Source organism: Pseudarthrobacter sulfonivorans, assembly GCF_024391045.1.
Classification (GTDB): Bacteria; Actinomycetota; Actinomycetes; order Actinomycetales; family Micrococcaceae; genus Arthrobacter; species Arthrobacter sulfonivorans_B.
The window spans coordinates 1-56,323 of record NZ_JANFCZ010000012.1; the positions used below are offsets into that span (position 1 = coordinate 1).

54 protein-coding genes (1 of these 54 cut by a window edge) are annotated in these 56,323 nt (G+C 66.1%); 32 read left to right on the forward strand and 22 right to left on the reverse strand.

Features of this window, described 5'->3' with window-relative positions; all coding sequences use genetic code 11:
- Positions 1-308: hypothetical protein (locus NQJ30_RS09680; protein ID WP_255769819.1), on the forward strand; the 308-nt coding region annotated here is incomplete at its 5' end.
- Positions 296-1,678, forward strand: a complete 1,383-nt coding sequence (locus tag NQJ30_RS09685) for a hypothetical protein (protein ID WP_255769708.1) — start codon at positions 296-298, stop codon at positions 1,676-1,678. The genes NQJ30_RS09680 and NQJ30_RS09685, both read left to right, overlap by 13 nt.
- A 66-nt stretch (positions 1,679-1,744) precedes the next feature.
- Here the strand turns inward: NQJ30_RS09685 and NQJ30_RS09690 are convergent, their stop codons facing one another.
- Complete coding sequence (locus NQJ30_RS09690) at positions 1,745-2,173, reverse strand: phage holin family protein (RefSeq protein WP_255769709.1); 429 nt, start codon at positions 2,171-2,173, stop codon at positions 1,745-1,747.
- Positions 2,174-2,255: 82 nt separating this feature from the next.
- Between NQJ30_RS09690 and NQJ30_RS09695 the strand changes: the two genes are divergently transcribed.
- The 5 genes from NQJ30_RS09695 (at position 2,256) to NQJ30_RS09715 (ending at position 7,956) form a co-directional block, all read left to right on the forward strand.
- Positions 2,256-3,374 (forward strand): histidinol-phosphate transaminase, encoded by a 1,119-nt coding sequence (locus NQJ30_RS09695; RefSeq protein WP_255769710.1) that lies wholly within the window; start codon positions 2,256-2,258, stop codon positions 3,372-3,374.
- Between the two features lie 149 nt (positions 3,375-3,523).
- On the forward strand, positions 3,524-4,819 hold the full coding sequence (gene pdhA / locus NQJ30_RS09700) for a pyruvate dehydrogenase (acetyl-transferring) E1 component subunit alpha (RefSeq protein ID WP_255769711.1): 1,296 nt from the start codon (positions 3,524-3,526) through the stop codon (positions 4,817-4,819).
- On the forward strand, positions 4,819-5,799 hold the full coding sequence (locus NQJ30_RS09705) for an alpha-ketoacid dehydrogenase subunit beta (protein ID WP_255769712.1): 981 nt from the start codon (positions 4,819-4,821) through the stop codon (positions 5,797-5,799). The genes pdhA and NQJ30_RS09705 overlap by 1 nt, the downstream gene beginning before the upstream one ends.
- A gap of 53 nt (positions 5,800-5,852) precedes the next feature.
- Complete coding sequence (locus tag NQJ30_RS09710; RefSeq protein WP_255769713.1) at positions 5,853-7,334, forward strand: dihydrolipoamide acetyltransferase family protein; 1,482 nt, start codon at positions 5,853-5,855, stop codon at positions 7,332-7,334.
- A complete protein-coding gene (locus tag NQJ30_RS09715) occupies positions 7,327-7,956 on the forward strand; it encodes a phosphatase PAP2 family protein (RefSeq protein WP_255769714.1) in 630 nt (209 codons plus the stop codon). Before NQJ30_RS09710 ends, NQJ30_RS09715 begins: the two co-directional genes overlap by 8 nt.
- A 10-nt stretch (positions 7,957-7,966) precedes the next feature.
- Here NQJ30_RS09715 and NQJ30_RS09720 read toward each other — a convergent pair whose 3' ends face one another.
- The 5 genes from NQJ30_RS09720 to NQJ30_RS09740 all read right to left on the reverse strand — a co-directional run bounded on the left by NQJ30_RS09720 (position 7,967) and on the right by NQJ30_RS09740 (position 11,986).
- Positions 7,967-8,314 (reverse strand): hypothetical protein, encoded by a 348-nt coding sequence (locus NQJ30_RS09720; RefSeq protein ID WP_255769715.1) that lies wholly within the window; start codon positions 8,312-8,314, stop codon positions 7,967-7,969.
- A gap of 153 nt (positions 8,315-8,467) precedes the next feature.
- Complete coding sequence (locus NQJ30_RS09725; RefSeq protein WP_255769716.1) at positions 8,468-8,896, reverse strand: universal stress protein; 429 nt, start codon at positions 8,894-8,896, stop codon at positions 8,468-8,470.
- Between the two features lie 51 nt (positions 8,897-8,947).
- Positions 8,948-10,252, reverse strand: coding sequence for an aminotransferase-like domain-containing protein (locus NQJ30_RS09730; RefSeq protein WP_255769717.1), 1,305 nt, complete (start codon positions 10,250-10,252; stop codon positions 8,948-8,950).
- Between the two features lie 63 nt (positions 10,253-10,315).
- On the reverse strand, positions 10,316-11,164 hold the full coding sequence (locus tag NQJ30_RS09735; protein WP_255769718.1) for a GerMN domain-containing protein: 849 nt from the start codon (positions 11,162-11,164) through the stop codon (positions 10,316-10,318).
- 252 nt (positions 11,165-11,416) lie between these two features.
- A complete protein-coding gene (locus NQJ30_RS09740) occupies positions 11,417-11,986 on the reverse strand; it encodes an NAD(P)H-dependent oxidoreductase (RefSeq protein WP_255769719.1) in 570 nt (189 codons plus the stop codon).
- A 116-nt stretch (positions 11,987-12,102) separates the two neighbouring features.
- Here NQJ30_RS09740 and NQJ30_RS09745 point away from each other — a divergent pair, with 116 nt between their 5' ends.
- The 7 genes from NQJ30_RS09745 to NQJ30_RS09775 all read left to right on the forward strand — a co-directional run bounded on the left by NQJ30_RS09745 (position 12,103) and on the right by NQJ30_RS09775 (position 21,982).
- Positions 12,103-12,711: a TetR/AcrR family transcriptional regulator gene (locus NQJ30_RS09745; RefSeq protein WP_374113240.1), complete on the forward strand. Its 609-nt coding sequence runs from the start codon at positions 12,103-12,105 to the stop codon at positions 12,709-12,711.
- A gap of 365 nt (positions 12,712-13,076) precedes the next feature.
- Positions 13,077-14,060 carry an ABC transporter permease gene (locus tag NQJ30_RS09750; RefSeq protein ID WP_255769721.1) on the forward strand — a complete coding sequence of 328 codons (984 nt, stop codon included), beginning with the start codon at positions 13,077-13,079 and terminating at the stop codon, positions 14,058-14,060.
- Between the two features lie 2 nt (positions 14,061-14,062).
- Positions 14,063-15,037: an ABC transporter permease gene (locus NQJ30_RS09755; RefSeq protein WP_255769722.1), complete on the forward strand. Its 975-nt coding sequence runs from the start codon at positions 14,063-14,065 to the stop codon at positions 15,035-15,037.
- A complete protein-coding gene (locus NQJ30_RS09760; protein WP_255769723.1) occupies positions 15,034-17,313 on the forward strand; it encodes an ABC transporter ATP-binding protein in 2,280 nt (759 codons plus the stop codon). Before NQJ30_RS09755 ends, NQJ30_RS09760 begins: the two co-directional genes overlap by 4 nt.
- Positions 17,314-17,362: 49 nt before the next feature.
- Complete coding sequence (locus tag NQJ30_RS09765; protein WP_255769724.1) at positions 17,363-19,081, forward strand: ABC transporter family substrate-binding protein; 1,719 nt, start codon at positions 17,363-17,365, stop codon at positions 19,079-19,081.
- Between the two features lie 130 nt (positions 19,082-19,211).
- Positions 19,212-20,282 carry a Gfo/Idh/MocA family protein gene (locus NQJ30_RS09770; protein ID WP_255769725.1) on the forward strand — a complete coding sequence of 357 codons (1,071 nt, stop codon included), beginning with the start codon at positions 19,212-19,214 and terminating at the stop codon, positions 20,280-20,282.
- Positions 20,283-20,446: 164 nt separating this feature from the next.
- Positions 20,447-21,982 (forward strand): S8 family serine peptidase, encoded by a 1,536-nt coding sequence (locus tag NQJ30_RS09775; protein ID WP_255769726.1) that lies wholly within the window; start codon positions 20,447-20,449, stop codon positions 21,980-21,982.
- Between the two features lie 169 nt (positions 21,983-22,151).
- On the opposite strand, the gene ald is transcribed toward NQJ30_RS09775, so the two are convergent.
- Positions 22,152-23,270: an alanine dehydrogenase gene (gene ald / locus NQJ30_RS09780; RefSeq protein ID WP_255769727.1), complete on the reverse strand. Its 1,119-nt coding sequence runs from the start codon at positions 23,268-23,270 to the stop codon at positions 22,152-22,154.
- A 235-nt stretch (positions 23,271-23,505) separates the two neighbouring features.
- On the opposite strand from ald, the gene NQJ30_RS09785 reads away from it, so the two are divergent.
- Entirely contained in the window at positions 23,506-24,723 is a 1,218-nt protein-coding gene (locus NQJ30_RS09785) for a PucR family transcriptional regulator (RefSeq protein ID WP_255769728.1), read from the forward strand.
- On the opposite strand, the gene NQJ30_RS09790 is transcribed toward NQJ30_RS09785, so the two are convergent.
- Positions 24,720-25,118, reverse strand: coding sequence for a helix-turn-helix domain-containing protein (locus tag NQJ30_RS09790; protein ID WP_255769729.1), 399 nt, complete (start codon positions 25,116-25,118; stop codon positions 24,720-24,722). The two genes, NQJ30_RS09785 and NQJ30_RS09790, sit on opposite strands and share 4 nt — an antisense overlap.
- A 48-nt stretch (positions 25,119-25,166) precedes the next feature.
- Here NQJ30_RS09790 and NQJ30_RS09795 point away from each other — a divergent pair, with 48 nt between their 5' ends.
- Positions 25,167-26,012, forward strand: a complete 846-nt coding sequence (locus tag NQJ30_RS09795; RefSeq protein WP_255769730.1) for an alpha/beta fold hydrolase — start codon at positions 25,167-25,169, stop codon at positions 26,010-26,012.
- Between the two features lie 3 nt (positions 26,013-26,015).
- Here NQJ30_RS09795 and NQJ30_RS09800 read toward each other — a convergent pair whose 3' ends face one another.
- Both NQJ30_RS09800 and ptsP read right to left on the reverse strand, forming a co-directional pair.
- Positions 26,016-26,294: an HPr family phosphocarrier protein gene (locus NQJ30_RS09800; protein ID WP_255769731.1), complete on the reverse strand. Its 279-nt coding sequence runs from the start codon at positions 26,292-26,294 to the stop codon at positions 26,016-26,018.
- Between the two features lie 61 nt (positions 26,295-26,355).
- On the reverse strand, positions 26,356-28,041 hold the full coding sequence (gene ptsP / locus NQJ30_RS09805; protein WP_255769732.1) for a phosphoenolpyruvate--protein phosphotransferase: 1,686 nt from the start codon (positions 28,039-28,041) through the stop codon (positions 26,356-26,358).
- A gap of 162 nt (positions 28,042-28,203) precedes the next feature.
- Here ptsP and NQJ30_RS09810 point away from each other — a divergent pair, with 162 nt between their 5' ends.
- The 7 genes from NQJ30_RS09810 to NQJ30_RS09840 all read left to right on the forward strand — a co-directional run bounded on the left by NQJ30_RS09810 (position 28,204) and on the right by NQJ30_RS09840 (position 36,318).
- Positions 28,204-28,932 carry a TetR/AcrR family transcriptional regulator gene (locus tag NQJ30_RS09810; RefSeq protein WP_255769733.1) on the forward strand — a complete coding sequence of 243 codons (729 nt, stop codon included), beginning with the start codon at positions 28,204-28,206 and terminating at the stop codon, positions 28,930-28,932.
- Positions 28,933-28,991: 59 nt separating this feature from the next.
- Entirely contained in the window at positions 28,992-31,094 is a 2,103-nt protein-coding gene (locus tag NQJ30_RS09815) for a PTS mannitol transporter subunit IICBA (RefSeq protein WP_255769734.1), read from the forward strand.
- Positions 31,094-32,257: a mannitol-1-phosphate 5-dehydrogenase gene (locus NQJ30_RS09820; RefSeq protein ID WP_255769735.1), complete on the forward strand. Its 1,164-nt coding sequence runs from the start codon at positions 31,094-31,096 to the stop codon at positions 32,255-32,257. Before NQJ30_RS09815 ends, NQJ30_RS09820 begins: the two co-directional genes overlap by 1 nt.
- 285 nt (positions 32,258-32,542) lie before the next feature.
- The gene (locus tag NQJ30_RS09825) at positions 32,543-33,493 is read left to right on the forward strand and encodes a siderophore ABC transporter substrate-binding protein (protein WP_255769736.1); all 951 of its coding nucleotides are present in this window, start codon (positions 32,543-32,545) and stop codon (positions 33,491-33,493) included.
- Between the two features lie 26 nt (positions 33,494-33,519).
- Positions 33,520-34,527: an ABC transporter permease gene (locus NQJ30_RS09830; protein WP_255769737.1), complete on the forward strand. Its 1,008-nt coding sequence runs from the start codon at positions 33,520-33,522 to the stop codon at positions 34,525-34,527.
- Positions 34,520-35,563 carry an iron chelate uptake ABC transporter family permease subunit gene (locus NQJ30_RS09835; RefSeq protein ID WP_255769738.1) on the forward strand — a complete coding sequence of 348 codons (1,044 nt, stop codon included), beginning with the start codon at positions 34,520-34,522 and terminating at the stop codon, positions 35,561-35,563. The genes NQJ30_RS09830 and NQJ30_RS09835 overlap by 8 nt, the downstream gene beginning before the upstream one ends.
- On the forward strand, positions 35,560-36,318 hold the full coding sequence (locus tag NQJ30_RS09840) for an iron ABC transporter ATP-binding protein (protein WP_255769739.1): 759 nt from the start codon (positions 35,560-35,562) through the stop codon (positions 36,316-36,318). Before NQJ30_RS09835 ends, NQJ30_RS09840 begins: the two co-directional genes overlap by 4 nt.
- Positions 36,319-36,436: 118 nt before the next feature.
- On the opposite strand, the gene NQJ30_RS09845 is transcribed toward NQJ30_RS09840, so the two are convergent.
- Together NQJ30_RS09845 and NQJ30_RS09850 are read right to left on the reverse strand one after the other, a co-directional pair.
- On the reverse strand, positions 36,437-36,736 hold the full coding sequence (locus NQJ30_RS09845) for a hypothetical protein (RefSeq protein ID WP_255769740.1): 300 nt from the start codon (positions 36,734-36,736) through the stop codon (positions 36,437-36,439).
- A gap of 224 nt (positions 36,737-36,960) precedes the next feature.
- Positions 36,961-38,430 (reverse strand): amino acid permease, encoded by a 1,470-nt coding sequence (locus tag NQJ30_RS09850; protein WP_255769741.1) that lies wholly within the window; start codon positions 38,428-38,430, stop codon positions 36,961-36,963.
- A 95-nt stretch (positions 38,431-38,525) separates the two neighbouring features.
- Between NQJ30_RS09850 and NQJ30_RS09855 the strand changes: the two genes are divergently transcribed.
- Entirely contained in the window at positions 38,526-39,077 is a 552-nt protein-coding gene (locus tag NQJ30_RS09855; protein WP_255769742.1) for a GNAT family N-acetyltransferase, read from the forward strand.
- Positions 39,078-39,209: 132 nt separating this feature from the next.
- Positions 39,210-39,506, forward strand: coding sequence for a hypothetical protein (locus NQJ30_RS09860; RefSeq protein WP_255769743.1), 297 nt, complete (start codon positions 39,210-39,212; stop codon positions 39,504-39,506).
- Positions 39,507-39,548: 42 nt separating this feature from the next.
- Here the strand turns inward: NQJ30_RS09860 and NQJ30_RS09865 are convergent, their stop codons facing one another.
- Entirely contained in the window at positions 39,549-41,210 is a 1,662-nt protein-coding gene (locus NQJ30_RS09865; protein ID WP_255769744.1) for an MDR family MFS transporter, read from the reverse strand.
- Between the two features lie 117 nt (positions 41,211-41,327).
- On the reverse strand, positions 41,328-41,825 hold the full coding sequence (gene rraA / locus NQJ30_RS09870; protein WP_255769745.1) for a ribonuclease E activity regulator RraA: 498 nt from the start codon (positions 41,823-41,825) through the stop codon (positions 41,328-41,330).
- Between the two features lie 132 nt (positions 41,826-41,957).
- Between rraA and NQJ30_RS09875 the strand changes: the two genes are divergently transcribed.
- The 5 genes from NQJ30_RS09875 (at position 41,958) to NQJ30_RS09895 (ending at position 47,122) form a co-directional block, all read left to right on the forward strand.
- Positions 41,958-43,280 (forward strand): MFS transporter, encoded by a 1,323-nt coding sequence (locus NQJ30_RS09875; protein ID WP_255769746.1) that lies wholly within the window; start codon positions 41,958-41,960, stop codon positions 43,278-43,280.
- Between the two features lie 103 nt (positions 43,281-43,383).
- Positions 43,384-43,992, forward strand: a complete 609-nt coding sequence (locus tag NQJ30_RS09880) for a TetR/AcrR family transcriptional regulator (protein WP_255769747.1) — start codon at positions 43,384-43,386, stop codon at positions 43,990-43,992.
- 288 nt (positions 43,993-44,280) lie between these two features.
- Positions 44,281-45,480: an NAD(P)-dependent malic enzyme gene (locus tag NQJ30_RS09885; RefSeq protein WP_255769748.1), complete on the forward strand. Its 1,200-nt coding sequence runs from the start codon at positions 44,281-44,283 to the stop codon at positions 45,478-45,480.
- 142 nt (positions 45,481-45,622) lie between these two features.
- Positions 45,623-46,123 carry a DUF456 domain-containing protein gene (locus tag NQJ30_RS09890; protein WP_255769749.1) on the forward strand — a complete coding sequence of 167 codons (501 nt, stop codon included), beginning with the start codon at positions 45,623-45,625 and terminating at the stop codon, positions 46,121-46,123.
- Positions 46,124-46,156: 33 nt separating this feature from the next.
- Positions 46,157-47,122 carry a hypothetical protein gene (locus NQJ30_RS09895; protein ID WP_255769750.1) on the forward strand — a complete coding sequence of 322 codons (966 nt, stop codon included), beginning with the start codon at positions 46,157-46,159 and terminating at the stop codon, positions 47,120-47,122.
- Between the two features lie 59 nt (positions 47,123-47,181).
- On the opposite strand, the gene NQJ30_RS09900 is transcribed toward NQJ30_RS09895, so the two are convergent.
- Positions 47,182-47,835 carry a LysE family translocator gene (locus tag NQJ30_RS09900; protein WP_255769751.1) on the reverse strand — a complete coding sequence of 218 codons (654 nt, stop codon included), beginning with the start codon at positions 47,833-47,835 and terminating at the stop codon, positions 47,182-47,184.
- Positions 47,836-47,939: 104 nt separating this feature from the next.
- Between NQJ30_RS09900 and NQJ30_RS09905 the strand changes: the two genes are divergently transcribed.
- Positions 47,940-48,395 (forward strand): Lrp/AsnC family transcriptional regulator, encoded by a 456-nt coding sequence (locus NQJ30_RS09905; protein ID WP_255769752.1) that lies wholly within the window; start codon positions 47,940-47,942, stop codon positions 48,393-48,395.
- A gap of 40 nt (positions 48,396-48,435) precedes the next feature.
- On the opposite strand, the gene NQJ30_RS09910 is transcribed toward NQJ30_RS09905, so the two are convergent.
- Entirely contained in the window at positions 48,436-48,894 is a 459-nt protein-coding gene (locus NQJ30_RS09910) for an Lrp/AsnC family transcriptional regulator (protein WP_255769813.1), read from the reverse strand.
- Between the two features lie 427 nt (positions 48,895-49,321).
- Between NQJ30_RS09910 and gluQRS the strand changes: the two genes are divergently transcribed.
- The gene (gene gluQRS, locus NQJ30_RS09915; protein ID WP_255769753.1) at positions 49,322-50,236 is read left to right on the forward strand and encodes a tRNA glutamyl-Q(34) synthetase GluQRS; all 915 of its coding nucleotides are present in this window, start codon (positions 49,322-49,324) and stop codon (positions 50,234-50,236) included.
- On the opposite strand, the gene menE is transcribed toward gluQRS, so the two are convergent.
- The 6 genes from menE to NQJ30_RS09945 form a co-directional block, all read right to left on the reverse strand.
- Entirely contained in the window at positions 50,217-51,773 is a 1,557-nt protein-coding gene (menE, locus tag NQJ30_RS09920) for an o-succinylbenzoate--CoA ligase (protein WP_255769754.1), read from the reverse strand. The genes gluQRS and menE overlap by 20 nt on opposite strands.
- A gap of 13 nt (positions 51,774-51,786) precedes the next feature.
- Entirely contained in the window at positions 51,787-53,112 is a 1,326-nt protein-coding gene (locus tag NQJ30_RS09925) for an MFS transporter (RefSeq protein WP_255769755.1), read from the reverse strand.
- A 55-nt stretch (positions 53,113-53,167) separates the two neighbouring features.
- Positions 53,168-53,623, reverse strand: a complete 456-nt coding sequence (locus NQJ30_RS09930) for a MaoC family dehydratase (protein ID WP_255769756.1) — start codon at positions 53,621-53,623, stop codon at positions 53,168-53,170.
- A gap of 83 nt (positions 53,624-53,706) precedes the next feature.
- A complete protein-coding gene (locus NQJ30_RS09935) occupies positions 53,707-54,936 on the reverse strand; it encodes an acyl-CoA dehydrogenase family protein (protein WP_255769757.1) in 1,230 nt (409 codons plus the stop codon).
- A 1-nt stretch (position 54,937) separates the two neighbouring features.
- Positions 54,938-55,822, reverse strand: coding sequence for an amidohydrolase family protein (locus NQJ30_RS09940; protein WP_255769759.1), 885 nt, complete (start codon positions 55,820-55,822; stop codon positions 54,938-54,940).
- Positions 55,823-55,862: 40 nt separating this feature from the next.
- On the reverse strand, positions 55,863-56,323 hold the end of the coding sequence (locus NQJ30_RS09945; RefSeq protein WP_255769760.1) for an SDR family NAD(P)-dependent oxidoreductase. 478 nt of this gene lie beyond the right edge of the window; the window shows 461 of its 939 coding nt (coding positions 479-939); its start codon lies beyond the right edge, outside the window — the gene reads right to left on this strand; it ends in the stop codon at positions 55,863-55,865.

Sequence of the window (56,323 nt, forward strand, 5' to 3'; positions counted from 1 at the left end):
TCATCGCTGATCTGCCGGCGCAACTGCGGCACGGTTATGAGGTTCAGGAGCTGGCAGCCCGCGTTGCCGCGTGCTCGGACCGGGTGGGCCGGGTTCTTGCCGGCTTCCGGGAAATCCAGCTGCTGGAGTGGCAGTCACCGGCCGGGCGGGCCTACCGCGATTCAGTTGCCCTCCAAGAGGTCCAGCTGGGCAGGGCGCGGGGGGTGATTGAGGACGCCCTGACGGCGGTGCACCGCTACGCGCAGGAAGTTGCCTCCGCTCCGGCCTCCCCGGTGGTTCCGGCGGGACAGTTCCCATGGCCGAGGTAACCCCGTCCGGTAGCGGTGGACCGCTCCGGCTGTCCGGCCCCGCCTTGGACGGCGGCATGCAAATCCGGGGCGGCATTGGCGGCATCACCTTCCAGCTGGAGGAACTCGTGGGCGGCGCGGAGAAGCTGGACCTTCTGGCGGATGAGCTGACGGCGGTGGAAACCGTGGTGCAGCGGATCCAGAACAATCTGGGGCCCTACCGCCTTGACCAGGCGGTCGCATGGACGGAGGCCATGTCCTCGCTGACCCGGTCCTGTGCCGGCATCCGGACCGTCCGCACAGAGCTGCAGGCAATCAGCAGCCAGGTCCGCGACAGTAAACGGGACTACGAGGCTGCGGAGGCGGTGACCGGCCTCTTTGCGAACATGGGCATTCCGTCGCTCGCTGACTTTGAGCATGTCCGCCTGGACGATCCTCTGTGGCCGGACCTTCGCGGCACGGATCTGGTGCTGCGCAACGTGGTGAAAGCCAAACGCGAAATCCTGGGCATCGCGGAAGCCGCCTTTCCCGCGCTGAAACCCCGCCGCATCGTGGTGGACCGGAAGGAGAGCCTGCCCGTTGACTTCGATGGATCCCCGGCTGCCCTCCTTGAAAGAGCGCGGATCGTCGATGCGAGGGGCCCCGGCTACATGGAAGTCATCGAAACGGTTTCGGACGGACAAAAGGCCTACGTTGTGGTCATCCCGGGCACCCAGGCCGGTGGTGATATCGGAGGAGCGAACCCGTTCGATGTGGCAGGCATCGCCGAAGCCGTGGGGCATGGATCCGCCGAGGTAAACATTGCCGTGCGGGCCGCGCTGCAGGACGCCGGGGCGGAGCGCGGTGCAGCGGTGGTGGCGGTCGGATACAGCCAGGGCGGGATCCATGCCATGAACCTGGCGGCCGACCCCCTGTTCCGTTCTGAGTACGACATGAAGTACGTACTCACGGCGGGGTCACCGGTTGGCGGCATTGACGTGCCCGGGGATGTCAGCGCCCTGCATTTTGAGCATCGCCAGGACGCGGTGCCCGGAGCGGACGGAACAGCCAACCCGGACGCCCGCAACAGGGTAACCGTGACGCTTCTGGACCAGGTGAGAACGCCGGACGGTGAGGATGTTGGCCTCGGCCCGGGTCATCGGCTCGCCAATTACCAGGAAGCGGCCCGGCTGGCCTCAGCCAGTGACGACCCCACCCTGAGTCATTCAACAGCTGTCCTTGCCGGGGTCCTGGGGGCAGGCGGCACCGCGACGGCCACCCGCTACGCCATGACCCGGACCCCCGCCGAAAAATTGAGTGCGCCCGGTCCACGGCTGCAGCCCGCCCAAGCCCCCTCTTCGCCGAAGTCAGAATCGGACCGCCAGGCTGCAACAGGAAGGATGCAAGGTTGAGGCGCCGCCGCACGCGGGACGGCGGACGGTCGGCCGGGGAAAGGGGCCTGCGCATCAGCGCAGGCGCTAACCCCTGCGGCCGCCCGGGACCCTGCCCGCCACCAGGGAGATTAGCGTGATGATGATGGCCGCGAGGACGGCCGTCCAGAAGAACGAGTCGATGGTGAAATGCACGGGCGTGTAACTGCTGAGCCAGGACGTCAGGTACAGCATGGCGGCGTTGATGACAATCGTAAAAAGGCCCAGTGTGAGGATGGTGATGGGCAGGGACAGGAGGCTGACCAGCGGACGCACAAACGCGTTCACCACACCGAAGATCAGTCCGATAAACAGGTAGGCCAGGATGATGCCGATGGTCTCCGTGCCCTGCGTTACTCCCGATTTGGCCACAGCCTCGGTAGTGGCAGAAGTGGAGATATCGAGGCCCGGCAATATCCAGCTGGCAATCCAAAGGGCCAGCCCGTTGATCAGGACCCGAACAATGAAGGAGCGCATGCCTTCATGCTGTCACACCGTCCATTGAGCACGGTGGCGCAGGCCGGCGCCGCCCCGCTGTGCGAGAAGTAGGCTAGTTTGCATGACGTCATCAGAGATCCTGCCCGGGGAGATCCGGCCACGCCCCGTGGTGGGCCGGCTTCCCCGCTACGCCGCAGGAAAGCCCCCCGCCGCCGTGGCAGGGCTGGCCAGCTACAAACTCTCCTCCAACGAGAACCCGCTCCCGCCGCTCCCGGCAGTGCTGGCAGCCATCGCCAACCAGGCGGACTTCAACCGTTACCCGGACCCCCTCAGCAGCAAACTGCGCGGCGCGCTCGCCGAGTTCCTGGACGTCCCCGCGGAGGACATTGTCACCGGCGCCGGAAGCCTGGGTGCCCTCAACCAGCTTCTGTCCACCTTCGCCGGGCAGAACGACGACGGCAAAGCCGACGAAGTCATCTACGCGTGGCGCTCCTTCGAGGCCTACCCCATCAGTGTTGGCCTGGCGGGCGCGGAAAGCGTCCGGATTCCCCTGCTGGCGGACGGCCGGCATGACCTCGCGGCCATGGCCGCCGCCGTCACCGTCCGCACCAGGGTCATCCTGCTCTGCACGCCGAATAACCCGACCGGCCCCATCCTGACCGCCGCCGAAACCGAACGGTTCATCCAGGCTGTCCCGGCGGACATCGTGGTGGTCATCGATGAGGCCTACCTGGAGTTCGTCCGCGCCGATGATGCGGTGGACGGCATCGCCCTGTACCGGAAATACCCCAATGTGGTGGTGCTCCGGACGTTCTCCAAGGCCCACGGACTCGCCGGCCTGAGGGTGGGGTACAGCGTCTCCCACCCGGCCCTGACCCAGTACCTGCGGGTTGCGGCCACGCCGTTCTCCGTGTCACAGATCGCCGAACAGGCGGCAATCGTTTCCCTTCAGAATTACCCCCAGGTTGTAGAAAGGGTACAAAGCATCGTGGACGAACGGGACCGGGTCACCGCCGGGCTGCGGGCGCTGGGTTGGTTTGTTCCCGAAGCGCAGGGCAATTTTGTGTGGCTGGATCTGGGCGACAACAGTGCGGACTTCGCCGAGTTGGCGGGAGAGCAGGCGCTGTCGGTGCGTGCATTTGGCGACGAGGGTGTCCGGGTCAGCATCGGCGAACCGGAAGCGAACAGCCGGTTTCTGACGCTCTGTGCGAACTATACAAAGCCGCCACGGCGTTCCTAGCGCTTAACGTGCGCTTGGACCAGGACCTACTAAAGATAAAGTAAGGACCAGTAAGCCAATATATATGCCGCTAAAGGAATGCATGCCTTTAGCGGCATATATCCCAGCGACATTGCAACGCATCCGGATGCGGCAAGCGAGGAGACGGTATGGGCGCCACACATTTGCCCTCCACCGAGTTCGACGGTACAGCGGTAGACGACCAGCTCGAGGCCGAAGCAGAGGCCCGCCTGGGGGCCCCCGCCGAGCCCATGGTGCAACTGTTGGCGCCCGACGGGACACTGGGCACCGACCCGGTTTTCTCAACATATGCAGACCGGCTGGATGCGGAACAGCTCCGTGGCTTTTACGCCGATATGGCCAAGATCCGCCGGTTTGACGTTGAGGCAACTGCCCTTCAACGCCAAGGCCGGCTGGCGCTCTGGGTCCCGCTCACCGGGCAGGAAGCGGCGCAAATCGGCTCGGGCCGCGCCAGCCAGCCGCAGGACTACATCTTCCCCACGTACCGCGAACACGGTGTGGCCCTGACGCGCAATGTGGACCTCGCCGAGCTCCTCCGCCAGTTCGGCGGCGTGTCCAACGGCGGCTGGAACCCCAAGGACACCAATTTCCACCTCTACACCCTTGTCCTCGCCGCACAGACGCCGCACGCCGTCGGCTACGCGATGGGCATCCAGCGCGACCAGAAACTGGCGGCCGCGGAGGCGGACCGCCCCGCGGAGCCGAAGGCAGCCGTGATGGTGTATTTCGGCGACGGGGCAAGTTCGGAAGGCGACGTCCACGAGTCCATGGTGTTCGCCTCCTCCTATGACGCACCCGTGGTGTTCTTCTGCCAGAACAATCACTGGGCCATCTCCGTCCCCAGCTCGGTGCAGACCCGCATTCCGCTGTCCAACCGCGCCAAAGGCTACGGCTTTCCGGGCATCCGTGTGGACGGCAACGATGTCATTGCCGTCCACGCCGTCACCGAATGGGCCCTGGAGCGGGCGCGGGAGGGCCACGGCCCGGTGCTGATCGAGGCCTTTACCTACCGGGTCGGCGCGCACACAACGGCCGATGACCCCACGAAGTACCGGGAATCCTCCGAGGAATCCCTGTGGCGGGCCAAGGACCCGCTGGACCGCCTCGAAAAGTACCTCCGCACCCAAGGACTTGCCGATGACGCATTCTTCGCGCAGGTCAAGGCCGATGGCGACGAACTCGCCGCCTATGTCCGCAAAACAACCCACGATCTCCAGACCCCGGATATCCGGACCGCTTTCGCCAACACCTACGTCGAGGCCCACCCTCTGGTAGCGGAGGAGCTGGCCTGGTTCGAGGAGTACAGCGCCGGCTTCGTCGACGAAGCGGAAGGCGGCCACCCGGAAGGCGGCCACCCGGAAGGCAGCCACCCGGAGGGCGCCGGCACGGAAGACGACGAAGCAGCGACAGGAGTGGCCCGCTGATGACCACCATGACCATAGCCAAGGCCATCAACGAGGGCCTGCGCGCCACCTTGGACAATAACCCCCGTTCGCTGCTCATGGGCGAGGACATCGGAGCCCTGGGCGGCGTTTACCGCGTCACCGACGGCCTGCTGGCAGAGTTCGGTGCGGACCGGGTGGTGGACACCCCGCTGGCCGAGTCCGGCATCATCGGCACCGCAATCGGCCTGGCCCTGCGCGGCTACCTGCCCGTCTGCGAGATCCAGTTCGACGGCTTTGTGTTCCCGGGCTTCAACCAGATCACCACGCAGCTGGCCAAGATGCACTCCCGCAGCAGCGGCAACCTCACCGTGCCCGTGGTCATCCGTATCCCCTACGGCGGCGGCATTGGGTCCATTGAGCACCATTCGGAATCACCGGAGGCGCTCTTCGCCCACACGCCGGGGTTGCGCATCATCACGCCGTCGAACGCCCATGACGCCTACTGGATGATCCGGCAGGCCGTCGAGTGCCAGGACCCCGTGATCTTTTTCGAACCGAAGCGCCGCTACTGGCTCAAGGGCGAGGTGGACACGGAATCCCCCGGGGGATCTGCCGACCCGTTCAAGGCACACGTGCTGCGGGAAGGCACCGACGCCACGGTGGTGGCGTACGGCCCCCTGGTGCCGGTAGCCCTCGCCGCTGCCGACGCCGCAGCTGAAGACGGGCACAGCATCGAGGTCATCGACCTGCGCTCGATTTCCCCAATCGACTTCGACACCGTCACCGCCTCCGCCAAGAAGACCGGCCGGCTCGTCGTCGCTCACGAGGCCCCGACCTTCGGCGGCATCGGCGGCGAAATCGCCGCCCGGATCAGCGAACGCGCCTTCCTCTCGCTGGAGGCACCCGTGATCCGTGTCGGCGGCTTCCATATGCCCTACCCGGTGGCCAAGGTCGAGGAGGACTACCTTCCCGGCATCGACCGGATCCTCGAGGCGCTGGACCGCGCCTTGGCCTACTAGGCACCCTGCCCCGCCTGCGCCCCGCCGCAAAACCCGTCGCAAAAGAGGACCCCATGACTCTCAACAAGTTCAACCTGCCCGACGTGGGCGAAGGCCTCACCGAGGCGGAAATCGTGGCGTGGAAGGTCAAGCCCGGAGACAGTGTTGCCGTCAACGACGTCCTGTGCGAGATCGAGACCGCCAAGTCACTCGTCGAGCTGCCGTCCCCCTTCGCCGGCACCGTCACCGAACTGCTGGTCCCCGAGGGAGTGACCATCGACGTCGGCACTGCCATCATCAGCGTCTCGGATGCCGTCGTCGGTGACCCCACGCCCGCCGATGTTCCCGCTCCGGTCCAGCCGCTCTACGGCAAGCTTCCAACGCACGACGACGACACCTCCGCGGGTGCCCCGGCGGGCGGTCCGCTGGTGGGGTCGGGTCCCAAGGCGGACGCCGTCAAGCGGCGCCCGCGGAAGGCCTCGCCCGCCCTGGGCAGCCTGACGGTCAATGCCCCGGAGATCGAGCCTGTACAGCCCCACTCGCTGGCCGAAGTCACTGCAGCGCGGCAGTCCGCTGCGGGGGCAACCCGGCTCCCCGGAAGGGCCGTCGTCGTCGATACCCGGCCCACTCTCGGCGGCACCATTACCGGCCTGGTTAACCGCGTCCTGGCCAAGCCGCCGGTACGCAAAATTGCCCGCGACCTGGGAATCGACCTCGCCGACGTGGTGGCCACGGGCTTCCGGGGCGAAGTCACGCGCGAGGACCTGGTCAGCTACCAGGCCCAGCGCGATGCCGAGCATGACAAGGCGGACGGCTTCTGGGGCACGGCGGGCAAGCCGCAGGACCAGCGGATCGAACGTATCCCCGTCAAGGGGGTCCGCAAGGCAACGGCCAAGGCCATGGTGGAGTCGGCCTTCGCAGCGCCGCACGTGAGCATCTTCGTTGACGTGGACGCCAGCCGCACCATGGAATTCGTCAAGCGGCTGAAGGCCTCACGCGACTTCGAGGGGATCAAAGTTTCGCCGCTGCTGATCCTGGCCAAGGCCGTCATCTGGGCCGCCGCCCGGAACCCCAGCGTCAACGCCACCTGGGTGGACAACGTGGACGGGACGGACACCGCTGAAATCCAGGTCAAGCACTACATGAACCTCGGCATCGCTGCGGCCACCCCGCGCGGGCTGATGGTGCCGAACATCAAGGACGCCCAGGACCTTTCGCTCAAGGAACTGGCCCTGGCGCTGAACAACCTGGCAACCACCGCCCGTGCGGGCAAGACGCAGCCCGCCGAAATGCAGGGCGGAACGCTGACCATCACCAACATCGGTGCACTCGGGATCGACACCGGGACGCCCATCATCAACCCCGGCGAAGTGGCCATCGTGGCTTTCGGAACCATCAAGCAGAAGCCGTGGGTCCTGGAGGGCGAGGTCATTCCGCGCTGGATCACCACACTCGGCGGTTCCTTCGACCACCGGGTGGTGGACGGCGACCTGTCGGCCCGCTTCATGGCCGACGTCGCCGCGATCCTCGAGGAGCCGGCGCTGCTGCTTGACTAGGGATTCCAGGGCTGCGGACCCGGCCGCGGTCCGCGCCAGGAACCGGGCCGCCAGGTGGGTGACTGAGGCGTTCCAGCCGCCGGTGGTGGTGACGCTGCAATTGCTCCTCAGCCCCGTGATTGAGCCGGGTTTCCCGGGAACCGTGGGCTACGGCGCACTTGCTGCGCTGTTTGTCTGTGTGCTGCCCCTGTGCGTGCTGCTCATCCTGGTACGGCTGGGCAAGGTCACGGACCACCACGTCAGTGACCGCCGCCAGCGTGCGCCCGTGCTGCTCATGGCGCTGGCTTCCGTCATCGCCGGGTTGGTGGTGTTGACTGCTGTCGGGTCGCCGCGCAGCGTCGTGGTCATGGTCCTCGGCATCGTGGCCGGCATCGTGATGCTGGCCGCCGTCAGCCCGTTCTGGAAAATCAGCGGGCACGCGGCCGCCGTGTCATCGGCGGCAATCATCACCGTGCTCATGCTCGGCCCGGCCTGGCTGCCGCTCCTGGTGCTGATTCCGGCTGTTGGCTGGTCCAGGGTGGTCCTGCGCGCCCACACACTCGCGCAGGTGGTGGCGGGCTCCCTGTTCGGCGGCCTGGTAATGGCCGGACTGTGGGTGCTCCTGCGGGGCTGGCTCCTCTAGCCGCCGGCCGTCAGAATCCGTAAGCGGAGTACGCCGTGAGCATCTCGAGCAATTCGGGGGTGCCCGCCCACGTTTCGTGCAGGGCCGCGGATGCTCCGAAGAGCAGGCCGCCGAGGACCACGGCGACGGTGGAGATGCCGGCGAAGAACTTCCAGTCCCCGCGCAGGACGCTCCGGAGGGTTTCCGGCAGGCGGAGGTCCGGCGAGATGAGATTGGGGGCGGTGTCTACGGACCCGTCATCCAGGAGCGCAATAACCCGGCCCTTGCCATGGTCCACGCGCATGGAACAGATGTGGTTGCCGTGGCGGGCCAGGAGGATGTCGTGGCCAACGAGCTGGCGGCGCTGGAGAGTAGGCAAGGGGGCCCCTTTGGCAGAAGTGGAGAGAAATTGTCCGCTCCGTTGGGGGCCCTTCCATTTTATCGTCCAATGCCGGCCGAAACCGGCCCTCAGGGGGTGAGAACGGACACCATGCACGGGCGCTGTGGCCGGTGCATGGTGTCCGGCTGCCCGTCAGTCGGCGTCGTAGGTGTTGGCGATGTAGACGTCGCAGGTTGCGTTGTGCGCCACGCTGTTGGCGACGCTGCCCAGCACGCGGCCGATGCCGCGCATCCGGCGGTTTCCCACCACGATCATCCGGGCGCCCAGGCGTTCGGCCTCATTGATCAGGGCTTCTGCCGGCTTGCCGCGGGCGGCCGAGTAGGTCACCGCGACGCTGCCGGCGAGGGCCTCTGCCACTGTTTTGGCCACCTGCTCGGCGCCGTCGGCGTCCGATACGATCCACCGGTCGCTGCCGGAACCGAAAACTTCAGTGCGGTCGCTGTCGAAGGCTGAGACAACGTGCAGCGAGGCGCCCGTGGCGACGGCAAGATCCCGCGCCGATTCGGCCGCTTTCTTCGCCGTTCCGCTGCCGTCAACCCCCACAACAATAATTCCGCTCATGCTTTGCACTCCTTGTTCGAGATGAAGTTGGCCTACTCAGTCCGGCCTACGTTACAACGCCGCGAGGCTTTCCCGCAGTACCCCGGCCAGCCGCCGGACACCCTCGTCAATTGCCGGCGGGGGGACCGCGCTGAAGGCCAGCCGCAGCCTGTTGGAGGGTCCATCGGACGGGGTGAAGGCTGCGCCCGGGATGAACACGACGCCGGCCTCGATGGCCTGCTTCAGCAAGGGGTAGGTGTCCACGCCTTCCGGCAGCGTCACCCATACGAAGAAGCCTCCCTCGGGACTGGTCCAGCTGGCGCCCGGGGGCATGTGCGTTTCGAGTGCCGTGAGCATCGCCGCGCACCGTTCGGCATAGATGCCGCGGTAGGTTTCGATCTGGCCCTTCCAGTCGTAGTCCCGCAGGTAGGCGGACACCAGCATCTGATTCAGCGCAGGCGGGCACAGGGTAACGGACTCCGAGGCCAGGTAGTAGCGCCGCTGGAGGTGTTCGGGAACCAGGGCCCAGCCAATGCGCAGGCCCGGGGCAAAGATCTTGGAAAAGGACCCGAGATAGATCACGTCCGCCGGATTGGCGGCGCGGAGGGGTTCCAGGGGCCGGCCCTGGTACCGGAGGAGCCCGTAGGGGTTGTCCTCCAGCACCAGAATATTCGCTTTGCGGCATATGTCGACGATGCGCTGCCTGCGTTCGGCAGCCAGCGTAATTCCGGACGGATTATTGAAGTTGGGGATGGTGTAGAGGAGCTTGATGCTTTTCCCGGCGGCCTGGAGTGCGGCGATCCTGGCCTCCAGCAGTTCAGGCACCAGGCCGTCGTCGTCCATCTCAACGGTGGCGACCTCCACCTGGTAGGCCTCAAAGGTATTCAGGGCCCCCACGTAGGTGGGATTCTCCACCAGCACCACGTCGCCGGGATTGCAGAAGACCTTGGTGGCCACGTCCTGGGCGGACTGGGAACCGGCCGTGATCACCACGTTCTGCGGAAGGGCGTCCAAGATTCCTTCCTCGGCCATGACCTCGCAGATCTGGGTGCGCAACTCCTCAGTGCCTTGGCCGCCGCCGTACTGCAGGGCCGTCAGGCCGTCCTTGGCGATGATATCGGCGGCAGTGGCGGCCAGGCGTTCCAGCGGGAGGGACTGCAGGTAGGGGCTGCCTCCGGCGAGGGACACCAGCCCCGGGCGCAGGGAGATGTCGAAGACATCGCGGACAGCGGACTGCTTTATGTTGGCCGCGCGCTGGGAGAAGAGAGCCTCATGCGGGTGGGCCGAGCGGTGCGCGGACGTGGCCGCGCGCTCGATGGCGTCAATGGCTTCGGCTGGAAGCGGCGCTGCTGCAGCGTCAAGCGTTTCGTGGGTCACCCCCTCAGGATACAGCCGCAGGTTGCTAATAAGGCAACATCTGTTGCATGAATCCCGACGGCGTCACTTGAGGCTAAGCGCTTGGGCCAGTCCCACACCATTGACGTAGATGTCCGCGCGGGAGGCGCCCGCTGAGGTCACCGCTGTCTGCGTGAGCTGGGCCTCCACCCGGGGAATATCGCAGACACCGCCCGGGCGGAGTGCACCGGAGAGGTAGACGGTCACGGTATTGCCATCGAACGTGCCGGACAGGAATGTCAGCGACGAGGCCGACAACGCGTTGTACAGTCCGGGCGCAGGCTCCGCGGACCCGTCCAGCAGGGCGGTCATGGCGGACTGCAGCGGTTCGGCCGGGACGGCACTGGACCGGCGGACCCCCGCCAGGCTGTCATTGCACCCGAACCGCACACCCCTCGCGCCGCCGTCGTCAATCAGGACGTAGTACGCCATGACGGACTTGGTGGCAGGCGGCTGGGCAGACGGGCCCCCGGATGGCGCCGCCGGCGCCGCCGCGGAGACTTCAGGTGCGGGCGACGGCCGCGGCGCCCCCGAGAGGTTCGTGGAGGGCGGGACCCCCGACGCCGACGCTCCCGTGGCATCAGGGGGCGCAGCGGACTGGTTCGCGGCAGACTGTGGTGCGGCAGGTCCCGCAGCCTGGACCGTGGGTGGCGCAGCGGGCGGAGCGGGTGCCTGCGGCCGGGGGAGCGGAACGGGAGCTGCGCCGGGCATCTCGGTGGGTTCAACCGCGGTGGCACCTGCAGGGACGCCGCTGCCGGAGCCGGCGGGGGCAGAGCCGGGTGAAGCGGGGCGGGCGGCGCAGGAGCCGAGCCATAGCGGTAACGTCAGCGCCGCCGTCGTCGCCACAAGCCCCCCGGTCCGCCAGATGCCTGCCATGTCCCTGCGCGTTCCCATCGCCCTCCACGCCGCGCAATTGCCCGCTGCATTTCGGTCTCTTGCCCGCTGCCTATCGTGCAATTAACGGTACGGGGGCCGGCGGCCCTTGAGAATGCGTGCCCGGTACCGGTTGGGCCAAGAGTTGGTCACGCAAGGTGCGGGCGGATGCCGGTGCGGTAACAAAACCGCCTCGGGCAGACGAATGCCCCGGGCACCTCGCGGTGTCCGGGGCATTCGGATGGCTAATCGCCGGCGCGGGCCGCGGTGGCCTTAGGCTGCGCTCTGCGCGGCAGTCCGGGCGGCGCTGATTGCGTCGAAGACACCCTTGATCTGCTCGACAACCTCGGCGTCGTCCTTCGGGTGCAGTTCGGCGAAGCGGACCATCGAACCGGGAACAGCCAGCTTGGCGTCCTCGAGGACGTTGGCGCCGGCGATGCCGACGGCCTTGCGGGCCTCGTCCTGGGCCCAGACGCCGCCGTACTGGCCAAACGCGGTACCGACGACGGCGGTGGGCTTGCCGCTGAGGGCGCCGGCACCGAAGGGACGGGACAGCCAGTCGATGGCGTTCTTGAGCGGGGCGGGAACGGTGCCGTTGTACTCCGGGGTGACCAGGAGGACGGTGTCGGCTTCGTTGGCGGCGGCACGCAGTGCGGCTGCGGCGGCGGGAACCTGGCCCTCGACGTCGATGTCCTCGTTGTAGAACGGAATGTTGCCCAGGCTCTCGTGGATGACAACGTCAACCTGCTCGGGGGCGTTGAGCTTGATGGCTTCGGCGAGCTGGGCGTTGGTGGAGCCGGCACGCAGGCTGCCAACAAGGGTAAGGACGGTGTTCTTCGACATACGAACTCCTGTAAATCGGGCCGGGGCGGCCGCTGGAAAAATGGAGGCTGGGGTTGCCTTCATGGACTAAACGGACCACGGTCCGATTAATATTCCCGGCAGCTAGGATGTGGAGTGTGAGTTACATCCCACTGCTGCCCGGAACACTCGCCGGCCCTGTCGTTGAGCGAAGTGATGCTGCGCGGAACCGGGAGCGGCTGCTGAGTGCCGCGCACGAGCTGATCGCCGAGTGCGGGGTGGATGCCCTCACCATGGACCGCCTGGCCGAACGGGCCGGGGTGGGCAAGGGAACCGTCTTCCGCCGGTTTGGCAGCCGGAACGGCCTGATGATGACCCTGCTCAGCGATTCCGAAGCCGCGTTCCAGGCCCGGTTCATGTTCGGTCCACCGCCGCTGGGCCCCGGGGCTCCGGGCCTTGAGCGGCTGGTCGCCTTTGGCTCCGCGCGGATCGCGTATGTCCTGGACCATGGGGATCTGGTGCGCGCCGCCGAGAGCTCAACGCACAGCAGGTACGACGTGCCTGCGGCGCTGCTGTGGCAGCGCCACGTCGAAGTCCTGCTGCGGGAAGAAGGCATGGCGGCGGACCCCGCGCTCATGGCGGTGACGCTGATCGCCACCCTGGATCCGGAGCGGCTGCTGCACGCGGTCCGGGTGCAGGGGCTGGCGCCCGAGCGGCTCGTGGCCACGTGGCGTGAACTTGTCACACGGGTTGTCGGCGGCCGTTAGAATAGCCACTATCGCTGTCATCGTCCAGTCACGCCGGTTCACCCGAACAATTCATAACGATCTGATACGGTGCGGGCGGTTTCAAGGAAATTGGCGCCTTTTCTGGTTCGTCTATGTGGTAGTTTCCTCTGGAATGTGACCCGCAACATAGTCCACCACCCAGGCATGCCTGCGACGGTCGCTGCAATGCCAGCGAACCGCTGGTGGGCACCCGGGACCCGCGAGATCCGCGGGGTGGCCGGGAAATCGGAAGGATCTGAAGATGGATGCAGTCAAGGCAAGTACTCCGATGCCGTCCCGGCGCTATCCGGTGGAATGTCCTTGCTCAGTCCAGGCGGCGGCTCCGATCCTGAAGTAGTCGCCCCATGCTCCGGTACCTTGCCAAACGCGGCATCACCTACGTCTTTATGATCTTCCTGACCACTTCGGCCGGATACTTCCTGGCGGTCAGTTCCCTCAAACCGGCCCTCCTGGAGCAGGAACGGATTCCCCGCCCCACCCCGGAGCAGGTGGCCAACTCCATGCGCCTGAAGGGACTTGACCCGGATCTCAGTCCCTGGGAGCGCTATGTTGAGTGGCTCACCGCCATCGTCACGCGCTGGGACTGGGGACGCAGCCCCAACGGCGCCTTTATCAATGCTGAGTTCGGGGACCGCGTCTGGATCTCCACCAGGCTGTTCCTCGCCGCCATCATCCTGACGCTGGTTATCGGCGTCGCCCTCGGTGTGTACTCGGCCGCCCGCCAGTACAAGTTCCAGGACCGGGTCATCACCTCCTACAGCTACCTCGCCTACATCGTTCCTGCCCCCATCGCCTACTTCCTGGTGCAGCTCGGCGCCATCAACATCAACGAGACTGTCGGCGAACGCATCTTCTTCGTTACCGGCATCTCCACCCCGGGCATGGCGCCGGGCTGGGGGCAGTTCGTGGACATGCTGGCCCACTATGCGGTGCCCACCATCGCCATCACCCTGGTGGGCTGGGGTTCCTACCAGATTGCCCAGCGCCAGTACCTGCTGGACAACGTCAACGCGGACTTCGTCCGGACGGCCCGTGCCAAAGGACTGACCCGCAACCAGGCCATCACCCGGCACGCCCTCCGGGTCTCCTTCATCCCGGTGGCCCAAAGCATCGCGTTCACCGTCCCGGCCATTTTCGCCGGCGGGTTCTTTGCCGAGAAGATCTTCGCGTGGCCCGGCGTGGGCTCGTGGAGCATTGATGCCATCTCGCTGCAGGACGTCAACGCCGCAACGGCCACCCTGGCCTACGGCTCCGTCATCTTCGCGATCGGTGCCATCCTCGCGGACTTCGCCACCACGCTTGTCGACCCGAGAGTGCGGGTGCAGTAGCCATGACCAACCTCAATGCCGTTGACGCAGCAGCCGCGGCGCAGGGCGCCCACCTGGAAAACTCCGACGCCGTCATCGGCAAGTCCACCATCATCTTCCGCCGCTTCATGCGGAACAAAACCGCCGTGGCAGGGCTCGCGATCTTCCTGGCCCTGACCATCTTCTCCTTCGTCGGCGGCTTCTTCACGCCGTGGGACAAAGAAACCATCGATCCCTTCAACATTGGCATGCCGCCCTCCGGCGACCATTTCCTCGGCACGTCCCAGGCCGGCATCGATCTCTACGCCATGACCGTCGAAGGGACGCGCATCTCGATCGCCATCGGCCTGATAGTCGGTCTGGTGTCCGTCCTGATTGCGGCCGTGTACGGCTGCACCATGGCCTATTTCGGCGGCAAAGTGGACAAAGTGATGCTCTTTGTCCTGGAGGCCCTCATCATGATGCCCGCCCTGCTGGTGGTGGCAGTGGCCACCAGCGGCGGCGGGGACACCCTGAAGAAGAACCTCCCCAGCTGGCTCCTGCTGATCATCGTGCTCCTGGTCTTCAGCTGGATGGGCACGGCCAGGCTGATCCGCTCGCTGTCCATGTCCCTCATGCAGCGAGACTTCGTCAAGGCGGCCCAGTACATGGGCGTACCGGCACGCAGGATCGTCTGGCGGCACCTGGTGCCCAACATCGGTTCCCTGCTGGTCCTGGACATCACCCGCGGGGTCACGGGTGCCATCCTGGCTGAGGTTGCCTTTTCCTTCATCGGCATCGGCATCAAGGTCCCGGACGTCAGCCTGGGCGTCCTGATCGGCGGCGCCACGTCCCAGGTCCAGACCTTCCCCTGGATGTTCTGGGTGCCCCTGGCCGTCATGTTCCTGCTCACGGGATCCCTGGCCATGATGAACGATGGCCTGCGGGACGCCTTCGATCCCAGCTCCAGCTCCGTTGGCCGGGCCAAAAAGAACAGCGCACAGAGGACCGGCAAATGAGCAACGAGACCACCGTCGGGCCGGCTGAGCCAACCGACGCCACAGCCGAGCCAACCGACGCCACAGCCGAGCCAACCGACGCCACAGCCGAGCGGCTCCACATCGCAGGCTTCCACTCGCCGTCGGACGCGGTCCTTTCAGTCCGGGACCTGAACGTCAGCTTCAACTCCGAAAACGGCTCCGTGCACGCGGTCCGGGGCGTCGACTTCGACCTGATGCCGGGCAAGACGCTGGGAATCGTGGGGGAGTCCGGTTCTGGCAAGTCGGTCACATCGCTGGCTATCATGGGCCTGCTGCCGTCCACCGCGGAGATTACCGGCTCGGTCCGGCTCAAGGGACAGGAACTGCTGGGCCTCAGCGACAAGGCCATGTGCGCCCACCGCGGCAACGACATCGCGATGGTGTTCCAGGATCCGCTGTCCTCCCTGACCCCGGTGTACACGGTGGGGGCGCAGATCACCGAGGCCCTCACCATCCATAACCCCGGCATGAGCAAATCCGCAAAGGAAGCCCGCGCCGTCGAACTCCTGGCCATGGTGGGCATCCCCAGTCCGAAGAACCGGCTCAAGGCCTTCCCGCACGAGTTCTCCGGCGGCATGCGGCAGCGCGTGATGATCGCCATCGCCATTGCCAACAACCCGCGCGTCCTGATCGCGGATGAGCCGACGACGGCCCTGGACGTCACCATCCAGGCCCAGGTGCTCGAGGTGCTGCATACTGCGCAGGAGGAGACCGGCGCCGCCGTCGTGATGATCACGCACGATCTTGGCGTGGTGGCGGGCATCGCCGACGACATCATGGTCATGTACGCGGGTAAGCCGGTGGAAACCGGCCGCGTGGACGACATCTACTACAACCCCCGGATGCCCTACACCATGGGCCTGCTGGGGGCTGTCCCCAGGGTTGACGTCGCGGAGAAATCCTCGCTGGTACCGATCGACGGCATCCCGCCCAACCTGCTCCACACGCCCACCGGCTGCTCCTTCGCCCCCCGGTGTCCGCTGGTAACCGACGCCTGCCTGGCCGGGGAACCGCCCTTGCTGCCGGCCGACGGCGACGCAGCGCACAAGGCCGCCTGCATCAGGTCCGAAGAGCTCGGGGCGGATGCCAACGTCCTGGAAATCTTCTCCGCCCCGCCTGTTCCCGTCTCCCGGTTTGACGCCATCCCCCGCGAAGAACGCTCAACCGTCCTGGAACTCAAGGATGTCCGGAAGCACTTCCCACTGACCAAGGGCGCGCTCCTCAAGCGGCGCATCGGCACCGTCAAAGCAGTGGACGGCCTGAGCTTCGACATCCGGGAAGGGGAGTGCTTCTCCATTGTGGGGGAGTCCGGCTCCGGGAAGACCACCACGCTCCTGGAAATCATGGAGTTCCACAAGGACCAGGACGGTGAGGTGGTCATCGGCGGCATCAGCAACAAGCAGGCCGTCGATGCCAAGGCCAAGGGCGCCATGCGCCGGGAAATGCAGATGGTCTTCCAGGACCCTACCGGGGCCCTGGACCCCCGCTTCACGGTGTATGAGGTCCTGGCCGAACCGCTCCAGAACGCGGGCATGGACAAGAAGGCCGTCAGGAAGCGCATCATGGAGCTCGTGAGGCTGGTGGGGCTGCAGCCCGACCATGTGAACCGCTTCCCCAACCAGTTCTCCGGCGGCCAGCGCCAGCGGGTGGGCATCGCCCGCGCCCTTGCCGTCAATCCCAAGCTCGTGGTCCTGGACGAACCGGTGTCCGCGCTGGACGTTTCCGTGCAGGCCGGCGTGATCAACCTGCTGGACAAGCTGCGGGCCGAACTGGGCCTGAGTTACCTCATGGTGGCCCACGACCTCTCGGTGGTGCGGCACATCTCCAACCGGGTGGCGGTGATGTACCTCGGCAAGATTGTGGAGATCGGCGAGGTGCACCGGGTCTTTGACAACCCCCGCCACCCGTATACCCGTGCGCTGCTGTCCGCCATCCCCGTGCCGGACCCCCAGTTCGAGCGCACCAGGGAGCGGATCATCCTCAAAGGCGACCTCCCGTCCCCGCTGGACGCACCGAAGGGCTGCAACTTCGCCACCCGGTGCCCCGTCTTCGCGGCACTTCCCCCGGCGAAACAGGAAAAGTGCCTCACCCTTGAGCCGCCCCTCGAAGCTGTACGGCCCTCCCAGGCGGTGCAGGTCCTGGAAGCCGGCCCCGCCGCAGGGCTGGACCAACAGTTCGCCTGCTTCTTCCCGGACGGCGAACTGGATGAGGACATGCTGGTGGTCCACGAAGCAGGGGGCCCGGATGCACCGTAGGTTTTACATACCCATCACAAGCACCACCCGCACCTATGAAGGGAAAACAATGAGGAAACTGACCAAGATCGGCGGAGCCGCGGCCATAGCCGCAGCCCTGACGCTGACTGCCTGCGGCGGCGGGGGAACACCCGGCGGCCCGGAAACGGCCAAGGGGCAGGGAGCGGGCAGCGATCTGTCCAAGCTCATCAGCATCAACGAAAAGCCAGCCGCGGATCTTGAGCAGGGCGGCAAGGTCACCCTGCCGCTGGGCAGCATTGGGCCGGACTTCAACGGCTTCTCCAACAACGGCAACAACTCGGACAACTCCGCGTTGATGGCGGCAATCAACCCCGTGGCGGTGACGGGCGGCGGCATCGGCGGCTGCTGGAAGCTGGACTTCCTGGGCAAGGCCACGCCCAACAAGGACTTCTGTGAGTCCGTGGACAGCAAGATGGTGGACGGCAAGCAGACCATCACCATCAAAGTCAATGACAAGGCCGCCTTTAATGACGGCACCCCGATTGATGTCAAGGCCTTCCAGAACACCTGGAACATCCTGAAGAGCCCGGATGCCGGCTACGACATCGTCAGCTCCGGCGCCTACGAATTTGTTGAGTCCGTCGAAGCGGGCAGCAGCCCCAAGGAAGTCATCGTCAAGCTCAAGCAGCCGGTATACCCGCTGGATGCGCTCTTCTTCGGCCTCATTCACCCGGCCGTGAACAGCCCGGCGGTCTTCAACGAAGGTTTTGTGGGTGAAATGCATCCGGAGTGGATGGCCGGCCCCTTCAAGGTGGAGCAGTACGACACCGCCGCCAAGACCGTGAGCCTCGTTCCCAACGACAAGTGGTGGGGCACCAAGCCGGTCCTCGACAAAGTGGTGTTCCGCCAGCTCGAGACCAGCGCCCAGATCGCCGCTTTCAAAAACGGTGAGATCGACGCCATGTCCGCCAACACCATCTCCCTGTACAAGCAGCTGGACGGCACCAAGGACTCAGACGTCCGCCGCGGCCAGCGGCTCTTCGCCGGCGGCATGAACCTGAACGCGCAGCGGATCACGGATGTGGCCGTCCGCAAGGCGATCTTCGCCGCCGTCGACCGTGAGGCCCTCCGCAAGGTGCGCTTCAACGGCCTGAACTGGGATGAGCCCAGCTCCGGTTCCATGATGCTGCTGCCCTTCTCCGAGTACTACCAGGACAACTACCCCGTCAAGGAAACCGGCCCGGACGCCGCCAAGAAGGTCCTCACCGACGCCGGCTACACCGCGAACGCGAGCGGCATCATGGAGAAGGACGGCAAGCCCGCGGCCTTCAAGATCAGCAACTTCGGCGACGACCTCACCACCCTGGCGTTCGCACAGACCCTCCAGAACCAGCTCAAGGCCGGCGGCATGGACGTGGGAATCGACCAGCGCGCCTCCGCTGACTTCGGTAAAGTCCTGGGCTCCCGCGAGTTCGACATGAGCATCTCGGGTTACACCGTTGGTCCGGACGCCACGGACGCCGTCAAGCAGTACTACGACTCCAAGACCAACGAGAACAAACTCGGGGACGCGGAGCTGGACAAGAAGATCGCCGATCTGGCCTCCATCGAGGACAACGCCGCCCGCAACAAGGCAGCAATGGACGTCGAGAAGGAGCACATGGCGAAGTACTTCTCCATGGGTGTTGTGATGAACGGCCCGCAGATCTCCTTCGTCCGCACCGGCCTGGCCAACTACGGCCCGTCCCTGTTCCAGAGCCTGTCCCAGGTTCCGGACTGGAGCACCCTGGGCTGGCAGAAGAAGTAACGCTCTCTCACTTGATGCGGGATTCTTCCCATCGCTCTCTCACTTCCGGCCCCACCACGCGCTGGAAGTGGGAGAGCGTTTGGTTTTAAGGCACATCAACTGAGAGAGCGTCCGGGGGTACGGTTTTCGTATGACCTCGACTGAACCCCATCGCACCATCCGGACTGCCGTCGTCGGCTACGGCCTCTCGGGGAGCGTCTTCCACGCGCCCATGATCGCGGCGGATGCGCGCTACTCGCTGAACGTCATTGCAACGTCCGACGCCGGCCGGCAGGCTGCGGCGGTGCAGCGGTACCCGGGCGTCAAAACAGTGCGCGACGGCGGTGCCGTCCTGGAGCTCGCTGCCGACCTTGACCTTGTGGTGCTGGGGACGCCGCCCGCCACCCATTTTCCGCTGGCCAAGGCGGCGTTGGAGGCGGGCCTGGACGTTGTGGTGGACAAGCCGTTCGCCGTCAGCAGCGCCCAGGGCCAGGAACTGGTCGCCCTGGCCGGGGAGCTGGGCCGGGTGCTCACGGTATTCCACAACCGGCGCTGGGACGGGGACTTCCTGACCGTCCGCAAGCTCCTGGCCGGGGAGGCATTGGGCGAGGTGGCACGTTTCGAGTCCAGTTTTGAGCGCTGGACACCGGAGATTTCCAAGGCGTGGAAGGCCAGTGCCACGGTTGCCGACGGGGGCGGAGTGCTGTTCGACCTCGGCACGCACCTGATCGATCAGGCCCTCCAGCTGTTCGGGCCGGCCGCGGTGATCCACGCCGAGCTCCGGATCCGCCGCCCCCAGGAGAAAGCCGACGACGACGCGTTTGTGGTCCTGCGGCACGATTCGGGCGTCCTCAGCCACCTGACCATGAACCTGCTCTGTGCCCAGCAGGGCCCGCGTTACCGCGTCCTCGGCTCCACGGGGGCGTTCACCAAGCACGGCGTGGACCCCCAGGAGCCCTACATCGCTGCCGGCGGCGGCCCGCTGGACGCCGAATACGGTGTGGAGGCGCCCGAGTGGGCAGGATCGCTGGGCCGTGACGGCCACCTGGACTCCCTGCCCACCGAGCGTGGCGCCTACCCCGAGTTCTACCGGATCCTCGGAGACAAGATCCTCGGCGGCGGCACGTCCTCCGCGCTGCCCCTCCCGGTGAAGCCGGAAGACGCGGTGGCGGTGTTGGGAATTATCGAGTCAGCCCGCGAGGCGGCATCCACACCCTCTTGAATTTGTGTGAGGTGAGTCACTAGGGTCTGGTGTTGCGGGTGTTACCTCACAGCTGGGCGGGGTACCCGCAAGGATCCGGGCAACAGCCCTCAGGATCGTGAACCAGGACTCTTGCCAGTTGAGGCAGCTACCGCATGCGCTGCTGGCAGAAATGGAGCTAGACCATGCAAGGATTCACCAAAATCGTGGCGTCGGCAGGGGCTTTGGCACTCGCCATTGGCCTGTCCGCAGCCACGGCGCCCGCGGCGGTCTCGGCCGACGGGCAGGCAGCGCAGGCCGCAAACCTGACAACGGCGCAGGGCGGCATGCAGACCTACATTGTGCTGTACAAGGGCAACGGGGTGGGAGATAAATCCCTCGCGGCGGTGCAAAATGCCGGCGGCAGCGTCGTCCAGGCCTATCCGCAGATCGGCGTGGCGATTGTGAAGTCGGACCGTGCCGGCTTTGACGCCGCCCTGCGCGGGGCGGACGCTGCAGTCCAGGGTGCCGCTTCCACCGCCAGCTTTGGCGTGGCACTCAAGGATCAGAGCACCGGTGTGGCGGAAGCCGCCGTCGATCCCGGCACGCCGGCTCCCGGTAATGACAACCTTTCCGGGCTCCAGTGGGACATGGACCAGATCCAGGCGCCGGCCGCCCGTGCCATCAACGGCGGCAGCGCCTCGGTGGTGGTCGGTGATATTGACACGGGTCTGGATTACACCCACCCGGACCTCGCCCCGAACGTTGACTTCTCCAAGAGCGTCTCCTGCGTGGGCGGCGTGCCGAATACAATCCCCGCAGCATGGATGGATGACAACGGCCACGGAACCCACACGGCAGGAACCATTGCCGCAGCCAAGAACGGCATCGGGATGGTGGGTGTTGCCCCCAACGTGAAGATTGCCGGAATCAAGGCCGGCAACGCTGACGGTTTCTTCTTCCCCGAAGCTGTGGTGTGCTCCTTCATATGGGCGGGTACCCAGGGCATCCAGGTGACCAACAACAGCTACTTCGCGGACCCGTGGCTCTTCAACTGCAAGAACGACCCCGTTCAGCGGGTCATCTGGGAGGCTGAACGCCGTGCGATCAAGTTCGCCCAGCAGCGCGGCACCACGGTGGTGGCGGCCGAGGGCAACGAATCCGATGACCTCGCGCATCCCAGCCAGGATGTCACCAGCCCGGATGACAGCACGCCGGTCGCGCGCGAGATCAGCAACGCCTGCGCCGTGGTCCCCACGGAAGTGCCCGGCGTCATCGGCGTGACGGCGAGCGGCAATAAGGGCTTCAAGTCGTTCTACTCGAGCTACGGTGCGGCAAGTGCGGATGTGATGGCTCCGGGCGGAGATTCGCGCCAGCTGACCGCAGCCGCTGTTAATGGTCGGGTGCTTTCCACCTACCCGGCGAGCCTCATGAATAACTGCCTCCGGAAGGTCGTTGACGGAGCTGCCACGTATTGCTACCTCCAGGGCACCTCGATGGCCTCGCCCCATGTCGCCGGCGTTGCAGCTCTCGTGGCCAGCACCGGCGTGACTAACCCCGGGGCTGTCGCGGTCCGGATCACCGGTTCGGCGGACGCCACGCCGTGCCCCGCAGACATGTCTTTCTATGCGCCGTTCCCCTCCACCAATAACGGAGCGGCGCAGTTCTGCAAGGGCGGCGCGGGCTACAACAATTTCAGCGGCCACGGTGCGCTGAACGCCCTCCGGGCGATCGGCGGCTAGCGAGGCTAGCGAGGCTGTCTGGAATTAACTAAAGCACGACGACGGGTCCCCGGTTTCGCCCACAAACCGGGGACCCGTCGTCGTACGCTTCTTTATTACATCGATTGCTCCACAACGGTCCTTTTGGGCCCCCAAAAGGACCGTTACGGAGCAATCGATGGTGTGGTTATTAGGCCGAAACCAGTTCGTGCCAGTCCGCGACGAGGGGCAGGTTGTGGGCCTCGGAGACGGAGTGGTGTGCCACGTGGCCGCCGGCGATGTTGAGGCCGGCTGCGAGGGCTGGATCGCGGTCGAAGGCGGCCCGGACACCGAGGTTTGCCAGTGCCACGGCGTACCGGAGGGTGACGTTGGTCAGCGCGTACGTTGAGGTGTTGGGCACGGCACCGGGCATGTTGGCCACGCAGTAGAAGATGGTGTTGTGCACCTTGTATGTGGGTTCCTGGTGCGTGGTGGGGTGGGTGTCTTCGAAGCAGCCGCCCTGGTCCACGGCGATGTCCACCAGCACGGAGCCGGGCTTCATCCGGGAGACAAGCTCGTTGCTGACCAGCTTGGGGGCCTTGGCGCCGGGGATCAGGACGGAACCGATCACCAGGTCCGCGTCCACCACTGACTTTTCGACCTCGTACTTGTTCGAGGCCACGGTCTTGAGGCGGCCGGCGTACTGGGCGTCGAGTTCGCGGAGGCGGTTGATGTTGATGTCCAGGATGGTCACATCCGCGCCCAGGCCCAAGGCCATGGCCGCGGCGTTGGTGCCGGCGACGCCGGCGCCCAGGACAACCACCTTGGCGGGGCGGACACCCGGAACTCCGCCGAGCAGAACACCCTTGCCGCCGGCCGGTGACATGAGGGAGGTGGCGCCGACCTGCACGGAGAGCCGTCCTGCCACTTCGGACATGGGGGCCAGCAGCGGCAGCGCGCGGCCTTCCTGGACGGTCTCGTAGGCGATGGCGGTGACGCCGGAGTTGATGAGCTCCTGGGTGAGCTCGGGCTCGGCGGCGAGGTGCAGGTAGGTGAAGAGGATCAGGCCCTTGCGGAAGCGGTGGTACTCGGCCTTGATGGGCTCCTTGACCTTCATGACCATGTCGGCGCGGGACCAGACATCGTCGGCGTCGGCCACGATCTCTGCCCCGGCGATCGCGTATTCCTCATCGGTGATCCCTGAGCCCAGGCCGGCCCCGCGCTCAACCAGGACAGTATGGCCGTTCGTGCGGAACTCGTGAACACCTGCGGCCGTGATGGCGACGCGGAATTCGTTGTTTTTGATCTCTTTGGGGACACCGATGATCATTTTTGGGCTCCATATTCTCGGGCCGGATAGGCCTGAAATTGCGGGGAAGGTTGTGATTCCAGAATAAATCCGGCTGTGATTCAGGTGACACCCGTCCCGGCACCCGGGCTCGGCTTCGCCCGCGCCATTCCGGGATTTTTTGTTTTCACGGGTCGACAAATGTTGAGCCTGAGGGCGTCAGGTGTCGCCTCATGTCCGTTCGCACGGAGAACCTGCGGGGCAGTAGTGTTAGCCCATGCAGCAGGATGTTGAAGAGCTCGTGGAGCAGGTGGCCCAAAAGCTTGGGCGCGGACTTTCACTGGAGGACCTGGACGGCCTGCTGCTCGCCTACAGCTCCAACCAGTCGCATGCGGACCAGGTCCGGGTGAACTTCCTGTTGAGTAAGAGGGTGCCCGCAGACGTCGGCGCCTGGCAGCTGTCCCACGGCATCGCGACGGCGGTCCGCCCGGTGGTGATCCCGGCCAACGCCGACCTGGGCATGCTGGGCCGGGTGTGTGTTCCGCTGATGGTGCGCGGGTTCCGCGTGGGGTACCTCTGGGTGCAGCAGGACTCGGCGGAGGAGAATCCGGCGGTGATCCTCTCCCAGCTGCCCGAGGTCGCCCGGGAGATCGAGCTCCTTTCGGGCCTGCTGCTGGATTCCAATACGGCAGAGTCCGAATTCCGGCGCAGCCGGGAACGCGAGTTCCTGGCGGCCTGCGCCGGGGAAGCCAACGCGGTGGCCGCCGTGGCAGGCTGGAAGGAAATCCAGGGCAAGGGCCCCTGGCAGATGGTCACGGTGCTCGACGCCGATGGGTGGGCCGGCGGCCCGGACCCCATTGCCTCCACGCTGATCCACCGGGCCGCCGCCCTCCAGGCCACGGTGGGCGTGGACATGGCCCTCTTCAGCGCGGGCACGGAAACCCACTCCGTGGTGCTGTTCACCGAGTCCGTGGGACGCGCCAACCATGCCCAGGTCCTGGTCCACTATCAGCTCGAACTGGCCAAACGTTCCGGCCGGCCGGTGCACCGGATCATCCTGGGCATCAGCGAGGGTTTCGCCCGGCCGCGCCAGCTGGCCGAGGCCTACCGGCAGTCCCGGCAGGCGGCACAGGCGGCCGCCGTCGATCCCCAACTCGGCGAACTCGTGGACTGCCGGGCCACGGGCGTTTACCAGTTGCTGGCCTCAGCCAGCGGCGGAGCGGGCGCGTGGACGGACACCGGATCGGTCTACGTCCGCATGCTGGAGGACCACGACAGGAACAACGAACTCCTGCCCGTCCTGGAACTGATCTACGACAACGACGGTTCCATCCAGGATGTGGCCACAAAACTCCACCTCCACCGCAGCAGTGTCTACAACCGGCTGGGCCGCATCCGTCAGCTTCTCGGCGTCGACCCCCTCAAGGGCATGCCCCGGCTGGAACTCCACGCCGCGCTGAAGATGCGCCGGTGGGCGGCGCGGCCGCGGATCTAGCTGGTTTCCGCGGCCGGCTTGACCTGCTCGTTCTTCTTTTGCTGCTCGAGCCAGGCCATGATGGCGGCCAGCCGGATCCGGCGGTGCGTGCCGCGGTATTCCACCGGAATCTCGCCGCGGTCGGTCATGTTGCGCAAATACGTGTGCGAAATTCCGGCGAGTTCGGCGGCCTGGGAGGTGGTGAGCATTTCCTCCACGCTGCTGACGGTCACCGCTTCGCCGCGGCCGAACCGGCTGAGGAGATCGACGACGGCGTCCCTCGCCTCGGGTGTCAGGCGGTGGACCGTGCCGTCGACGAAGACCGTGATGTCGTGGCCCCCATCGAGGGCCTGCCGCAGTTTGCCTGCGTCCTCCGCCGGCAGGCCGGCCGTCATCCGGGGAGCTATCAGTACCATGCCAGAAGCCTAACCTGCACGGGTGTGGGACGGCTGTATGCTCGCTGGGTGAAACTCAGCGATGGCCGGGATATTAAAGCCGGGGGCCTGATCGGCCGGATTTACGCCTCCGTAGCGCCAGCGGCCGGCGCTGCCCCAGCACCCGACCCCAGGGCCCAGGCCGCCGCCGGAGTTGCGGCACCGGAAGCCGGAGTCCCGGCCCCGCGCCGGACCTTTGTCCTGCTGCATGGCATCGGAGTCTCCCACCGCTACCTGGCCAGGCTGCACCGCGAGCTGGCCGCGGACTCTGACGTCTACTCCTTCGACCTGCCCGGGTTTGGGGACGCGCCCAGGCCCCGGCGTCAGGTTCCGGTGGGTGAGTATGCGGCCTTTGTCAGCGCCGCATTGGCCGAGGCGGGGGTGAGGTCCTGCGTGGTGGTGGGGCATTCGATGGGCACCCAGCATGCGGTTGAACTCGCACTGCAGGAACCGGACGTCGTGGACGGGGTGGTGTTGATGGGCCCGGTGGTGGACCCCCGGCGCCGGTCTGTTGCGCGGCAGGCGCTGGCCCTGACCCGTGACGCCATGTTCAGCGAGAGCCTGTCCGCGAATGCCGTGGTCTTCTCGGACTACTTCCGGGCAGGCCCGCGCTGGTACTTCACCGAACTGCCCGTGATGATGGAATACCCCGTGGAGGCCCGGGTTCCGGGAGTCAGCCAGCCGGTTCTTGTCCTGCGTGGCAGCAAGGATCCTGTCGCGGGCCGCAAGTGGTGCCAGCGCCTCGCTGCTTTGGCGCCCCAAGGCAGCCTCACTGAAATTGCGGGCCACGGCCACGTCTTCCAGCACACCGCCACGGGACCGGCGGCTGCTGCGATCACCGGCTGGGCCCGCAGCGTGGAACGCCCCGGAACCTAGGGGCTATTCGGCGTCGAGGTCCGTTTCCAGGAGCTTGACCAGCGAATCCAGCGCCGCGTCGGCGCCGTCACCCTCTGCCCGGAGCACCACCACGTCCCCCTTCGCCGCGCCCAGCGTCATCAGGGACAGGATGCTGGAGGCGTCCAGCGCCTCATCCTCCGGCTCGCCCTGCATGGCGATGGTGACCTCCACGCCCACGTCCCCGGCGGCCTCAGCGAAGAGTGCGGCGGGGCGGGCATGCAGGCCGGAGCGGCTGGCGATGGTGGCAATGCGTTCGGGCATGGGTTCCTCCTGGTTGGTGCTGTGGCGGTGGCTGGGCAACGGTGTGCTGCCGGGGCGCTGTCTAGAGCCCGAGTTCTTCGAGTACGGGGAGCTTCTCCCGCACCCAGGCGCGGGCCTCGGTGGCGCTCGCCGCGGACAGGGCCAGCTTTGCCAGTTCCTGCGCTTCGGCGAGGGTGACCGTCTTCAGGACCGCCGCCACGGCGGCGAGGGACCTGGCGGTCATGGACAGGGTGTTGACGCCCAGGCCGGTCAGGACGACGGCGAGGGCGGGGTCGGCGGCGGCCTCGCCGCAGACCCCCACGGGCTTGCTGTTGCCTTCCGCGCGGGAGCCTTCCACGGTGAGTCCCACCAGGCGCAGGACGGCCGGCTGCCACGGCGTGTTCAGGTTGGCCAGCGGGCCCAACTGGCGGTCCGCGGCCATGGCGTACTGGGTGAGGTCGTTGGTGCCCAGGCTCGCGAAACCCACCTCGCGAAGGATGGCTTCCGCGGTGAGCGCGGCGGACGGAACCTCCACCATGACCCCGGGGGTCTTGATCCCGGCGTCCGCACACATGGAGGCGAAGCGGGCGGCCTCTTCGGCCGTGGAGATCATGGGTGCCATGACCCACACGTCCGCCTCAGACTGCTTCTCCGCCAGCGCGATGGCTTCCAGCTGGCGGTCCAGGACACCCGGGGTGGTGAAGTCCGTGCGGTAGCCGCGGACGCCCAGCGCCGGGTTTGGCTCGGTTGAGTCGGTGAGGAAGGGGAGTGGCTTGTCGGCTCCGGCATCGAGCGTGCGCAGGACCACTTTTTTGCCCGGGAAGGCGTCAAAGACGCTCTTGTAGGCAGCGGCCTGTTCCTCGACGCTGGGTTCGGTGTCCCGCTCCAGGAAGCAGAACTCGGTGCGGAACAGCCCCACGCCCTGGGCTCCCAGTTTCGCTGCGGCTTCGGCGTCCTTGCCGCCGCCCACATTGGCGAGCAGCGGCACCAGGTGGCCATCCGCCGTCGCACCCGTTCCGGTGAATGCGGACAGCAGGGAGGCCGTGGCAGCCCAGGCCTCCGCCGCTGCGCGGAAGGAATCGTCCGGTTCCGACGTGACGCTGCCGGCAGCGCCGTCAACATAGACTTCGGTGCCGTCCGCCAGCCCGTCCACGCCCACCGCAGCAACCACCGCCGGCAGGCCCAGGGAGCGGGCGATGATGGCGGTGTGCGACTGCGGACCGCCGCCTGCGGTGACGAGTGCAAGGACCTTATTCGGGTCCAGGGTGGCGGTGTCCGCCGGGGCCAGGTCCTCGGCCACAAGAATGAAGGGCGTGCTGGAGGAGGGGATGCCGGGCGCGGGCACACCCCGGAGCTCGGCCACGATGCGGGCGCGGACATCCAGGACGTCGGTGGCGCGTTCAGCCATGTAGCCGCCGAGGTTGTGGAGCATTTCCGAGACCGAGGAGCCGGACTCCCAAATGGCGCGCTCACTTGAGGTGCCGCGGGCCACGAGTTTGGCCGCGCCCTTGATCAGCATGGTGTCCTTGGCCATCAGTGCCGTGGCTTCCAGGACCGCCTTGCCGTCACCCGTGGCGTGGGCGGCGCGGGCCTTAAGTTCGTCATGCACCGCCTGGGACGCCGCCTTCAGCGCCGCAGTGGCCTCCTCGGCCGACGTGCCGGCCGCCAGTTGCTCGCCTGCCGGGGGTTCGCTGATCGGTTTGGGCATCTGCCGGATGGTTCCGATGATGCGGCCGGGGCTGACGCCTACTCCTGTGAAGGTCTGCACTGAAGGTCCTCATTCTCTGCCGGTAACCAGGCGCGCCCGGGGGTGGTCCCGGCGCCATGCCGGGGCCGCCGCAACAACCGCGTGCGGCGGGTGAAACGTGCCTGAAAAAATTGTATGTGATTCAGTTCATATAGCAATGCTATAGGTGATAGGGTAGCGGCTATGAGTTTGGATGGCCAGCTTCCCCCCAAAATGCGGCTGCTTAAAGCAGCCGCAGAATTGCTGGCAAATTCCGCCGGGGCAGCCGTTTCCACCCGCCAGATCACCCAGCTGGCAGGCGTCACGGCGCCCACCCTGTACCACCACTTCGGTGACAAGGAAGGTCTTTTCGACGCCGTAGTCGCCGCAGGTTTTGAGGAGTATGTTGCGGGCGAAAGGGATTTCGCCCCGTCCGGATATCCGCTGGAGGATATCCGGCGGATGTGGGACAACCACGTCCTGTTCGGGCTCAAGCAGCCGGAACTGTACCTGGTGATGTTCGGCAACATCCGCCCGGAAAGCCGCCCCGCCATCGTTGCCGATGCCGAGGCCCTGCTGGAGGAAATGCTGACCAAGGCGGCGGCCGCGGGCCAGTTGAACGTCCAGCCCCGCGAAGCGGCCAGGTCCATCCTGGCCGCCAACGTGGGCGTGACGCTGATGCTGATCGCGGAGCCCGCCGCCGAACGGAACCTTGAACTGTCCACCATGACCCGGGACGCCATGATCTTTGCGGTGTCCACGGAGCAGGCCGCAGGAACACCCGCTGAAGACTCCGGGAGGTCCTCGGTGGTGGTGGCGGCCATCGCGTTGAACGCGGCGCTCCAGGCGTCGCACTCAGACCAGCTTTCAAGCTCGGAACTCAAACTGTTCCTCGAATGGCTCCACCGAATCTCCACCAGCACGTCGTCGTAAACAGTCGTAAATATCGGACCCATCCTGCGCAGCAGCGGGAATGACGGTTAGGAAATCACATGGCAACGCAGACAGTTGCAAAACCCCGCACCAGCGTGCGGGTTGGCGTCCAGAAGTTCGGGACGTTCCTGTCCGGAATGATCATGCCCAACATCGGGGCATTCATCGCCTGGGGCCTCATCACAGCCCTCTTTATCGAGAAGGGCTGGATCCCGGTCCCTGGCTTGGGCGGCTTCGGCGAAACCGACGGAAAGCCGAACATCGGCCTGGTTGGCCCCATGATCACCTACCTGCTGCCGCTCCTGATCGCCTACACCGGCGGCCGGATGGTCTATGACGTCCGCGGCGGCGTGGTGGGGGCCATCGGCACCATGGGCGTGATCGTGGGCGCCGGCATCCCGATGTTCATCGGCGCCATGATCATGGGCCCGCTCGGCGGCTGGACCATGAAGAAGATCGACTCGATCTGGGACGGCAAAATCCGGCCCGGCTTCGAAATGCTGGTGAACAACTTCTCGGCGGGCATCTGGGGCGCTTTCTTGGCCATGGTTGGATTCTTCGGCATTGCTCCTCTGGTCCAGACATTCAGCACCGGTGCGGGCAATGTGGTGCAGTTCCTGGTCAATAACGGCCTGCTGCCGCTGACCAGCATCTTCATCGAACCGGCCAAGGTGCTGTTCCTGAACAACGCCATCAACCACGGCGTGCTGACCCCGCTGGGCATCCAGCAGTCGCTGGAACAGGGCAAGTCCATCCTGTTCCTGCTCGAGGCCAACCCCGGCCCGGGCCTGGGCATCCTGCTCGCCTACACGTTCTTCGGCAGGGGTGCAGCCAAGGCGTCGGCTCCCGGCGCGGCGCTCATCCACTTCCTGGGCGGCATCCACGAGATCTACTTCCCGTACGTCCTGATGCGCCCGCTGCTCATCTTGGCCGCGATCGCCGGCGGCATGACAGGTATTGCCACGCTGGCCATCACCGGCTCCGGGCTTGTTGCGCCGGCGGCTCCCGGCTCCATCCTCGCCGTGCTCGCCCAGACGTCCCGCGACAGCTACGTAGGGGTAATCCTCGCGGTGGTCCTGGCCACCACGGTTTCCTTCCTGGTGGCCTCCGTGATCCTGAAGACCACCAAGCACAGCGATGAGACGGACCTCAGCGATGCCACGTCCAAGATGGAGGCCATGAAGGGCAAGAAGAGCTCCGTCTCCTCAGTCCTGACCGGTGCCGCTGCGGGCGCTGGCGCGGGTGGCGGCGTGGGAACCGCCGTGCTGGCCGGTCCCATCCGGAACATTGTGTTTGCGTGCGACGCCGGCATGGGCTCCAGTGCCATGGGCGCCTCGGTGCTGCGGAACAAGATCAAGGCTGCCGGGTTCCCGGACGTCAAGGTCACCAACTCGGCCATCGCCAACCTCAGCGACACCTACGATGTGGTGGTCACGCACCAGGACCTCACTGAACGGGCCCAGCCGGTAACCGCCAGTGCCGCGCACTTCTCCGTGGACAACTTCATGAACAGCCCGCGGTACGACGAAATCGTGGAACTGGTCAGGGAAAGCAACACCCCGGAATCCGCCGGCAGCGGCGCTGATACGGCCGGAGCGGGTGCTGCGGGCGTGGCAGCCGGAGCCGGTGCGGCGGCCGGAGCCGCGGCGGCGGGCCACGGCGCGCACGTTGCCGACACCCCCGTGGATGCGGCACCTGCCGCACCCGCCGACGCCACGGAAGCGGCGCCGTCGGACATCCTCGTGGCGGACAGCGTTATCCTCACCGGCAGCGCCACCACACGTGACGCCGCCATCGACGAAGCGGGCCGGCTCCTGCTGGACCGCGGCGCCGTGGACGAGGGATACATCGCGGCCATGCACGAGCGCGAAGAGTCGGTGTCCACGTATATGGGCAGCTTCCTGGCGATCCCGCACGGCACCAACGCGGCCAAGGACCACATCATGAAGTCGGCAGTATCCGTCATCCGCTACCCGGAGGGAATCGACTGGAACGGCAAGCAGGTGAAGTTCGTGGTGGGCGTGGCCGGCATCAACAACGAGCACCTGCAGATCCTGTCCTCCATCGCCAAGGTATTCACCAACAAGGCCCAGGTGGCCCAGCTGGAGGCGGCGACGTCGGTCGAAGAAGTCCTGGACCTGTTCGGAAAGGTCAACGCATAGTGAAAGCTGTACATTTTGGCGCCGGGAACATCGGCCGCGGGTTCGTCGGGTTGCTGCTGCACCAGGCCGGGTATGAGCTGGTGTTCGCGGACGTCGCGGAGGCCCTCATCGACCAGCTGGCGGCAGCCGACAGCTACAACGTCAACGAGGTGGGGGAGAACCCCACCGTCCGGACCGTGGATAATTTCCGGGCGCTGAATTCATCCACCCAGGAAGCGGAGCTGGTGGGCGAAATCGCGACGGCGGACATCGTCACCACCGCCGTGGGGCCGCACATCCTGAAGTTCGTGGCGCCCGCCATCACCAAGGGCATCGCCGCGCGCGACGCCGGGCTGGCTCCGCTCCAGGTCATGGCATGCGAGAACGCCATCAACGCCACCGACATCCTGCGTACCGAAGTGGCAGCGCTCTGGGACGACGCCGCCGGGGCCCTGGATTCCCTGGCGGTGTTCGCCAACACCGCCGTGGACCGGATCGTGCCCAACCAGGAACCCGGGCAAGGCCTCGACGTCACGGTGGAAACCTTCTATGAGTGGGTCATCGACCGGACTGCCTTTGGGGCGGCGGCGCCGGTGATTCCGGGTGCCACGTTCGTGGATGACCTCTCGCCGTACATCGAGCGGAAGCTCTTCACGGTGAACACAGGGCATGCGTCCGCGGCCTACTTCGGGTTCGAGGCCGGCCTGGAAAAGATCTCCGATGCCATGGCCGATCAGGACGTTGCCGAGGACGTGCGCGCGGTTTTGGAGGAAACCAAGCAGCTGCTGGTGGCCAAGCACGGGTTCAGCAACGACGAACAGGAAGCCTACGTCCAGAAGATCCTGGTCCGGTTCTCCAACCCGCACCTGCCGGATACCGTGACCCGTGTGGGCCGGGCGCCGATGCGCAAACTCAGCCGGCACGAGCGGTTTATCGGGCCGGCGGCGGAGCTGGCCGAGCGCGGGATCGTGCCCGAGGCCCTGCTGGGCGCCATCGCGGCTGCCCTGCGCTTCGATGATCCCGCCGACGCCGAGGCCACGGAACTCGCGGAGATCCTGGCATCCTCGTCGCCCGCCGACGCCACAGCCCGGATCACAGGGCTGGAGGCCGGCCACCCGCTGTTCGCGGCGGTATCCACGTTGGTGGAGGAGCGCCAGGCGGAGGGAGCCAAGGCCCCGGCCTGACCCCTATGCGGTCCTCGCCCGCCGCCTCCCACCCAACCCGCTACCGCACCCAGGAACGCTCTCTCTTTTCGAAACGCTCTCGCAGTTAATGCGGGTTTTCGGGGAACCCTATGGCACTAAAGCACGACGCCGGCACTCACCCGAGTGCCGGCGTCGTGCTTTGTGATCCCACCCACATATTTCCAAAAACCGGCCTGACGTTTTGAAGTTAGCCTTACCTTACTTATAGAGTCAGGGGACATTAGGCCACAAACTTGTGACGTTATTAGCGGACTGGAGATTGACGTGAAGAACAAGCTTTCGAGCTACCTGGGGGCACTGGCTGCGGGAGCGGCGCTTCTGACCGTGACTGCGTGCGGCGGCAACGCCACCGCGACGGCTGCTTCCGGGGCAGCCTCCAGCATCACCGTGGACCATGCGCAGGGCAGCACGGCCAACGTGCCGGTCAACCCGGCGAGGGTCTTCACGTTCGATCTCGGCGTCCTGGACACCCTCGACGCACTTGGCGTCGAACCGGCCGGGGTGCCCGAGGCCGGCTACCCGGCGTCTCTCTCGAAGTACGCGGATGCCAAGTACGAGAAGATCGGTTCGCTCAAGGAACCCGACTTCGAAGCCGTCAGCGCCGGCGCACCGGACCTCATCATCATTTCCGGCCGCACGGCAGGCGCGTACGAGGAGCTGAGCAAGATCGCCCCCACCATCGACCTGTCCATCGATGCCGCGAACCCGATGGAAAGCTTCAAGGACCAGACGGAGAAACTGGGCGCCATCTTTAACAAGACGGGGGAAGTTGACGCCAAGCTGGCCGGCGTGGACGCCACCATCGCCGCGACCAAGGCTAAGGCGGCAGATGCCGGCAAGGGCCTGATCGTCCTGACCTCCGGCGGCGAGGTCACCGCCTATGGCGCGGGCTCGCGCTTCGGACTCATCCACGACGTCCTGGGCGTGCCCACCGCGGCCGACGTCAAGGCCGACGGAAGCCACGGTGAATCCGTGTCCTTCGAATACATCAAGCAGGTCAACCCCGACCTGCTGTACGTGATCAACCGCGACACCGCCATCGGCTCCGAGGCCGCCGGCGGCAACCCTGTCCTGGACAACGAACTGGTCCGGTCCACCAACGCCGCGAAAAATAACAAGATCATCAGCCTGGACCCCGCCGCCTGGTACATCGTGGGCTACGGCTTGAACAACGTTGAAGCGATGGTTAACGCCGTTGCCGATTCGGTTGCCTGAGCTCCCGCACTAACCGACGTTCGATCATGACAACTACGGCGGTGCGGACCGTCGCCCCCGTTAGTCGCAGCCGGTCCCGCGAGCACGCGAGGCTGGCTGCGGCTGCCGCGGTGGTGCTCGCCCTGGCCACCATCAGCATGTTCGTCGGAGTCAGCGACGTGTCGCTGCCAGGGCTGCTCGCCGGCGACCCGGCCGCCGTCGACATTTTCTGGATTTCCCGCCTCCCGCGCACGCTGGCCGTGATCCTCGCCGGCATGGCGGTGGCCGTGGCCGGGCTGATCATGCAGCTGATGGCCCGGAACCGTTTTGTGGAGCCCTCCACCGTGGGCACCGTCGAGTCCGCCACCCTGGGCATCCTGGTGGTAACCGTGGCCATCCCGACGGCGCCGATCCTCCTCCGGATGGGCGTCGCCAGTGTCTTCGCCGTCTTAGGCACGGCCCTGTTCCTCGCCATCCTGCGGCGCCTGCCCGCCCGGAACACCCTGCTGATTCCGCTGGTGGGCATCATGCTGGGCGGTGTCATTGCGGCGGTCGTCACGTTCTTCGCGTACCGCTACGACCTGCTGCAGACCCTGAGCAACTGGATGATCGGCGACTTCTCGGGGGTCCTGCGGGGACGCTATGAGCTGCTGTGGATTGTGGCGGCCCTGATGCTGGTGGGGTTGCTGGCCGCCGACCGGTTCACCGTGGCAGGCATGGGGGAGGACTTCACCACTAACCTCGGCCTGAATTACAGGGCGACCATGCGCCTGGGCCTGATCATCGTCTCGCTGATCTCCGCCGTGGTGGTGACCACCGTGGGCGCTGTGCCGTTCCTGGGCCTGGTGGTGCCCAACATCGTGTCCTTGCTCTTCGGCGACAACCTGCGCCGCGCAGTACCTTGGACCGCCCTGTTCGGCGCCGGCTTTGTGCTGGTCTGCGACATCATCGGCCGGACCATCCGCTACCCCTACGAAGTTCCTGTGGGCATGGTGATGGCCGTGGTGGGCGCCATCCTGTTCCTCCTCCTGATCCTGAGGAAACGCAATGCCTGAAACTGCCACATCCAAGGTACCTGCCACGGCCGCCGCGAAGCCACCCGTCAGCCGTCCCGGGGCACAGCTGCGAAACCGCATCCGGAACGCCCCGCCCAAGCTGGTGATCGGCGTCCTGCTCGCAGCCACCATCGCCGCCGTCGTGTTCTTCCTGTTCAGCGACCTTAAGGGCAACGTGGGCTATGTGCTTCCGCGGCGCGCCCTGAAGTTGGCCGCGATGCTGCTGGTGGCCGTGGCGGTAGGCGTTTCCACACTGCTCTTCCAGACCGTCACCGCCAACCGGATCCTCACCCCCTCCATCATGGGTTTCGACTCGCTCTACATCCTGGTGCAGACAGGGCTCGTCTTCACCGGGAGTGCCGGGGCGGTCACCGCAGCGCCGCCCACGCTGCAGTTCGCCGTCGAGGTTCTCCTGATGGTTGCCTTCAGCGCCCTGCTGTACCGATGGATGTTCACCGGCGCCACGCGTTCCCTGCACCTGCTGCTGCTGGTGGGCATCATCCTGGGCAGCCTGTTCCGCGGCTTCTCCTCGCTGCTGCAGCGGCTCATGGAACCCAGCGAGTTCATCATCCTGCAGGACCTGTTCTTCGCCAGCTTCAACAACGTGGACCCGGCACTGTTGGGCGTCTCCGCCCTTATCATCTCTGTTGTTTGCGTAGGCGTATGGCGTGCCCGGCACACGCTGGACGTCCTGGCGCTGGGCCGGGAGCTGGCCATCAACGTGGGCGTGGACCACCGCCGCGTGGTGATGCGGATCCTGCTGGCCTGCTCCCTGCTGGTGGCCGTTTCCACCGCACTGGTGGGGCCTGTGACGTTCTTCGGACTACTGGTGGTCAGCCTCGGCTACCAGCTTTGCCGCGGGTTCAACCACGCCCGGCTGCTGCCGATTGTGGTGCTAATCGGCGCGGTGGCACTGGTGGGCGGCCAGTTGATCCTGGAGCGTGTTTTCGGCTTCGCCACTGCGCTGAGCGTGGTCATCGAGTTCGCCGGCGGCATCCTGTTCCTCTACCTCCTGCTGAAAGGCTCGCTGAAGTGATTGACGTCCGGAACGTCTCGAAAAGTTACGGCGGCCAGCAGGTCCTCGACGACGTCAGTTGCATGATTCCCCGCGGCGGCGTCACCTCGATCATCGGGCCCAACGGCGCGGGCAAGTCCACACTGCTCTCGCTGATCAGCCGGCTCCAGCCGCTGGAAAGCGGCGCCGTGACGGTTGCCGGCCTGGACGTTGCGGCCACTCCGAGCCGGGACCTGGCCCGCACCATGGCCATCCTCCGCCAGGAGAACCACCTCACCATGAGGCTGACCGTCCGGGACCTGGTGGCCTTCGGCCGGTTCCCGCATTCGGGCGGCCGGCCCACGGTGGAGGACCTCGCCATCGTGGAGGAGGCCATGGCGCATCTGGACCTGACAGCCATGGCGGACAAGTTCGTGGACGAGCTCTCCGGCGGCCAGCGACAGCGCGCCTACATCGCCATGGTCTTGGCGCAGGACACCGAATACCTGCTCCTGGACGAGCCGCTGAACAACCTGGACATGAAGCACTCCGTGGAGATGATGCGCCTTCTCCGCCGCCTCGCTGACGACCTGGGCAAAACCATCGTCCTGGTGGTCCACGACATCAACTTCGCGTCCTGCTATTCGGACACCATCCTGGCCATGAAGGACGGCCGCATGATCCACCAGGGCACTCCGGCGGAGATCATGCAGGCCGCCATGCTGCACGACGTCTACGACATCGACATCCGCATCGAGGAAATCGACGGGAACCGGATCGGCGTCTACTTCGCCTGACCCAAACGCTCTCTCACTTAGTGCGGCTTTTTCGGCAACGCTCTCGCAGTTAACGTTCGACGGCGGCACTCACCGTGAGTGCCGCCGTCGTGCGTTGATTTTGGCTGAATCGGCGGGCCTATTCCGTGGGCGGTGAACTGCCGATTGGGGCTGGCAGCCTTCGTGCCAGTGCGGTTTCCAGGTGACGCATGACCAGTGAGGCGGCGATCAGGGCGGCAGAAAACGGCAGGAAGAACAGCGTGACGAGCTGGAAAAGGGTCTGGAAAACCACGCCCAGCGCCTGCGAGTAGGCCGGTCCAAACATCAGCAACTGCATGATTTGGGGAGCCAGGATGACCGAGAACGCACCGATGGCACCCACGATAATTCCTGCCCGCAGAGTTTTCCTTGGCAATCCAGAGACCACGTTCTGATCCATTCCAGGCCCTCCCCCATTGAGTGACTTGTGCCAACGCCGGCTCCTCAGCCAAGCACGGGCCGGGCCGGATCACAAGGACCGCGTATGCCAGAAACGGCAAACCCTCTCCCACCAGTTGGTGGGAGAGGGTTTGCAGAAAACCCATGTTAAGTGAGAGAGCGTTGCCCGAAAACCCACATTAAGTGAGAGAGCGTCCCGGGGTAGGGGGTGCGGCGGGGTAGCGGTCAGGCGGACGTGGTGGCGGCGGAGGTTTCGCCGTCGGCCATTGCCTTCCACTCGGCCACACGGGCCTGGTGCAGCGGCGTCCTCCGGACCACGGCATACGCCACGCCCAGGATCGCGAACCACACCGGGGTCACCAGCAGTGCCGTGAGCGTGTCCGGCTGTGTGGTGAGGGCCCACAGCAGGAATGCGAAGAACGCGAAGACCACCCACACCATCGGAATGCCGCCGGGCAGCTTGAAGGCGGAGGACTTGGCCAGTTCCGGCCGGCGCTTCCGGAAGGCCAGGTAGCTGGCCAGGATGATGGACCACACGAACATGAAGCAGACGGCGGAGACGGTGGTGACCATGTCGAACGCCACGCCAACGTCCTTGCCCGCGTACAGCAGGGCCACGCCGGCCAGCAGCAGCACACAGGACAGGAACAGGGCGTTCTGCGGAACCTTGCGGCTTGAGAGGCGGCCGAAGAGCTTGGGGGCGTCGCCGTCCTGGGCGAGGCCGAACACCATGCGGGACGTGGAGTAGATGCCGGAGTTGGCGGAGGACATGGCGGACGTCAGCACCACCAGGTTGACCACCATTGCGGCCATGCCCAGGCCCGCGAGGGAGAACATGCCGATGAACGGGCTGTGGCCGGCCTGGAACTCGGTCCAGGGCGTGACCGACATCAGGATGATGAGGGCGCCCACGTAGAAGAGCATGACGCGCAGGGGAATGGCGTTGATCGCGCGGGGCAGGTTGTGCTCCGGGTTCTTGGTTTCGGCCGCGGCGGTGCCCACGAGTTCAATGCCGACAAACGCGAAGACGGCGATCTGGAAGCCGGCCACGAAGCCCATGAACTCCTTGGGGAAGAATCCGCCATGGCTCCACAGGTTGGTGAAGCTTGCTGTGCCGGCGCTGGACGTGAAGCCGGTGAAGATCATGACCAGGCCCACAACGATCAGCGCCACGATGGCAACAATCTTAATGAGGGCAAACCAGAATTCGGTCTCACCGAACGCTTTGACGGTGGGCAGGTTGAGCAGCAGCAGGATCACGATCGTGGCGATGCCGGGTACCCACAGCTGAATGCCGGGCCACAGCTCGTTGGCGTAGCCGGCAATCGCAATCACGTCGGCGACGCCCGTCACCACCCAGCAGAACCAGTAGGTCCAGCCGGTGAAGAAGCCCGCCCAAGGGCCCAGCAGATCGCCGGCGAAGTCGCTGAAGGACTTGTAGTTTAGGTTGGACAGCAGCAGCTGGCCCATGGCCCGCATCACGAAGAACAGCATGAAGCCGATGATCATGTACACAAAGATCACGGAGGGCCCGGCCACGGAAATGGTCTTGCCGGAACCCATGAACAGCCCGGTGCCAATCGCACCGCCGATGGCCAGGAGCTGGATGTGCCGGTTGCTCAGCGAGCGTGAAAGGTGGGGCTCACTGTCCCGGCTGGAGTCAGTTCTCTGCCCCGTGGTTGTCTGGTCAGACATGTGCAAAATCCTTCGAGTGGTCCGCCGGTAAAGGTGACGGCGGTTACAAAATCAGCTTTACCACCGTACACCGGTCCCTGTGGAATGCTGGTGGCGTGACCTGGAACCCGGATGCGCCCGCCCCTTTTCCGACCGCCGCCGTCGACGGCGGGACCTTCCGTCTCCGCCTCGCCTCACCCGCGGACCTGCCCGCGATTGTTGCCCTCCTGGCCGACGACGCCATGGGCGCCGCCCGTGAGGCGGACGAGGACATGGTGCCGTACGAGCAGGCGTTCGCGGCGATCGAGGCCGACCCCGCGCATCTGCTGGTTGTCGGCGAGCTGGTGCGGCCCGGCGCGGCCGCGCTCGGGACCGGCGAACCTGGCGCGGGGGAAGGTGCCGTGGTAGCCACGTTCCAGCTGAGTTTCCTCCCCGGCATCTCCCGGCGGGGTGCCTGGCGCTCGCAGATTGAGGCCGTCCGCGTGGCGGGGAGCCTCCTCGGCCTGGGCATCGGGAACCTGATGGTGCGGTGGGCAATCGACGAGTCCCGGCGTCGCGGGTGCACGCTAATGCAGCTGACCACGCACAAGTCCCGGGCGGCCGCCCACCGGTTCTACGGGCGGCTGGGCTTTGAGGCGAGCCACGAGGGCATGAAGCTGACGCTCTGACCGGGCCGGCGTCCGTCAAGATGCGGCGCACGCCGCCCCTTGACGGTGGGAACGACCCGGCGTAAACAAGGCACTATCTATCCATTCGCAGGCCGCCATTTCCGGGCGGTTCTGTACGACAAAGGAGTCTTTATGGCGGTCGCAATAGTCATGCAGTTTGAGGGCACCACCCTTGAGCAGTATGACCAGGTCAACAGGCTGATGGGGCTCACTCCGGGCGGACCGGGCCCGGATGGATCCATCTCGCACTGGGCAACGATGACGGAGAACGGTCTGCAGGTCACGGACGTCTGGGAGAGCCGTGAGAAGTTTGATGCCTTTGCCCGGGACAAGATGGGCCCGCTCACGGCGGAGGCCGGTTTTGGCGGCCCGCCGACGATGACTTTCCATGAGGTGCACAACTACTTCACGGCCGGCAACGGCGGCTGAAGACCAACCGCCGTCGTCGTCCTCACTTCCTGAACAGGGAAGTCAGTGCGCTGCCACCGCGGCTGCGTCTGCCCGCGGGGCTGCTTTCGGGTCGGTCAGCTTCTTGTTCGGCAGCGCGAAGCTGATGAGGAAGGCGATACCGGTGAGCACGGCGGCGGTGATCATGACGGCGTCGATCGCGTAGGAGAAGCCCTCGGTGATGGGGCGGGTGAGCGCGCTGCTGGCGGAGTGGAGCCAGCTGGTGTCGTTGAGTGAATCGTTCGAGGCCCCGTTCTGGAAGAACGCATACAGCTTGGCGTTGGCCGGGTCCGCCGCCACGGCCGGATCCTTCAGGACGGCCAGGTAATCCGCGTTGCCCATGGCCGACTTCATGTTGTCCGCGATCCGGCTTGCGGCAACGCTGAACAGCATGGAGATGAACACGGCAGTGCCCACTGCGCCACCCATGGACCGGAAGAACGCTGCTGATGACGTGCCCACGCCCATGTCCTTCGGCGGCACGGAAACCTGCATGGCCAGGGTCAGCGGCTGCATGCAGAAGCCAAGGCCCATGCCGAAGAACACCGCAATCACGCCGGGAACCCAGAGGGCGGTGTCCACACCGAGGGACAGGCCCATGGTCACCGCGGCCACGGTCAGGATGCCCGTGCCCAGGATGGGAAAGATCCGGTACGTGCCCGACGCCGAGATGGTGCGTCCGGCGGTGATGGAACCTGTCAGGATGCCCACGGTGAAGGTGATCATCATGAGCCCGGCCTCGGTGGGTGTCAGTCCCTTGACCAGCTGCAGGTACATCGGGAGCATGGCGATCGCCCCGAACATGCCGATGCCGATGATGAAATTCAGCAGCGAGGACAGCCCGAACGTGGTGTTCCGGAAGAGCCGGAGCGGGATCAGGGCGTAGTCGCCGGCGCGCTTTTCGGCCAGCAGGAACAAGGCAATGCCTGCCACGCCCAGCCCGTAGCAGAGGAAGGAGTTCAGGGAGGTCCAGCCCCAGCTGCGTCCCTGCTCGGCCACCAGCAGCAGCGGCACGATGGCGAGCGTGATGGCCGCCGCGCCCCAGTAATCGATCTTCTGCTTCATGTGCTTGACCGGTAGGTGGAGGAACAGGAACACCACGGTCAGGGCGGCCAGCCCGATGGGGAGGTTGATGAAGAACACCCAGCGCCAGCCGTCAAAGCCCAGGATGTTGGCGGACCCGGCGAACGCGCCGCCCACCACAGGGCCGAGGACCGAGGAAATGCCGAACACCGACATGAAGTAGCCCTGGTATTTGGCCCGGTCCTTCAGGGAGACGATGTCGCCGATTATGGTCAGCGCGAGGGCCAGCAGGCCACCTGCGCCGAGGCCCTGGACGCCGCGGGCGATGGCCAGTTCCGTCATGGAGTGCACCGAGCCGGCGTACAGCGACCCGGCGAGGAAAATCACGATGGCGGTCAGGTACAGCGGCCGGCGTCCGAAAATGTCGCTCAGCTTGCCGTAGAGCGGCGTGCTGACGGTGGAGGTGATCAGGTAGGCCGTGGTGGCCCAGGCCTGGAGGGACAGCCCGTCGAGGTCGTTGGCGATGGTGTAGATCGAGGTGGACACGATGGTCTGGTCAAGGGATGCCAGGAACATGCCCAGCATAAGACCCACCATCACGGTGACAACCTGACGCTGGGTCAGGGTTTCGCCGGCAGCGCGCACAGCGGATGTTTTGGACATGACTTCTCCAGGGAAAGGAAATGGTGATCAAGCTTGATAGTTGCTTTCAGTAACTATGTTACTTCCCTGGTTGTTCCCGGGAACCCAGTTTATCTCGGCAGCCCCTGGTTGCATGGGCTAGCGCTCGACGAGGATGCCGTCCGGATCGCACCAGACGGTGACGCCGGGACGGAACCTCACGCCGTCGATCAACACGTCCACATCCACTTCGCCGGCGCTTGCCTTGGCACTCTTGCGCGGATTGCTGCCCAGCGCCTTCACGCCGAGTTCCAGCCCCGCGATGGCCTCCCGGTCGCGGATGGCGCCGTTGATTACGACGCCGGCCCACCCGTTCGCGACGGCGCTCTTGGCGATCATGTCCCCCATCAGCGCCGTGCCCAGGGAGCCGCCGCCGTCCACCACCAGCACGGCGCCGTTGCCGGGCGTCGCCAGCGTGGACTTCACCAGCCCGTTGTCCTGGAAGCAGCGGATGGTCCGGACCGGGCCGCTGAAATGGGACCGGCCACCGAGGGACAGGAACTGAAGGGACACGGAAGCGAGGTCATCGCCGCGCTCGTCGTAGAGGTCGGCCGTGTTGACGGGGCTGTTCGCAGGGCGGTGGGCAGAAGCGGTCATTGCATCTCCAGGGGTCCGGTGCGTGGCGGTCGGGGAGGCCGCCGCCGCGGGTCCGGGCAGTAAAGCAGGCGGGGCCATGACGCCCACGATAGTCTGATTTGCATCACTGACCGTTCCAGGGGGGAACCTGAAATGAGCCTGTCCGATTCACCGGCGGCACCGGACTCCACTCCGCCGTCGGATGCCGGCTCTGCAGCGCTGCCCGCTGTAGCGTCCGAACGTTCGACGGCGGCGCTCGCCGAGCCGACCACAAAGGTCACTGCGCGCTGGGTGACCGGGCTGGTGCTGGTCAACGTTGGCATCAACGCCGCGTTCTTCGGCCCCATCAACGTCTTTATCGCCATGCAGGCCACTGGCATCGACGAGGCCAACAAGGAAGCCATCGCGTCCCTCGTCCTTGGGTGCGGCGCCGCCGTATCCCTGGTGGCCAACCCGCTGTTCGGCGCTTTGTCCGACCGGACGGTCTCGGGTTTCGGGCGGCGTTCCCCTTGGGTCCTGGCAGGTGCCGTCCTGGCGGTCGCAGCGTTGCTGGCGATGTCCGGTGCTACTGCCGTTGCCCTGATGGTCCTGTTCTGGTGCCTGGTTCAACTGGGTGCCAACGCGGCCTATGCGGCCATCACCGCCGCCATCCCGGACCGGGTGCCGGTGCTGCAGCGCGGCGGAGTGGGGGGACTGGCGGCCCTGGGCCAAACGGCGGGCATCCTCCTGGGCGCAGTCTTCGGGGCGGTCGTGTCGGGAAACTTCCTGGTGGGGTACACCATGTGTGCGGCTGCCCTGCTGTTCTCCGTGCTGCCGTACCTTTTCCACCGGAATGACCCGCCGCTGCCCAGGGAGCTCCGGCCGCCGTTCTCGTGGGGCAGCTTTCTCCGTGGTTTCTGGATCAGCCCGGCACGCCACCCGGACTTCGCCTGGGCGTGGCTCACCCGCTTCCTGGTCAACGTCTGCAACCAGCTGACCATTGTGTACCTGATCTTTTTCCTCACTGACGTCCTCAAGCTTGAGAACCCGGCGCTGGGAGTCCTGATCCTGACCGGCATCTATGCGGCCCTGGTCATGGTTACTGCGGTGATTGCGGGGCCGTGGAGCGACCGTGTAGGCAAGCGCAAGCCTTTTGTGATCGGGTCCTCGGTGCTCATTGCCGTCGCCGGCCTGACCATGGCCCTCTTCCCGGTGTGGCCGGGCGCCCTGATCGGAGCCGGCATCCTCGGCGTGGGGTTCGGCGCGTACCTTGCCGTTGACTTCGCGCTGCTGACGCAGGTGCTGCCGCAGGCCGCCGACCGTGGCAAGGATATGGGGGTCATTAACGTGGCGGCCTCGCTGCCGCAGGTGTTCGCCACCGGCCTCGCGTACCTCGCGGTGACGCAGTTCGGCGGGTACGTCACGCTTTTCACCACTGCGGCCGTCATTGGCCTGCTGGGCGCCGTGTTTGTGGTCAAGATCAGGAGCGTTGCCTGAGGAGCCCATGCCCGGGTGGCGTATAGTTGAGCCGGACTGTAGGGCGGCCTGGGATGGGGATCGACCGGCCGCTGCACCGTAAATTCACTACCCCGGAATGCTGATGCCCGAGACCCTTTCCGACCATCCGCCCATGGCCGCACGGCCCGCCACCCCACGCCAGAGGCTGCGCTACGCCCGCGTCCTCGAATCCGCCGGAGGGTTTGCCCGCAAGGGCCTGGAATCCGTAGACCTCGCGGAAATCTCGGAAAAGTCCGGTGTCCCGCTGGGGACCGTCTACCGGTATTTCCCGTCGCCTACCCACCTCATGCTCTCCCTCTACCGCCAGCAGCTCGATGAGCTCCAGACGAGGGTGCGCACGTCGGCGGCCAGCTTCGGCGGCCGGGCCCTCACCGGCGTGGTCATGGAGATTTTCCACATGCGGGTCATGCAGCCCGCGGTGGAACAGTGCCTGACCCGCGGCGTCTACCTCAAGGGCAGGGACACCACTGAGCTGCTGCAGGAGATTGACGACCTGAGCGAAAAGGCAGTAGCCGTAGCTTCCGACGACGCCGTGGCGGCCCGGGTGCTCCTGCTGACAGTCACTGGTCTGGTCCAGTCCGTCCGCAACCGCCGGCTTTCGCTGTTTGAGGCCGAAGAAGACCTGAAGAAGGCGTGCACCCTGCTGGCTCCGGTGGCGCCGAACGCGCGCGCAGCCCACCGATCGGCGTAACTGGTCTAGACCAATAGGCGAATAAATACGCCTTTATGGCGTGATGTGAATCACAAAAGATGCTGAAAAATCGATTTGGCATGGCGGGATAGCCACTTTGCCCCCGGATTCAGCCGCAGCCGCTGTTTACTATTGCATTACCGGGGTGGCTGGCACCCGCAGCTGCAAGGACTTCACCCCGGACCCGTCACCCTTGGGTCCGCGAAGTCCGAATCCCACCAACTTGAGCCTCCCTGCGCTTGAGCCATTCTGCGCCGTGCCCCACGGCTAGCCCCAGGAGACAACGAAGTGTCCATTGACGCAATCGCACCGACCGACAATTCCGCAGCAACGGCCTTGACCGAAGCTGAAATCTTCGACGCCCACCAGGGCGGCAAGCTCTCGGTCACCAGCACCGTCCCGCTGTCCAACAAGCGTGACCTTTCCATCGCCTACACCCCCGGGGTGGCCGACGTCAGCCGCGCCATCCACACCAACCCGGAGCTCGCCAAGACCCTTACCTGGGCGCAGCGCCTGGTGGTCGTGGTCAGCGACGGCACCGCCGTGCTTGGCCTGGGAAACATTGGCGCCAGCGCGTCACTGCCCGTCATGGAGGGCAAGTCCGCCCTCTTCAAGACGTTCGGCGAACTGGATTCCATCCCCCTGGTCTTGAATACCACCGACGTTGACGAGATCGTGGAAACCCTGGTGCGGCTCCGCCCCAGCTTCGGGGCCGTGAACCTGGAGGACATCTCCGCCCCGCGCTGCTTCGAGCTGGAAGAGAAGCTCATTGAGGCGCTGGACTGCCCGGTCATGCACGATGACCAGCACGGCACCGCAGTGGTGGCACTCGCCGCGCTGACAAACGCCGCCAAGGTCACCGGCCGCGAACTCGGCGGCCTGCGCGTCGTGGTGTCCGGCGCGGGTGCGGCAGGCATCGCCGTCGCCGAAATCCTGCTCGCCGCAGGGATCCAGGATGTTGTCCTGCTCGACTCCAAGGGCGTCATCAACCGCGACCGGGCGGACATCGCCGCCGATGCGTCGAGCAAGAAGTCCGAGATGGCCCAGCGCAGCAACCCCCGCGGCGTCACCGGCGGACCGGGCGAAGCGCTGCTCGGCGCCGACGTGTTCATCGGGGTGTCCTCCTCCAAGCTCGACGAGGCACACCTGAAGCTGATGAACGCCGATTCCATCGTGTTCGCGCTCTCCAACCCGGACCCCGAAGTCCTTCCCGAGGTGGCCGCCAAGTACGCAGCCGTTGTGGCCACCGGCCGCAGCGACTTCCCGAACCAGATCAACAACGTGCTGGCATTCCCCGGCATCTTCCGTGGCGCGCTGGACGCCGGCGCCCGCCGCATCACGCCGGCCATGAAGCTTGCCGCGGCCCGGGCCATCGCGGAACTTGCCGAAGAGGATCTCTCCGTGGACTACATCGTGCCCAGCCCGCTGGACCCGCGCGTGGCCCCGGCGGTGACGGCAGCCGTCGCCGCCGCTGTGGAAGCCGAGTAACCTCCGCCGCCGCACTCTGCCATAACGCCCGACGGCGGTGCCTCCCCTGCGAAGGGAAGGCGCCGCCGTCGGGCGTTTAGGCGCACGGCGGCCCGGGGCTGCGGATCCGGGCGCCTGAACGGGCGGTCCTACACTAGGGCTCATGAACTCCGAAGCAGTTGTGAGCATCCTTTGCGGCGTTGCCATCCTGGTGGGGGTCGCCGGCACCATCATTCCGGTGCTGCCGGGCAGCTTCCTGATCGGGCTCAGCCTGCTGGCATGGGCCATCTGGGGCGGCGCGGGGGTGCTGGGCTGGGTGATCTTCGCGGTGGGCATGGTCTTTGTCGTCGCTGGCATGTCGGCCAGCGCCGTCCTGACCGGGCGGAAGCTCAAGCACCACGGTATTCCCAGCCGGAGCGTGGTGGTGGGCCTGGTGGCGGGCGTGATCGGCATGTTCATTATCCCGGTAGTGGGACTCTTCATCGGCTTCGCCGCCGGCCTGCTGCTCAGCGAGCTGCGGCGGACCCGGCAGCTCCGCACCGCAACCACCACCAGCTGGACCGCCTTGAAGGCCACCGGACTGGGCATGCTTGCGGAGTTCGGGCTGGCCTGCCTGGCGGCCAGTACCTGGGTGATCGGGGTGTGGATCGCGGCCGTGACGTAGGTTCGGGGAAAGGCCGCCACGTAGCATGGAGGGATGAGCACCGGGGAGCCCAGAGGACCGATCTACCGGGACGCCCGGGATTTGACCCCCTTCGGAAACGTGCAATTCCAGACGCCCGTCCGAGAACTCGCAGGCAGTGTGGGCGGGCTGATTCACGGTGTGCTGGGCCGACGCGATCCCGCGCTCCTCGCTGTGGACGGCGAAGTCCCCAGGCTAAGGCTCATGCCGGGCAAGACGGTCAGGGCTGTCCATGAGGCCATTTTCAACAGCAAGGAACCCGAACGGCTCATCGTTGTGGGCCGCACCTACCCTGGCTGGGCCGGGCTCTGTTCCGTCATGGCCGGCCTGCTGGCGTACCAGCACGGCGGGTACCTGCGCGCGTCCGAGCTTCTCCAGCGCGGCCTGTCCATCAGGAATGCCGACGACGCCAACCAGTACGCCGCCACGTATCTGACCCGCGTGGTCACCCGGGTGGAAGTGGCCGAGCGCGTCGAAGTCCCCGTGCTGTTCGGCCAGGAGTCCGTCTTCCTGGCGCTCTCGCACTCGCTGCGGGAAACGGGCCAGCTGGAAGCGGCGCTGCAGACGGTCGCCGGGTTGCCGCCGTCGTTGCCGTCCGCCCTGGCCCGCTGCGCACTGGCGTTCGCGCTGGGGCGGGACAAGGAAGTGGTGATCTGGACCGAGGGGCTGCTGAATTCCGATGACCTGTCCGCCGCACTGCTGCTGCTCCGGGGCCGCGCGCTGCGGCGGTTGGGCGCCCACAGCAAGGCGCAGGAGGCGCTCCAGGAGGTGCTCCGCCGTCGTAAGACAGACCCTGTCATCCGCAACGACGCCCTGACGGACCGTGCCCTGCTGGTACTGGACAACGGCCGCTGGTCCCTCAACCCGCGGGACTGGCTCCGGGGCCGGCCCGCGGAACTGGAAACCTTCGAGGTCATCCGCAAGGACGTGGACGAGCGCCGGCTGTGGGAGCAGGAGTGGGAGAACCTGGACGGGAAATAGGCTTCGGACCGCGCTAACCAACCCGTTCCGGGCTCACTGAATGGTTCGTGGCGCAGCGTTTACGCGTGTTGCATAACCCCGGCAACCAGCGGGACAACCTGTTCGGCGAGGAGCGCCGCCCCGAGGAGGACCATGATGATGCCGCTGGCCAGCGTGACGGCGCGGGCGGCGCCGGGGCGGGACTGCAGGAGTTTGCGGGCCAGCAGGGCCACGCACGTGTAGACGGTTCCGGCCAGGAGCACGAACGTCAGGCCCAGCAGCCCGGACTGGACGGGCAGCGGAAGGGTGGCTTCCGGGCTGACGAACTGCGGCACCAGGGCCACGTAGAAGAGCAGGCCCTTAGGGTTGATGCCGCTGGTTCCCATGCCCTGGAGGAAGGTGCGGAGCTGGTTGGCGGGCTTGGCGACGGCGTCTGCCGCACTGAAGGAGGCCCCGCGCCAGGAGCGGAGGGTGCTGATGCCCAGCCAGAGGAGGTAGGCCGCGCCGGCAACGGTGAGCCAGCCGAGGAGGCCGGGCATCCCGGCCAGGAGGGCCGCCAGGCCCACCACCAGCAGCAGGGTATGCAGGACATAGCCGCCGCACAGTCCGGCGACGGCAGGGACAAAGCTGCGCTGCCGCAGGCCGGCGGTGATGGAGTAGGCCCAGTCCACGCCGGGTGTGCAGGCGAGGGCGGCCGCCACCAGCACGAAGGCGAAAAACAACTGGGGATTCATGGCGGGCTCCTGTCCGATGGCTATGGGACAAATCCTATGAAGTTTGCCGCCATAAGTGCTTACCTTTTTCGCTGCAATTGTTGATGCATTGGTAACATAATTGCGTGATTGACCATATTGACAGAAGCATTTTGCGTTATCTCAAAGAGGATGGCCGAATGACTGCCACGGCGCTCGCGGCCAAGGTGGGTTTGACGGTGGCGCCGTGCCACCGGCGGTTGCGTGACCTGGAGGCCTCGGGGGTGATCCGGGGCTACAAAGCGGACATTGATCCGGCCGCTGTGGGGCTGGGGTTCGAGGCGATTGTGTTTGTCACGTTGCGGCAGGTGGACCGCTCCACGATGGAGATCTTTGAAAACCGCGTGGCGGATACGCCGAACATCGTGGAGGCGCAGCGGCTGTTTGGATCACCGGACTACCTGCTGAAGGTCATCGCCGAGGACCTGCCGGCCTACCAACGGTTCTACGACGCCGAGCTCACGTCACTGCCTGGCGTGGAGCGGCTCACGTCCACCTTGGTAATGAAGAACCTCAAGTCCAACGCCGGCCCTCCGGTCTAACGGCAATGCGGGCTAACGTCGGCGAGAGTGCGGCCCGCGGTCAGCCTTTGAGGAGTCCGGTGGTCCGGTAGGGGATGACTTCGCGCAGGAACATGCTCGTGGATGTGCGGACGATCCCCGGGCAGAGTCGGATTTCCTCCGAAACGCGGTACAGGTCGTCCGGGCTTTTCGCCACCACCCGGATGACCAGGTCCGTGTCGCCGGCCGGGGCGTGGCACTCAAGGACCTCGGGAATCTCCCGCAGGGCGGCGATGGCTTCGTTGAGATGGCTTTGGTCCAGCTCGGCGCTGACGGCCGCCGCCACCCCGCGGCCCAGGGCGGAAGGCAGGACGCGGCTGCTGTTGGGACGGAGCGCGCCCGACGCCGTCATCCGCTCGAGGCGGGACTGTACGGTCCCGCGCGCCAGGCTGAGCCGTTGGGCAAGGACCATGATCGGCACACGCGGATCCTCGTCCAGGGCGCTGAGGATCCGCTTGTCTGTGGCGTCCAATTCCTGCAATCTGATCACTTCCTGCCGGTCCATGCCGCGTGCACTGATCAGTCTGACCAGTGATTCCTGTGCCTATTGTGCCAACTGTAAGGTGTCTGCTCAAATAGTGGCAACAGGCAGGAAGCGGGCTACCGCCCCCTCCCGCCGGCTTACAGGCTCTTCGGCACACCACCCGGAAACTGGACACCGCCTCCCGCAAGGAGGCCGCCGCTGATGACACTTGTTCACACCACGGTCATTCTGCAAACACGCATTCTGCAAACACGACAAGAGCCCCTGAACTCCCGGGCGTCGGATCTTCCGGCGTCATCGGTAGCTGAGGGGCTCTTGTGTTGTGCGCCCGGAAATTGCCGCAACGCGGGGTCACTTCCGGTGCCTCCGGAGCCCGATTTCGGGCATGTAGTGACCCCGCGTTGCGTGTGCGTAGGGTTGATTCATGACTCCAGCCGGGCGATTCGCCCCCAGCCCCTCCGGTGAACTTCACGTTGGCAATCTCCGTACCGCCATTCTTGCCTGGCTGTTCGCCCGTTCCACGGGGCGGGACTTCCTGCTGCGCGTTGAGGACCTGGACCGTGCACGTGCCGGGGCAGAGGCGGAGCAGTTGCGCGACCTGGCTGCGATCGGGGTGACCTGGGACGGCGCCGTCGTCCGCCAGACAGACCGCGGCGCGGTGTACGACGATGCAATCCGCCGCCTCACGGACGCAGGCCTGACGTATGAGTGCTTCTGCACGCGCCGCGAAATCCAGGAGGCGCCGTCTGCTCCGCACGCACCGCAGGGCGCCTATCCGGGAACGTGCCGCAACCTTGGTCCGGCCGAGCTGGACTACAAGCGCTCCACCCGGCCGGCAGCGGTCAGGCTGCGCTCGGAGGTAACGGCGTACACCGTGCAGGACGTGTTGCAGGGTGAGTTCACCGGCGTGGTGGACGACTTTGTCCTGCGCCGCAACGACGGCGTCACCGCGTACAACCTCGCGGTGGTGGTGGATGATGCCGCCCAGGGCATAGATCAGGTGGTGCGCGGCGATGACCTGCTGCCATCCACACCCCGCCAGGCATACCTCGCCTCGCTCCTGGATATTCCAGTTCCGGAATATGCGCATGTGCCGCTGGTGGTAAATTCCGACGGCGCCCGGCTGGCCAAGCGCGACGGTGCCGTTACGCTGGCCGACCTTGCCCGCGGGGGCGTGACCGTCGCCAACGTCCGCGACCACATTCTGCATTCCCTTGGCCTGCCGGCCGGAAACCTGGCGGAGGCGCTGGCTGTCTTCCAGCCGGGTACCCTCCCGCGCGGACCATGGGTGTGGGACGGCATCGGCCCGTCCCACACCGCTACCCCTGGTTTGCCGTGAGCTTTCGAAGGTCGGCCTTGCGGATTTTCCCACTCGCGGTGCGCGGCATCTCGTCCAGGAACACCACGGACTTGGGGATCTTGTAGCGGGCCAGCCGCCCCTCAAGGTGGGCGCGCAGCTGGTCCCCGGTCAGGGAAGCGCCCTCGCGGAGCGTGACGATGGCGCGGGGCACCTCACCCCATTTCTCGTCCTCGACGCCGATCACAGCCACGCTGCCCACCTCGTACAGTTCGGCGATCACGGCCTCCACTTCGGCCGGATAGATGTTCTCACCGCCGGAGATGATCATGTCCTTCAGACGGTCCGAGACGAAGAGGAAGCCCTCACCGTCCCGGTAGCCCATGTCGCCCGAGCGGAACCACTGCTGGTTCGCGTAGCTCTCGGCGGTGGCGTCCGGCCGGTTCCAGTACTGTTTGATGACGTTGGGTCCGGAGATCTGGATTTCACCCACCTGGCCCTCGGCCGCGAGACCGCCCAGCGGATCGGCAATCCGGACGTCGGTGAAGAAGTGCGGCAGGCCGGCTGAACCGGCCTTGTCCCGGGAACGTGCCACCGGCAGCATGGTGACACCGGGCGACGTTTCGGTCATGCCATAGCAGCTGGTGAAACCGATGCCGCGGTCCTCGTACGCATCCAGGACCCGGCGCGGGATCGCCGAACCGCCGCAGGTGAGCTTGTCCAGGGAGCTGAGGTCCGCGGTAGCCCAGTCCGGATGGTCGCACAGCATCTGGAAGGTGGTGGGCACGCCGTTGAGGGTGGTCACCTGATGCTGGGCCACCAGCGCCAGCACCCGGCCCGGCTCGAACTTGGCCTCGAGCACCACTGTGGCGCCCTTGAGGAGCATGGGCAGCAGGCCCATGTCCAAGGAGGCCACGTGGAACAGCGGCGAGATCATGAGCGCTACATCGTTCCGGTTCAGGTCCATGTCCACCACGGTGTTAAAGCAGTTCCACGTGATGTTGCCGTGCGTCAGCAGCGCGCCCTTGGGTCGGCCGGTGGTCCCGGAGGTGTACAGGATCATGGCGCCGTCGTCCAGCGTCACCGCCTCATCCAGCGGCGTTGCGGCCGCCGTCCGGAGCACCTCGTCATAGCGTTCGACGCCGGACGGCAGCTCTGCGGCGGAATCCTGCGCGCCGCCGTCGGACGCCACTGCCAGCCGGACCGCCACCGCGGTCTCCGCCACGGCGGAGGCAGCGACTGTTTCGAGCGCCGCTGCATGGATGAGGATCCGGGACCCCGAGTCCTGCAGCTGGAACTGCATCTCCGGGGCGGCGAGCCGGGTGTTGAGCGCGACGAAGATGGCTCCCAGCAGCCCGCAGGCGAAGAAGGTCTCCACGAAGGACGGGTGGTTGTCGCCGAGGTAGGCCACCCTGTCGCCCTTGCCAACGCCCCTGCCGCGAAGGGCGTTTGCCAGCCGGTCGGTCCGGTCCGCGAGCCCGGCGTACGTCAGGGTGCCCGCCGCGGACACGAGTGCCGCCTTGGGTCCGGATTTTGCGCGCCGGCGCTGCAGCCAGGATCCAACTCCGTTGTTGTCCATGTGTGCGGAACTCCTAACTGACCGAGGTGAGGTCGTTGTTCTTAGACTCCCGCGTCAGCAGGATGAAGACAATGGAAACCAGGGCCATGACGGACAGGAACACCACCACGGGAACGATGCTCTGGCCGGAATCCTTGTACAGACCGGCCACGATGCCCGGGGTGAAGCCGGCGCCGATCAGGGTGGCCAGCTGGTAGCCCACTGCGGCGCCGGTATACCGGTTGGTGGTGCCGAACTGCTCCGAGACGAACGCGGCCAGCGGCCCGTACAGGGAGGAGTGCAGCACGAGCGCCACAGTAAAGGCCAGGAAAACCATGCCGATATTGCCGGAGCCCAGCATCCCGAACATCGGGAACAGGTAGGCGATGAACAGGGCCAGGCCCGCCACCATCACCGGACGGCGGCCGAAACGGTCGGAGAGCCGTCCGCCCAGGAGGACAAACAGGATGGAGATGGCCGAGGCGCCGGCGAAGGCGTACAGCACACCCTGCTGCGGTGCGCCCTTGGATACGGCGTAGGTCACGGAGAACGTGGGCAGCACTACCTGCAGGCCGAATCCCGCGGCACCGGCGAACATGATCATGATCAGGGCCTTGGGGCGGCGCAGGACCTCCAGCAGCGGGATCTTGCGCTTGGTGCCCTGGGCGCTTTCCTGGGCTACGGCCTCGGCGAAGATCGGGCTTTCGGAGACCCGCAGCCGGACGAACAGGCCCACGATCAGCAGGACGAAGGACAGCAGGAACGGGACACGCCAGCCCCAGGCGAGGAAGGCGTCCTGCGGCAGGGCGGAGAACGCGCCCATGACCAGGGTGCCCAGGACGGCACCGGTGGGAGCGCCGGCATTGACGAAGGACGCCGCGAATCCGCGCCGCTTGGGGTCCGAATGTTCCAGCGCCATCAGCGCAGCACCGCCCCACTCGCCGCCCACCGCGATGCCCTGGCAGACCCGCAGGAGGACTAGGATCACCGCGCCCCAGGGGCCGATCAGGCTGGCGCCGGGGATCAGGCCGATGAGGGTGGACGCGACGCCCATCATCGCCATGGAGACGATGAGCATGCCCTTGCGGCCGATCCTGTCACCGAAGTGCCCGAAAATGACGCCGCCCAGCGGCCGGGCAACGTACCCGGCCGCGAAGGTGGCGTAGGCGGCAACCACGCCCACCCACTCGTCGGTCCCGGCGAAGAAGACCTTGGGAAAGGCCACGGCCGCGGCGGTTGCGTACAGCAGGAAGTCGTAGAACTCGATGGTGCTGCCCAGATAGCTGGACAAGATGACCGTGCGCGCTTCCTTGCGCTTGGCGGCCGTGCCCGCTGGTGCGAGCGTGGTGTGTCCTGACATGGCTGTTCCTTGGGGGAGGAGGGGTGGTTGGGTGGTTCCTAAGGGAGAGCTGGTCCTACTTGTAGAAGCGGGCGAGGAACTCGGCCACCACGGCGGGGCGTTCCTGGCCTTCGATTTCGATGGTGGCGTTGACCTTGATCTGGGCGCCGCCCTTGACCTCGGTGACCTCGGCGATGGTTGCCTGCATGCGGACCTTCGAGCCCACCTTCACGGGAGAGGTGAAGCGGACCTTGTCCAGGCCGTAGTTGACCTTGGTGGTGACGCCGTCCACGTCGAACAGTTCGCCCCAGAACGGGATGATCAGGGACAGCGTGAGGAATCCGTGGGCGATGGGGGCGCCGAACGGGCCGTCCTTGGCGCGTTCCGGATCGGTATGGATCCACTGCTGGTCGTCCGTGGCGTCGGCGAACAGGTTGATCTGTGCCTGGGTGATTTCGCGGTAGTCGGTGGTGCCGAGGTCCTTGCCGGTGAGGGTGAGCAGGGTGTCGAAGTCGACGACGAGATTGGGCATGGGGTGCCTCCTTGGGGGCGTTTGGGAAGGGCAAGTACGACGGCGGGCCGCCGGGTTTGGTGCGTGCTGTTCAGCTGGTCAGGTCAGCGGGTGAAGGCGCTTTCGCCGGTCAGGGCGCGGCCCACGATGAGGGCGTTGATCTCGTGGGTGCCTTCATAGGAGTAGACGGCTTCGGCGTCGGCGTGGAAACGGGCAACGTCAGTGTCCAGGGTGATGCCGTTGCCGCCCACCACTTCGCGGGCCAGGGCAACGGTTTCGCGCATCAGCAGGGACGTCTGCATCTTGGCCAGGGCTGAGTCCTGGTCCCGGTAGATGCCCTTGGCCTGCTGTTCGGTCAACCGCACCACCAGCGAGAGCGAGGCGGTAACGTTCCCGAGCATCCGGGCCAGTTTCTCCTGGACGAGCTGGAAGGAACCCAGCGACCGGCCGAACTGCTTGCGTTCCTTCACGTAGGCGAGGGCTGCTTCGAACGCGCCGGCCTGGAGGCCCGTGGCGATCCAGGCCACGTCCGAGCGCATGGCCCGCAGCATGGCGGCCACGTCGCGGAACGAGTTCACGTTGTGCAGGCGCATGGCCTCGGGCACGCGGACACCGTCGAGGGTGATGTGGGCGTTCTGCATCATCCGCAGGGACGTTTTCCCGTGGATCTTCTCCAAGGTGACACCCGCCGCGGTCCGGTCCACGAGGAAGGCCTTGACCTGGCCGTCCGCCACGTCCCGGGCGAACACGGCCAGGACGTCTGCGGTGGAGGCGCCGCCGATCCAGCGCTTCGCACCGTCCAGGATCCAGTCATCGCCCTCGCGGCGCGCGGTGGTGGACAGGCCCCCGGCGATGTCCGAGCCGGATTCGGGTTCGGTGAGTGAGAAGACGCCCTTCAGCGAAAAGTCGATCACCTTGGGCATCCACTCCCGTTGCTGGGCTTCCGAGGCTCCCACGCGGATGGCTGTGCGGAACAGGCCTGCCTGGGAGGTGTACCAGGTGGCCAGCGACGCGTCGGTCCGGGCGAGTTCGAAGATCCGGAACCCCTGGTAGATGCCGCGGGCCGGGCTGTGTTCTGCACCCGCGGCGCCAGTGAGTTCGGCCGGTTCCATCAGGTCCAGGTCGATCAGTGGCTGGGCCAGTTCGGTGGGAAAATCGCCGCGCTCCCAGTGGTCCGCCAGGAGCGGGTGTGCCTGCTCGTCGAGGAAGGTTCGGAGCCTGCCCAGCACGCGGCGCTCGCTGTCGGTCAGGAGGGACTCCGCGTCGTAGAAGTCAGCGACCTTGAAAAGCCGTACCGGGGCGCTCACGGTGGGTTCCGTCGTCGTCGTCTCCATCTCAAGTTCCCAGTCCGAGGAGGCGGACGGCGTTGTCCTTAAGGATCTTGGGCCGGATCTCGTCCTTGAGTGGCAGGTCGGCGAACGCGCCGAGCCACTTCTGCGGGGTGATGAGCGGGAAGTCGGTGCCGAACAGCACCTTGTCCTGGAGTACGGAGTTGGACATCCGGACCAGGGACTCCGGGAAGTACTTAGGCGACCAGCCGGACAGGTCGATGAAGACGTTGGACTTGTGGGTGGCGATGGAGTTGGCTTCGTCCTGCCAGGGCACGGAAGGGTGGGCCATGATGATCTGCAGTTCCGGGAAGTCCGCGGCCACGGCGTCGAGGAGCAGGGGGTTGGAGAACGCCAGCTTGATCCCGTACCCACCGGGCAGCCCTGCGCCCATGCCGTTCTGGCCGGTGTGGAAGATTGCCGGCAGGCCGAGCTCCTGCAGCGTTTCCCAGAGGGGGTAAAACTGCTCGTTGGAGGGGTCGAAGCCCTGCAGCGACGGGTGGAACTTGAAACCACGGACGCCGAGCTCGATCGCCTGGTGCTTGGCGCCTGCGATGGCTTCCTCGCCGGTGCGGGGGTCGACGCTGCCGAACGGAATGAGGACGTCGTTGTTCCTCGCGGCGCCGGCGATCAGGTCCGGGATGCTGTTGGGCTCGTGCTTGAGTTGGGTGCGGGCGTCCACGGTGAACACGACGGCGGCCATGTTCAGCCCGCGGTAGATCTCGGCGATGCGGTCGAGTGAGGGGGTGCGGTCCTCGGCTTTGAAGTACTTGGCCGAGGCTTCGGTCAGGGCCGGCGGCAGGGATTCATGGCCGTGGCCATCCACCTCCAGGTGGACGTGCATGTCAATTGCATCGAGTTTGGCGGCATCGATGCCCAGTTCATAACGCATATCGGTTTCCTTTGGCAGTCAGAGAGCGGGGCGCGGCGGACTAGCGGGCCGGGGCCGGCTCGGGCTTGAGTTCCTCCGGCAGCGGGAGGAACTCCTCCCCATAGCTCTGCAGCGTGTCACCGTTGAACAGCTCACCGGCGTTCTCCCGCAGGGCTTCGTAGCTCCAGCCGCCGTCGCGGTATTCGGTGGTGGCCGCTTCCGGGTGGCTCCAAACCTGCAGCCGGTCGCCGCCGGCACCGATCGCCTGGCCGGTAATGTTGGCGGCCTCGTCGGAGGCGAGGAAGGCAACCAGGCCCGCGACGTCGTCGGCCGTTCCGAACCCGAGCTCGTGGCGGAAGAATGACGGCATCGCCTCACCGCGCTCGTCCGCTTCCACAGCCTTCTGGAAGTACGGGACAGTTTTGGTCATGGCGGTGGCGGCCACCGGGATGACGGAGTTGACGGTGACCCCGGCTTTCTTCATTTCCAGCGCCCAGGTGCGGACCATGCCCACGATCCCGG

What these genes read in the sequence shown, in the direction of transcription:
- NQJ30_RS09685 (WP_255769708.1), top strand. Translation starts at nt 296, where the DNA reads ATGGCCGAGGTAACCCCGTCCGGTAGCGGTGGACCGCTCCGGCTGTCC.
- NQJ30_RS09690 (WP_255769709.1), bottom strand. Translation starts at nt 2,173, where the DNA reads ATGCGCTCCTTCATTGTTCGGGTCCTGATCAACGGGCTGGCCCTTTGG.
- NQJ30_RS09695 (WP_255769710.1), top strand. Translation starts at nt 2,256, where the DNA reads ATGACGTCATCAGAGATCCTGCCCGGGGAGATCCGGCCACGCCCCGTG.
- pdhA (WP_255769711.1), top strand. Translation starts at nt 3,524, where the DNA reads ATGGGCGCCACACATTTGCCCTCCACCGAGTTCGACGGTACAGCGGTA.
- NQJ30_RS09705 (WP_255769712.1), top strand. Translation starts at nt 4,819, where the DNA reads ATGACCACCATGACCATAGCCAAGGCCATCAACGAGGGCCTGCGCGCC.
- NQJ30_RS09710 (WP_255769713.1), top strand. Translation starts at nt 5,853, where the DNA reads ATGACTCTCAACAAGTTCAACCTGCCCGACGTGGGCGAAGGCCTCACC.
- NQJ30_RS09725 (WP_255769716.1), bottom strand. Translation starts at nt 8,896, where the DNA reads ATGAGCGGAATTATTGTTGTGGGGGTTGACGGCAGCGGAACGGCGAAG.
- NQJ30_RS09735 (WP_255769718.1), bottom strand. Translation starts at nt 11,164, where the DNA reads ATGGGAACGCGCAGGGACATGGCAGGCATCTGGCGGACCGGGGGGCTT.
- NQJ30_RS09740 (WP_255769719.1), bottom strand. Translation starts at nt 11,986, where the DNA reads ATGTCGAAGAACACCGTCCTTACCCTTGTTGGCAGCCTGCGTGCCGGC.
- NQJ30_RS09750 (WP_255769721.1), top strand. Translation starts at nt 13,077, where the DNA reads ATGCTCCGGTACCTTGCCAAACGCGGCATCACCTACGTCTTTATGATC.
- NQJ30_RS09755 (WP_255769722.1), top strand. Translation starts at nt 14,063, where the DNA reads ATGACCAACCTCAATGCCGTTGACGCAGCAGCCGCGGCGCAGGGCGCC.
- NQJ30_RS09760 (WP_255769723.1), top strand. Translation starts at nt 15,034, where the DNA reads ATGAGCAACGAGACCACCGTCGGGCCGGCTGAGCCAACCGACGCCACA.
- NQJ30_RS09765 (WP_255769724.1), top strand. Translation starts at nt 17,363, where the DNA reads ATGAGGAAACTGACCAAGATCGGCGGAGCCGCGGCCATAGCCGCAGCC.
- NQJ30_RS09770 (WP_255769725.1), top strand. Translation starts at nt 19,212, where the DNA reads ATGACCTCGACTGAACCCCATCGCACCATCCGGACTGCCGTCGTCGGC.
- NQJ30_RS09775 (WP_255769726.1), top strand. Translation starts at nt 20,447, where the DNA reads ATGCAAGGATTCACCAAAATCGTGGCGTCGGCAGGGGCTTTGGCACTC.
- ald (WP_255769727.1), bottom strand. Translation starts at nt 23,270, where the DNA reads ATGATCATCGGTGTCCCCAAAGAGATCAAAAACAACGAATTCCGCGTC.
- NQJ30_RS09785 (WP_255769728.1), top strand. Translation starts at nt 23,506, where the DNA reads ATGCAGCAGGATGTTGAAGAGCTCGTGGAGCAGGTGGCCCAAAAGCTT.
- NQJ30_RS09790 (WP_255769729.1), bottom strand. Translation starts at nt 25,118, where the DNA reads ATGGTACTGATAGCTCCCCGGATGACGGCCGGCCTGCCGGCGGAGGAC.
- NQJ30_RS09800 (WP_255769731.1), bottom strand. Translation starts at nt 26,294, where the DNA reads ATGCCCGAACGCATTGCCACCATCGCCAGCCGCTCCGGCCTGCATGCC.
- NQJ30_RS09810 (WP_255769733.1), top strand. Translation starts at nt 28,204, where the DNA reads ATGAGTTTGGATGGCCAGCTTCCCCCCAAAATGCGGCTGCTTAAAGCA.
- NQJ30_RS09815 (WP_255769734.1), top strand. Translation starts at nt 28,992, where the DNA reads ATGGCAACGCAGACAGTTGCAAAACCCCGCACCAGCGTGCGGGTTGGC.
- NQJ30_RS09830 (WP_255769737.1), top strand. Translation starts at nt 33,520, where the DNA reads ATGACAACTACGGCGGTGCGGACCGTCGCCCCCGTTAGTCGCAGCCGG.
- NQJ30_RS09835 (WP_255769738.1), top strand. Translation starts at nt 34,520, where the DNA reads ATGCCTGAAACTGCCACATCCAAGGTACCTGCCACGGCCGCCGCGAAG.
- NQJ30_RS09845 (WP_255769740.1), bottom strand. Translation starts at nt 36,736, where the DNA reads ATGGATCAGAACGTGGTCTCTGGATTGCCAAGGAAAACTCTGCGGGCA.
- NQJ30_RS09850 (WP_255769741.1), bottom strand. Translation starts at nt 38,430, where the DNA reads ATGTCTGACCAGACAACCACGGGGCAGAGAACTGACTCCAGCCGGGAC.
- NQJ30_RS09860 (WP_255769743.1), top strand. Translation starts at nt 39,210, where the DNA reads ATGGCGGTCGCAATAGTCATGCAGTTTGAGGGCACCACCCTTGAGCAG.
- NQJ30_RS09865 (WP_255769744.1), bottom strand. Translation starts at nt 41,210, where the DNA reads ATGTCCAAAACATCCGCTGTGCGCGCTGCCGGCGAAACCCTGACCCAG.
- rraA (WP_255769745.1), bottom strand. Translation starts at nt 41,825, where the DNA reads ATGACCGCTTCTGCCCACCGCCCTGCGAACAGCCCCGTCAACACGGCC.
- NQJ30_RS09875 (WP_255769746.1), top strand. Translation starts at nt 41,958, where the DNA reads ATGAGCCTGTCCGATTCACCGGCGGCACCGGACTCCACTCCGCCGTCG.
- NQJ30_RS09880 (WP_255769747.1), top strand. Translation starts at nt 43,384, where the DNA reads ATGCCCGAGACCCTTTCCGACCATCCGCCCATGGCCGCACGGCCCGCC.
- NQJ30_RS09890 (WP_255769749.1), top strand. Translation starts at nt 45,623, where the DNA reads ATGAACTCCGAAGCAGTTGTGAGCATCCTTTGCGGCGTTGCCATCCTG.
- NQJ30_RS09895 (WP_255769750.1), top strand. Translation starts at nt 46,157, where the DNA reads ATGAGCACCGGGGAGCCCAGAGGACCGATCTACCGGGACGCCCGGGAT.
- NQJ30_RS09900 (WP_255769751.1), bottom strand. Translation starts at nt 47,835, where the DNA reads ATGAATCCCCAGTTGTTTTTCGCCTTCGTGCTGGTGGCGGCCGCCCTC.
- gluQRS (WP_255769753.1), top strand. Translation starts at nt 49,322, where the DNA reads ATGACTCCAGCCGGGCGATTCGCCCCCAGCCCCTCCGGTGAACTTCAC.
- menE (WP_255769754.1), bottom strand. Translation starts at nt 51,773, where the DNA reads ATGGACAACAACGGAGTTGGATCCTGGCTGCAGCGCCGGCGCGCAAAA.
- NQJ30_RS09925 (WP_255769755.1), bottom strand. Translation starts at nt 53,112, where the DNA reads ATGTCAGGACACACCACGCTCGCACCAGCGGGCACGGCCGCCAAGCGC.
- NQJ30_RS09930 (WP_255769756.1), bottom strand. Translation starts at nt 53,623, where the DNA reads ATGCCCAATCTCGTCGTCGACTTCGACACCCTGCTCACCCTCACCGGC.
- NQJ30_RS09935 (WP_255769757.1), bottom strand. Translation starts at nt 54,936, where the DNA reads ATGGAGACGACGACGACGGAACCCACCGTGAGCGCCCCGGTACGGCTT.
- NQJ30_RS09940 (WP_255769759.1), bottom strand. Translation starts at nt 55,822, where the DNA reads ATGCGTTATGAACTGGGCATCGATGCCGCCAAACTCGATGCAATTGAC.